Below are 53,912 nucleotides of genomic sequence, written 5' to 3' on the forward strand. Positions count from 1 at the left end.
CCACCCTTGTCTCTGCCACTGCATTTTCCCGGTGCAGTGTGCTTTCTCAAATCCTGGTCGGGGACAGCGCCATGTTTGCATCATACGACGGAGTGCTCTACTCCAAAGACTTGAAAACCCTGGTTGCTTGCCCCGCAGGTATCGGTGCCTCCATCGTGATTCCCACCGAGACAGAAACCATCGATAAGGATGCTCTTGCTGGCTGCAAAGACCTCGCATCCATCACCGCCCTGGGCAACATCCAAAAGATCGACCCCACTGCTTTCTCTGACGAAACCAAAGCAACAGCCGTCGTTGCTCTTTCGGGCCAGGACTTCAAAACTAGTAAAGCCGTATGGGAAGCGGCTGGGTTCCAAAACTTCGCTGAACCCGCCAAGCCCGGCGAAACCACAAACTCCGACACCAACGAAACCAGCGGCCTTACCTACACTCTGCTCGATGACTACACCCTCGCCGTCTCCTGGCAAAGCAAGGATGACCCTGAGGCGAACCTCGAAATCCCCACCTCCGCCGAGATCAACGGCGTCCCTTATCGCGTGAGCACCATCGCCGAAAACGCCTTCGCCAACCGAGGCTCACTCACGAGCGTAAAGCTCCCCTCAACCATCACCACCATCAACAACGCAGCCTTCGCCGGTTGCGCTAACCTCTCAACCATCGAGTCCCCCAACACCCTGAGCGCCATCGGTGTGCGAGCCTTCGAAGCAACCTCTCTCAAGGACATTTGGCTCCCTGCCAGCATCGAGTCCATTGACTCTCGTGCCTTCGCTTCATGCTCCGATCTAGAGCGCGTGGTAGCTCTCGGCACTCCCGAAGTAGCAAGCGATGCCATCGCTGGCTGCACCAACGTTTCGATTTACGTCCCCTCTGGCTCCGAAGACTCTTGGAACCCAGGCATACCCTCTCACAACAATCACCTTCTGCCTTATGGGGTGTCTCTGGCGAAAGAACCCCTCACCGTCGAAGCGGGTCAAGAAGCCAACCTCCTAGAAGGCGGCAACCTCCAAGCACCTGATTCCGTAGAAGTTTCCTACTCTTATGCGGCCACACCTTTGTCGGTTGATGCTGGTCGTGTAAGCGCCAAGAAAGCAGGCACCACCGATGTAACCGCCGTCCTCTCCTTGGACGGCGTAGAACTCACTCGCGCAACCCGCACCGTCGAAGTCTCCCCAAATCCAGAAGGAGAAGCCGACATCGCCATTCTCAACTCCGAAGTATCCCTACCTGCTGCCTATCTCGCTAACGCTCGCGAAACCCAACTCAATGTCACAGCTCCCGTTGGTGTCACCTTCGGCGAAGACACCCCCTACGACGTCGCGGATGCTAATCCTCCAGCATCCATGCAATCAACGGAGTACTTTCAGAACAACATGGATGTTCCTGTTTATCTTGCCCAGGTTGATTGCGTTAATCAAAATATTGGGAACGTTCTTGTGGGGAATACTGGTGCCACGACTCTTGTTGTGGATCAAAAGCTTTTCAGTCTCTATCCTGAAGGGGCCGAAGGAGAGGCAATGCATTTTGGGTGCGGTCTGGACATTAACACTGCGTCCCCCAATAATCCAAGTGCTTTTATCATACAGCCAGGTGTTAGATCTTCTTTTATCTTTCGCTTGAACCTCACCAACGACACAACCAAACTTGCCAATGCGAAGGTGCTAACAGGCGCTGCAAGCAAAAACATCGAGACGAAAAACCTTGCCTCCTTAATGTATACGTTTGAAACAGTGCCCCTTCTTGGTCTCGGATCCGGCAAGGTTGAGTCATCGCCCTTCTACCTGAAGGACAATACTACCGGTGAGGTGTACACGGCCGCAGAAGTCAAAACGCATGCTGATGCAATTGCAAGAGGTAATGAAACTATCAAAGCAGTATATAAAGCCTATATCGCTAATGAGTCTACTTATGAGTGCAAGACTGTGTGGGGTGATACCAAGTATGACGTCCGTATTATTGGTATCAATCACGATAAACTTGCAGAACCTGTGCCTGGTGGTCCTACTGTGGCTGGCCTTACTTTCCAGTTCAAAAACCTACTAAACACGCCCTCCGCGATAGGCCGTAACTGGAGCAATTCAGGCGCCTGGGGCTCCTCTATTCTGAGGGGGGATATGATCAGTGGAACGATCTGGGGAATGGTTCCTGTTGATCTTCAAAGCCAAATTGCGTTAGTCACGAAGTATTACAACGCGGCCTGGGGATCTAGCACCAAGTTGGCGGCGGTTAGCGACAAGCTTTTTCTTGCAGCTTATATCGAGTACACAGGGTCATTGTATAGCGAGTGGTCTATGTTTCCTAATGTTGCCGCTGAAGGTACACAGTATGAGTACTGGAAAGGCAAGGTGACCAGCAACTCTGGTAATAACTCAGCTTTAAGGAAAGGCTATCAGTCCAGTCCTTCATCATATGTAAACTGGTGGCAGCGTTCCATACATCCCAACAACTCTTCGGATTTTCTTTTCATTGGTGCAGGCGGTGTACCGGTCGGTTCCACTCAAGCACATAACGGCTCTGGTGTTTGCCCCTGTTTCTGCCTCTAATCCAGCATCCAGAATCTGCCGGGCCTTGTCCCGGCAGATTCCCCTCACTTCCTCACACCACTAGTTACTATTTCGCAGCCAACAAGCTGTAGGCCCAAAGAAAGGAACGTGTCAACCATGCAGAGCATGAGACATACCCTAAAGCCAAGCATCCGGCCCCTACTAGTTATGCTTTTGTTAGTTTTCTTGGCAGCTATGACGTCCATGCCTCAAGCAAAAGCTCTTGCAAGTACTGAAGACACTATGCTCAGTATTAACGTGAAGAATTCTTCAATCTATACCCTTACATTTGACAATAACGACGGCACAGAGCCTACTGTTACTGTTGATGTCCAATACTATAGAGTCCCAAAATCGGTGACACCTCCGACGCGAGATGGTTATACGTTTCAGGGTTATTTCGACAGCGTGACGGGAGGTGCCCAATATTACGATGCCAATGGGGTGGGTATCCATGTCTGGGATAAAGAATCAGATGCCACTCTTTACGCACACTGGGCTTTCCAAATTAACTGTTCTATTCCTACCTCTGCTGACATTGAGATTGACGCATCGGGAAAAAGTACCACAAGCACGAACCCCGAGTTCGTTTCTACCTCAAGTGCAGATCTGAGAGTAGCTGCCATAACCATCAATCAGGGTGCAAATGCTGCTTCGCTTTTTGCCAACAACGCTGTCCCTGATGGTGTGGGCATTCAACTGACACCCACCTCAAGTGGCTCGTCGGTGCGGGTGCCTCTTGTGACCTCGGCGGTTACCACTATTCCCAACAATGGTTGGACCATTCCTGCCGGAAGCATAGAGACGCCAACCAGGTTCGCAGTTGCTTTTGGCTTGGCGCTTCCAAGTGGGGCGCAACTTAACTACCAACCTGATAAGCCGGTTACTATTGCGAACCTTTCGTATGTGGTAGCACCTGGCTAGTATCTCCTAGAGGTTGAATCACCCACTCAAGCGGCCAGGACCACCCGCCTTGGCCGCACAAACCCAACAGGCGCGCTTTCCCATCACGGGCGCGCCTGTTGCGGTTGTTGGCTCTTCTCGTTCGCTTGTGCGAACTTGGGCAGGGGGATGATGGCGCCTAGGGCAGCGGCGGGGAGGAGGATTACCAGGGCTTTTACGGGGAAGCACATGAAGAGTAACAGGACCGTCATCAGGGGTTTTCTCATGACGGCGCCCATGAGGGCGGCGGTGCTCGCGCAGAGGGCGAAAACGGGGTCCACGCCGGTGAGGGTGGCCATGCCGTACCCGAGCGAGATGCCGGCGAAGATGACGGGGAAGAAGTGGCCGCCGCGCCAGCCGAAGCGGATGCAGAGGGGGGTCACGAATACTTTCACCAGGCCGGTGGCAATAAGCGTGAGGGCGCTGAGCGAGGTCCACATCTCGCCGAGTTGTTCGGCTTGGGTTTCGCCGGCGAACATGGTGAAGGGGAGTGCGATACCCGCCACGGCCAGCACGATGCCAGCGATGACGGCTTTAAGAACGGGCTTGTCGCCCATCTTGGTGGAGGCCTGCGCCAGCACGCTGTCAAACACGCAGTAGAGCCAGCCGCCCGCTGCACCCACCGCTGCGATGGGGAGCGCCCAGGCGAGTTCGTGCGTGCCCAGGTGCAGGTCGGTGAAGCGCGGCAGCGACAGGCCGCCGCCTCCGGTAAGAGCGCCCAGGCCCATAAACGCACCCAGCGCGCCTGCGATGGCGCAGAAATACACCACCACCTTTGACGTTTTCGGCAGCTCGATGGTTTGCGCGCCTTCCCCTTGGGGGCTGTCGCCCGTGAGGGGTGCGGCGAAGCCGAACAGCGGGGCAGTGAAGATGGCTGAGAGCGCGGCCATGGTGCCCACGGACGTGAGCTGCTGGAAGTCGGCGCCGAAGCGCTTCATGCGGTCGCCCACCCACGTGCAGATGCCGGCGATGGCGCCCGTGAGGCCCGCTTCCGGGCCAATGGACCCGCCGAAGAACAGCGGCAGGAGCGCCGCAATCGACATGGGCCCCAGGTCGTGGTAGTCGTAGCGGCCTTCTTTCTTTACCTTGCTCATGACGGTGTTGAGGTCTTCGGGATACGGCCCAAACCGCTTCGCAAACAGCCCGATGATGAGGCCACCCACCACGCACGCGGCCAGCGGAAAGTAGGGGCCGAAGTACGCGGGCAGTTTCTCCCAGAGAAACGTGATACCCAGGTTCATGACAAACAGCAACAGCCAGACGAAAGCGCCCGCAATGGCGCCCGTCGCAATGACCGAGATGACGAACAGCGTGCGGTTGGCAAGGGTGGTGGGTTTCACGGATGGGTCCTTTTAGTGCGCGGCGGGCAGGTCGCTCGCGGCGGGCAGGCCGTAGGCGCTCGTGGCGGTGAGTACGGCGCGTTCGATGGCTCCCTGCATGGCTTCGGTGGCAAGTATGGCAACGGCGTCAGGGGAGGCGTCCACTTCGCCCGAGGCGAACGTGAATATGGTGTCGCCGTCGTTTAGGGTGTGCACGGGCTTGATGGCGCGCGCGTAGGCGTCGTGCGTGGTGGAAGACACCTTTTTGGCCTGGGCTTTCGTGAGGCGTGCGTTTGTGAGCACCACGCCGATGGTGGTGTTGGTGCAAGGGGCTGTGCCCGCTTCCGCGCCCGCCCCGGCGCCCGCGCTCGCGAGCGCGGCAAACGCTTCCAGCGGCTCCATCACCTGGCCCGCGTCGTTGCGACAGCCGGCAATCCAGGTGCCATCTGCGCCGCGTACGGTGCCAAGAGCGTTCACGGCCACCAGGGCGCATGCTACCACCTCACCCATGCGCAGGCCACACACGCCAAAGCCCGCCTTCATGGCGCGCTCAGGCCCGAGAAGCTTGCCCACGCTCGCTCCCGTGCCGGCCCCCACGTTGCCTTCCGCAAGCACCGCGCCCGGGGCGGCGTCCAAGGCAGCGCGACATGCCGCTTGTCCCATCGCGGCATCGGGGTGTGCGTTTTCGCCCACCAATAGGTCAAACAGACACGCACCTACCACAATAGGCACGCGTGCGCCGCCCACTTCGAAACCAATGCCGCGCGTGGCCAGCTCTTCCATAACCCCCGTGGAAGCTGCCAGCCCAAAGGCGCTGCCGCCCGACAGCACCACGGCGTGCACAGCCTCAATCATGTTCTCGGGACGCAGCAGGTCGGTCTCGCGCGTGGCCGGGCCGCCGCCGCGCACGTCCACGCCGCACGTGGCACCCGCAGGCGCTACCACCACGGTGCACCCGGTACCGGCGTCGTTGTTGTGCGCGTGTCCGCAGTGGAAAGCGGATAGGTCGGTTAGAGAGGCAGTATGGAGCATATATTCCTCTTTTCTCAAGGGTTCGCTCTCCATTGTACACCGGGTCGAAAACATGCGTGCTTTCAGGGGTTACTTCTTCTGCTGTCCGCGTCCATTTCTCGCAAAAAGTTCCGAGCGAACGAATGTATCGTCTTGCATTACCTTGACCCTATGACTAGTATAAGCACTCCTTGGACGCGGTTCCCTCAGACGAGGAAGGGGGAACACCCATGCCCAGCTTTTTAGCAAAATCTTCATGCAATGGTCGTCGTCCGAGTCATCTGAGTGCACAGCGCCATTTTGACCGCCCCGACCTTATCACGCGGCTTTTGCGTGAGCGCCATGTAGCGCGTTTTTTGGTGGCGCCGGACGGATTCGGTAAGACGTCGCTTGTGGCGGAGTATGCCGACACGGTGTTTTCCTTTGAGCACACGTTCTGGATCAACGGTCGCAGCCCTTGTTTCTTGCGCGATTTGGATCGCGGGATCATTGCCTCGACACTGACCCAAATGGAGAGCGCTTCGTTTTTGGTGGTAGTGGAGGATGTGCCGCCGCTTGATGTCGTGCGCGCCACGGCGCTTTCAGATGCGTTCGATGAACTGTTGGAGCGCGGATGCGAAGTGATGGCCACCTGCACTCCCGCGTGCGACGCGTTCGCATCACTGCAGCACGATCGCATGAAGTTGACCCCCGCCGATCTTTTGCTCACCGATGCGGAAGTGGATACCGTGCGCGGCGCGGCCGACCGCACGGAGCGTCCCGCCGCCACCGTTCCCACCTGTGAGCGTGTGCCGGCTCTGCGGTGGGGTGCGGAAGCGGCCGCGTCGTTTGTGGCGGGCGCTCTGCGCGAAGAACTGCCGGCTGAAGTGATGCTTGCGATGACCACCGCGCTGGTGTTGTGCACAGGAACGTTCTCCGACATTGAAGTGTTTGGCCCGCTTGGAGAGGAAGTGGTGGCTCTGCTGGAAGCGGGTTATCCCTACCTTGGTATGGACGCGCGTCGCGAACGCTTCCATACGCCTAGCTTTCCAGTTGGCGCCCTTGCCGCTGCGGTGACGGGGAAGCTTGATGCGCTGGCGGAACATTCGCGCTTTGCCGACCGCGACGCTCTGGTGGCTCGGTGGGCGGATGCGCTGGTGGCGCGTGCGGAGTGCGAGCGGGCGTGTGCGCTTGTGGGGGCGCTCTGCACGCGTGAGGCGCGGGCGACGTGGCTGGCGGCGCGTTCGCGGGAGCTTATGGAATCGACGTGTGTGCTGCCAGCACATGAGTTGTACGGCTCGCTCGGGCGGCGCTCGCTTTCGGGCGATACGGTGCTTGAGCTGGGCGAAGTGGTGCGACTGGTGGTCCTCGGCGAAGAGACCACTGCGCTCAGTCGTGCGCGGCGCATCGCGTTTGATCTGGGTGTATCCGAAGGTGCCCGCGCAATTGCGGCCCTGGTGCTTGCCCGGCGCGCGCAGGGTACCACGCGCGACAAGGCGCTCGATGAACTTGAACGCATCGTGCGCTCAACCGAGGGAGGCCACGCAGCGGCGTTTGCGCCCACCGAGACGTTTTGGCGCCCGCTTGCTCTGGCGCAGCTTGCCCTAGAAGACGATCCTGCCGAACTTGCACAGGAGGGCACTACGTGGCGCGCGCGGGGAGCCGACGAAGGGGCGCTTGCCTTGGTGACTGCCTGGGTGATCACAGATGTGCTCGATCATCCGCGCGCGGCGGGCGCACACGCGCATGCCAAGGTGGACGTGGGTGAGCGAGTGGGTCGCTACGTTCGCGAACGCGTAACTCAGGCTGGCGGTGAATGCTGTGACCTGTTCACTGCCGCAGCGGGCCTTGCGCTTGAGCGGGCGCGCGAACGCGGTACCGTAACCCTGCGCAAGCCGCTCGGGGCGGCCGAGGTGCTTGCGCTGCATCGCGTCGAAATGGAGTTGTTCGCCCAGCGGAGGGCCTTTGAGCGCGCGGCGCGTGAGCGTATCGAGCGCCGCGCCGAGCGCGCCACCACGCTTCCCGATGCCTACCTGGACGGGCGCTACCTGCCCACGCGCACCCGCACCAACTCTGTAGCGCCGGTGCTCACGGTAAACCTGTTCGGCGGCTTGGATGTGCGCATAGGGGATGTACCGGTGGACCTCAACCGCTTCCGCCGCCACAAGGTGAAGACGCTGTTGGCCCTGCTCGTGCTCAACCGCGGGCGCGAATACCCGCGCGACAAGCTTGTGGCGGCGCTTTGGCCTGAAAGCGAACTGGACACGGCGCGCAAGAATTTCTACTCAATTTGGTCAATGTTGCGCCGCACGCTTTCGGCCGGGTCGGGCACGTGCCCCTACCTGGTGCGCCACCAAAACGGCTGCCGCTTGGATGAGCGCCTGTTGGTGAGCGACGTCGCGCGTTTCGACGCGGTGTGTCGCATGCTCCTGTTTGGCCAGCCGGGCTCCGAGGGCTGGGCGCAGCTCTACGCGGAAATAGACGACGCCTTCGCCGACGATCTTATGCCGAGCGAGGAAGATAACGAGATTATCGTGCAAGCCCGCGCCGATTGTCGCGTGCAGCTGGTCGATGCGCTGGTGGCTGCGGCCGAGCGCCTCGTGGCTGCCGATGACGCGCAGGAGGGCCTCTGGTTCGCCCGCGCCGCCCTCAAGCGCGACCGCACGCGCGAAGACGCTTACCTCGCCCTCATGCGTGCGCAAATAGCCGCAGGTCAACGCACCGCGGCGCTGGAAACCTACTTCTCCTGCCGACGTTTTCTTACGAACGAACTGGGCATCGACCCCTCGCTCGCTATCGTGGAGCTTTACCACAGCATCATCGAAACCGAAGAACTGTTGGAGTAGCGGCGCGTTTCACATGCCTTCCCAGCCGCTGTGTGAGGGGTGGTTGGGAAGGCGGGCGCCCTATGGATTTCCTTTGAGGTCAGACGCGTTATGCTAGAGTAGTAACTACTGTTCACAGTCAAGAAAAGGACGGCGCATTACATGGCAGGATTCCTATCCAAGCTGCTGACGCTCGGCGAGGGCAAGCAGCTGAAACACTACGAGGCCACCGCGCAGAAGATAAACAGCTTAGAACCGCAGATGCAGGCCAAATCCGACGAGGAATTGCGCGCGCTTACCGCCGCGTTTCGCGAGCGTGCTGAGGCGGGGGAGGACCTGAAAAGCCTGCTTCCCGAGGCGTTTGCCGCCGTGCGTGAGGCATCGGTGCGCACGCTGGGGCTGCGCCACTTCGACGTGCAGCTCATCGGCGGCATGGCCTTGAACGACGGCCAAATTGCAGAGATGAAAACCGGTGAAGGTAAAACGCTCGTGTCTACGCTGGCGGGCTACTTGAACGCGCTTTCGGGCGAGAACGTGCACATCGTCACGGTGAACGACTACCTGGCGCGGCGCGACAGCGAGTGGATGGGCCGCATCTACCGCTTCCTCGGCATGGAAGTAGGCCTCATCCAAAACGGCATGCGCCCGGACAAAAAGATTCCCGCCTATAAGGCTGACGTCACGTACGGTACGAACTCCGAGTTCGGTTTCGACTACCTGCGCGACAACATGGTTACGCGCGCGGATGCCCGCGTGCAGCGTGGCCACCACTTCGCCATCGTCGACGAGGTGGACTCCATCCTCATTGACGAAGCGCGCACCCCGCTCATCATTTCGGGCGCGGGCACGCAGGCGGCCGAGACGTACAACAAGTTCGCGCGCGTCATGCCGGGTCTTACAATTGAAGAAGACTTCGACATGGACGAGGCGAAGAAAACCATCAACGCAACCGAAAGCGGTCTGGAAAAGATTGAGGCCATGCTGGGCATCGACGACATCTACGCCGACCCGTCCGGCCAACTGGCGAACCACTTGCAGCAGGCGTTGAAGGCGCAGTTTTTGTTCCATCGCGACGTGGACTACGTCGTGGTGAACGGGGAAGTGAAAATTGTTGACGAGTTCACGGGCCGCATCATGGAAGGCCGGCGCTACTCCGAGGGCCTTCACCAGGCGCTTGAGGCTAAAGAGCACGTGCTCGTGCGCGAAGAGAACCAGACGCTTGCCACTATCACGCTGCAAAACTACTTCCGTCTGTACGAGAAGCTCTCGGGCATGACCGGTACGGCTATGACCGAAGACGCCGAGTTCCGCGAGATTTACAAGCTGCCGGTGGTGGCTATTCCGCCGAACCGCCCGGTGGCGCGTAAGGATGAAAACGACCTGATCTACCGCACGGTGGACGCGAAGTTCAACGCGGTGGCTGACGACGTGGCCGAGCGCCACGCAGCGGGGCAGCCCTGCCTTATTGGTACGGTGTCCATTGAAAGTTCCGAGAAGCTGTCGCGTCTGCTGGACAAGCGCGGCATTCGCCATGAGACGCTGAACGCGAAGAACCATGAGCGCGAGGCGCATATTATTGCGCAGGCGGGTCGCGTGGGGGCGGTCACCATCGCCACGAACATGGCGGGTCGTGGTACCGACATCCTGCTTGGCGGCAACCCCGACGTGCTGGCTGACGACGTGCTGCGCGAGCGCGGCTATGACCCTGAGTTGGAGGAAGGCGCCGAGGTGGAAGAGGGCCACGCGCCCGCACCTTCGGCAGAAGAGCGCGCCGCCGCCCTTAAAGAGGCGAAACGCGTGTGTGCTGAGGAACACGACGCCGTCATTCAGGCCGGCGGCCTCACGGTTATTGGCACCGAGCGCCACGAGTCGCGCCGTATCGACAACCAGCTGCGCGGTCGTGCCGGCCGTCAGGGCGACCCGGGCACCACGCAGTTCTATCTGTCGCTGGAAGACGACCTCATGCGCCTGTTTGGTGGCAACCGCATGGATTCCATCGCGCGCATGATGGAAAAGACTGACATGCCTGATGACATGCCTATTCAGGCGGGCATGGTGTCCAAGGCCATCGAGAGCGCTCAGCGCCAGGTGGAAAGCATGCACTTCGCCGCGCGTAAAAACGTGCTGGAATATGACGACGTCATGAACCTGCAGCGCGCCGCTATCTACGGCGAGCGCAACGCCATTCTCGACGGCAAGGACATGTCCGAGCGCATTCCTGAAATTGTGCAGGAGGCCGCCGAGGCCATTGTTGCCGAGAACTGCCCGGACAAGACGGCCAGTGACGACTGGGATGTGCGTGCCATTGAAACCTGGGCGGCGAACATGACAGGCCGCGAGGACTTTAAGGTGGACGCGCTCGACCACGACGACGACCCGGCGCTGGTATCTGAGGGCCTGGTGGAGTACCTGGAGGCGGTCTACAACGAGAAGGCTCAGATCCTCGGCGAGGTTATGAAGACACTTGAGGCGCAGGTCATGCTCCGCATCATCGACACGCGTTGGATGGCCCACCTCTCCGAGATGGACTACCTCAAAGCGGGCATTGGTCTGCGCGCGTTCGGTCAGCGTGACCCGCTTGTGGAATACAAAAACGAGGCCTATAACGCCTTCCAAAACCTCACGGCGTCCATGTATGAGGACTACCTGCGCACGCTGCTGCGCCTGCAAATTGCAGTGCAGCAGGCCCCGCAGCTGGAAGAAGAGAAGAGCCCGCTTGACGGCAAGGTGAGTTATTCGGCTCCTGAGCAGGCACTTGAGCAGACGGGTGTGGGTGCGGTGCGCAACGAGGTTGCCGCCCAGTCCGCCGCCACCGGTAACGCGGCCCCGCCACCGAAGCCCGCTCCCGCCAAGGCGCAGACCTATGAGAAGGATAAGGACGACCCCTTCGCCAACGTAGGCCGCAACGACCCCTGCCCCTGCGGCTCAGGTTTGAAGTACAAAAAGTGTCACGGCAAGAATCAATAGGTTGAACATGGCTGATACTAACGACAAAGACCTGGAGCAGTTGGCTGCGCGCGTGGCTGATGCGCGGGGGTTTTTGCATATCGATGACAAGGTGGCCGAGCTTGCGCGGCTCGACGAGGAAACGGCGGCGCCCGGGTTTTGGGACGACGCGGCCCATGCTTCGTCCGTGTCGAAGCAGGCGTCGAACTTGCGCGAGACCATCCGCGAATACGACGAGGCGGCCGCCCTTCTGGAAGATGCTCGCGCGGCGCTTGAGCTGGCGGACGAAGACGAAGCGTTTGCCGAGGAAGCCGAGGCGGCCCTTGAGCGCTTGGGCGTGCTGCTTGACGGCCTGGAAGTGACCTCGTGGTTCTCCGATCGCTTCGATTCCGGCGACGCCATTCTCACGGTAAACCCCGGCTCGGGTGGCCTGGAGGCACAGGACTGGACGGACATGCTCTACCGCATGTATGTGCGCTACGCCGAGAAAAAGGACTGGAAGGTTACCATTCTTGATGTGGTGCCCGGCGAGGGCATTGGGCTTGATAAGGCTACCATTCAGGTGGAAGGCCGCAACGCCTACGGCATGCTGAAGAGCGAAAACGGCGTGCACCGCCTCGTGCGTATCTCGCCGACCGACGACAAGAAGCGCCGCCACACCACGTTTGCTGGCGTGGAAGTGCTGCCTGTGCTGCCGGAGGACATTGAGGTGGACCTCAACCCCGCCGACGTGCGCGTGGACGTGTATCGCTCAAGCGGTCCGGGCGGCCAGTGCGTGAACACCACCGACTCGGCCGTGCGCCTCACGCACCTTCCCACCGGTATTGTGGTTACCTGCCAAAACGAGAAGTCTCAGCTCCAAAACAAGGAAGCCGCCTTCCGCGTGCTGCGCGCCAAGCTCTACGAGGTGGAAGAGCAAAAGCGCCAGGAGGAACTGGCCCAGCTGCGCGGCGAGCGCCGTGACAACACGTTCGGCAGCCAAATTCGCAACTATGTGCTGTACCCCTACCAAATGGTGAAGGATGTGCGCAGCGGTATTGAAACGGGAAATGTCGAGGCAGTTCTCGATGGTGACCTGGAAGAATTCGTGATAGGCTACCACAAGTGGCGAGTTTCTCAATAGGGAAGGACGAAAGCATGGCTGAGCTTGAACGGCGCGCGAATGAAATGCGGGTCGACATTGTGCGCATGATAGCGGAGGCGGGCAGCGGGCACCCGGGTGGGTCGCTGTCATGTACCGACATTCTGTGCGCGCTGTATTTTGGCGGAGTCATGGAGCATGATCCGGCGAACCCCACATGGGAGGGGCGTGACCGCTTCATCCTGGCGAAGGGCCATGCGGCGCCGGCGCTGTACGCGGTGCTCGCGCAGGCGGGCTACTTCCCGCGCGAGGAATTGCTCACGTTGCGCAAGCTGGGTAGCCGGCTGCAGGGCCACCCTGATTCGAACCAGTTGCCGGGTGTGGAAGTGTCCACCGGTTCGCTCGGTCAGGGCCTGTCCATCGCCGCGGGTGCGGCGGCTGGGCTGAAGCTTGAAGGCGCGCCGCAGGCGGTGTTTACGCTGCTTGGTGATGGTGAATGCCAGGAAGGCCAGGTGTGGGAGGCAGCCATGTTCGCGGCGCACCGCGGCTTGGACAACCTGGTGGCCATCGTTGACCGCAACGGCCTGCAGATTGACGGCCGCACGAGTGATGTGTGCGATCCGGGGGACGTGGCTGCAAAGTTCACCGCTTTCGGCTGGGACGCCCGCGAGGTGGACGGGCACGATATTCCCGCGCTCGTGGAGGCGCTTTCGGCGGCCAAGGCCGACCGGACGGGCACGCCGCACGTGCTGGTGGCGCGCACCATCAAAGGCAAGGGCGTGCCGTTTATGGAAGATCAGGCAGGGTGGCACGGCAAGGCTCCCAACGCCGAACAGCTTGAAGAGGCACTGGCCGCGCTCGCGGCGGACGCAGGGAAGGAGGCCTAGCCGTGGTTAAGCTTGCAGACGAGGCTCAGGCTCAGGTGAAAAAAGCAACGCGTGCGGCCTTTGGCGTGACGCTGGCGGAGTTGGCCCAAGAAGGCGTGCCGGTGGTGGCCGTGGACGCCGATCTCACGGGTTCCACCACCACGAAGAAGTTCGCCGACGCAGGGTTCGCCGATCGCCTGTTCAACTGCGGCATTGCCGAGCAGAATATGATAGACGTGGCCGCTGGCCTGGCCATTACGGGCCACGTGGCGTTCACGGGTTCCTTCGCCGTGTTCGGCACGGGGCGCGCTTACGACCAGATTCGCAACACGGTGTGCTACTCCAACTTGGACGTGAAGGTGGCGCCGACGCACGCCGGCATTTCCGTTGGCCCTGATGGTGGAAGTCATCAGATGCTCGAAGACGTGTCGCTCATGCGCGGTCTGCCGAATATGCGCGTGCTCGTGCCGGCTGACTACGCCGCCGCCCGCGCTGCGCTGCGTCTGGCCGCCGCCACGCCGGGTCCGGTGTATGTGCGCATGGGACGCGCCTCGGTGCCGTGTGTGTACGCCGACGACGTGGAGCTTGAGGTGGGCCGCGCCTACGTACTGCGCGAAGGCACGGATGCCACCATCATCGCTTGCGGCGTGGAGGTTGAGCAGGCGCTCAAGGCGGCCGAACAGCTAGCGGCCGAGGGTATTTCCGCGGAAGTGATTGACGCCTTCTCCGTGAAGCCACTCGATGAGGCAACCATCACTGCATCGGTGGCCAAGACTGGCTGCGCCGTGGTGGCCGAAGAGCACAGCGTGATGGGTGGCTTGGGCTCGGCCGTTGCCGAGACGCTTGCGCGCACGCATCCGGCTCCCGTAGAGTTCGTGGGCATGCGCGATGCCTTCGGCAAGTCGGGCGAGTTCGAAGAGCTGTTAAGCTATTTCAACCTGGATGCGAAGGCGATTGTCGAAGCTGTGAAGAACGCCATGGCGCGAAAGTAAGTCTGATAGAATCTAGCCCGTCTCAGCACATCACCACAAGAACGGAGCACTCTGTGACGAACGTTCCCAGCCAAGGGGGATCCGCGCGCCAAGCTGGCCGCAGCGGCGCCCATGCGGCTCATTCCCGGCAAGCGACCACGCAACTTTCCGCGTCGCTGCCCGTTTTGGAGGTAGACGATATACCTCAGCAGGCGGGCACACCGGTTATCACGTTTGACCACGTGACGAAGGTGTATCCGGCCCAGCCTAACAAGCCGGCACTCAACGATATTACGCTGCAAATTTATGCGGGTGAGTTTATCTTTCTCGTGGGCCACTCCGGTTCCGGCAAGTCCACATTCATTCGCATGCTCATCCGCGAGGTGAAGCCCACGCAGGGTCATATCTATGTGGCGGACGAAGACCTCACCAGCATGCGCAACTGGCGCGTGCCGTATCTGCGCCGCAACATCGGCTGCGTGTTCCAGGACTTCAAGCTGTTGCCGAACAAGACGGTGTTTGAAAACGTCGCGTTCGCGCTTGAGGTTATTGGCAAGTCGCGCCACGTTATTAAGACGCAGGTGCCGGAGGTATTGCGCCTGGTGGGCTTGCAGGACAAGCTCAACAAGCGTCCCGACCAACTCTCCGGTGGCGAACAGCAGCGCGTGTCCATTGCGCGTGCTATCGTGAACCGCCCGCCGCTTCTGGTGTGTGACGAGCCCACCGGTAACTTGGACCCCCAAACCTCGCGCGGCATCATGGACTTGCTCGAGCGCATTAACCGCACCGGCACCACGGTGCTGGTGGCTACGCACGACCGCGAGATGGTGGACAACATGCGTCGTCGCGTTATCGCGCTCGACCGCGGGCATCTGACTCGCGATCAGGACCGGGGGGTGTACGGCTTCGATGTCTAGTTTCGTGTACTTCCTCAAGGAGTCCCTCACGGGCTTCACGCGCAACCTGTCCACGGCCTTGGGCTCCATTGTTACCATTTTCCTGTCGCTGCTGATCATCGGCGTGTTTTTGGTGGGCGGCATCATCGTGGAGAACATTGTGTCGTCGGTGGAAAGCGAAGTGTCCATCACAGCTTACGTGGCCGACGATGCTTCCGATGCCGACATCAAGGCGGTTCAGAGCTACATCGAGGGGCTTGAAGGCGTGGCTTCGGTGGGCTTTACCACCAAGGATCAGGCGCTTGAGAACTTCCGCTCCACGTCGAACTCCGACATCATCGACTCGCTCGACGGACAAAACCCGCTGCCGCGCTCTATTGATGTGGAGCTGTCCGACCCGCAGCTGGTGGAGCAGGTGGCCTCGGCCATCGAAAGCGACGCCACGTATCGCGAGATCACGGACAACCCGACCGACCCGGCCGAAGCACTCAAGTATGGTCAGAAGACCGTTGAGAACCTCTTCTCGGTGACGAACTACGTGCGCTACATTGGTATCGCGCTCATCGCGCTCCTTATCTTCATCGCCATGGTGTTTATCAACAACACCATCCGCCTGGCCATTTTGGCGCGCCGCAAGGAGATTGCCATCATGCGCCTGGTGGGTGCGTCGAACGGCTTTATCCGCGGGCCCTTCCTTATGGAAGGCGCGCTGCACGCCATTATTGGCTCGCTGTTGGCGGTGGGGGTGCTGGAGCTTCTGCGCAATGTGGCTTTGCCGCAACTGCAGAGCGCGCTGCAATTCCTGTCGTTTAACGTGGGGCTGGACACCTTCCTGCTTATCTACGGTGGTCTTGTTCTGGCTGGCCTGATCATCGGTCTGCTGGGCTCGGCTCTGGCCATGCGCCGCTACTTGAAGGTGTAAGCAGGGCTTAAGCGGTATGGCGAAGCACACGGACAGGCTTGAGGCGGCTTCCGCGCATAAGGCGCGGCTCCGCAACCAGCGCCTCGCGCGCAGTTTTGCGCTGGTCATTTGCGTGTGCGTTGCCTTTGTTGCCGGCTTCTTTGTGCGTGGCGATGCGCCGTTGCTGGAGTCGCTCGGCTTTGGCCCGGTGCTGGAAGCCACAGGCGCTCCCGTGGGGCCGGCGTCGGGCAAGGACAAAACCACGTACAACTCGCTGTCGGCCCGCGTGTCAGAAGTGGAAGATGCGCTGGCTAACGACAGCTTGGATTCCTACGACCTCGATGCCGCCACCGACAGCGTGCTTGATGCCTTCTCCGATGTCACACAAGACGCCTACCTGCGCTACTACGATCCGGCGCGCTATTCTTCGCTGGTGGGAGATAGCTCCGGCAGCTATGCGGGCATTGGCGTTCTGTTCTCCGAGTACAACGGGCTTGCCTACGTAGTTGATGTGTTCGACGGCTCGTCGGCGCAGGCCGCGGGCGTGCGCGTGGGCGACTTCGTGGTGGCCGTTGACGGCGACCGAGGTCAGGAATGGTCCATGAACGAGGTGACGAGTGCGCTCGATCGTGGCGAAGGTGAAAGCGTCGTGGTAACGTGGCGCCGCCCCGCAACGCTTGAGGCCGAAGGTGGCGAGGAATTCACTACAACGCTTACGTGCTCCACGTATGACGTGAAGAACGTCACGACCGAGCTTGACGACAAGGTGGGCTACATCAAGCTGCGTCAGCTTACGCAGAACTCTTCCTCGTTGGTGAAGCAAGCGGTGGGCGAGTTGGCCTCGCAGGGGGCGCTCTCCTTCGTACTGGATATTCGCGATAACCCGGGTGGTTTCCTTACGCAGGCCGTGGATGTGGCCAGCCTCTTTGTGAAGAGTGGCACCATCGTGCAGATTGAAACCAAAGATGGTAAGAGTGCGAAATCGGCTACGGGTTCGGTAGCTACTGACAAGCCTTTGGTGGTGCTGGTGAACGAAAACACGGCCGCGGCCGCCGAGGTACTGGCTGTCGCTTTGCAGGAGAGTCAGCGTGCCACACTGGTGGGCACGTCTACGCTCGGGAAAGGCTCAGTGCAGGTGGTGCGCGACTTGAGCTTCGGCGGGGCGCTGCGTTACACGGCGGCCTACTATCTGAGCCCGCAGGGTCGCCAGATCAATGGCGTGGGTGTGGCGCCTAATATCACCATTGGCCTCGCTGGTGAGGCTGCCGGCGACAGTCAGAAGAGCCTCGCTCTGGAAACCGCTCAATCCCTCGTGCAGGAGTAGCCTCATGCCGCGCACGCGGTCGCATACGCGCCGCCGTCCTCGCAGCAATCCCCGTGGCGTACTGTCCGTGCGCTCTGGTAGTTTCGGCTTTGTGGAAACGGCCGAAGGGGGCTTCTTCGTGCCCGCCGCCAAAATGGGGGGCGCGTTCGACGGCGACCTCGTGGAGGTGGCCCCGCTTCCCCCACGTGGATCGGGTAAACAGCCGCATCAGGGCGGCTCATCCGATGACCAGCCTGCGGCGCGTGTGGTGCGCGTGCTCGACCGTGCGCATGACTCACTGGTGGGGCGCTACGAAGTGGCGGAACCTTTCGGCGTGGTAGTCCCTGAGGACACGCGCATTCCCTACGACATTTTTACGATGCGCGCTGATTTTCCGCACGTGCCTGATGGAGCGCTTGTGCGTGTGCGCGTGACGGAGTTTCCTACGCGCAATACGGCGGCCATGGGTATCATTGAAGAAGTTCTAGGAATGGCGGATGACGCGCGCGTCTCGGTTGACGTTATTGTGGCGCGCCACAAGCTGGAAACCTCGTTTTCCGACGCGGCGTTGGCGGAGGCGCGTGCGGCGGAACTCGATGAAACGGGGGCGCTGGCCAGTGAGTATCGCGACCTTCGTGAGCGCTTCACGTTTACTATTGATCCGGCCGATGCGCGGGACTTTGACGATGCGGTGTCTTTGGAAGCGATTTCAACCTGCGAGAGCGCGACTGCTGCCGGAGATGCTCAGTCGCTCAAACAGTCCTGCTCGCACGAAACGTCCACTGGACGTTTCGGCTCGTGCGGAACTCGCTTGGTGAGCACCTCCGACAACAGCCGCTCTGGGTTGAATAGTTTCTCTTCTGAGGGTGAGGGTTCAACCTCAGAGTACATTCCTGAGTCGGTCTGCGTCGTGGATAAGAGGGGGATGGGGGCTGCTCGGTGGCGGTTGGGGGTGCATATTGCGGATGTTTCGCACTACGTGCCGTGGAATTCATCGCTTGACCTTGATGCGCGGCGGCGGGCTACCAGTGTGTATCTTGTTGACCGGGTTATCCCTATGTTGCCGGAGGAATTGTCGGGCGATTTGTGTTCGTTGAAGCCTGGTGAGGTGCGGCGCACCATAACGGCTGATCTTTACTTGGATGAGCGGGCTCAGCTGGTGGGGTACGACTTGTATCCGGCGCTTATTCGTTCTTCTGCGCGGCTTTCTTATGATGAGGCGCAGAAGATGATTGATTCGCGCTCTGACACCGCCGATCTGCCCGGAGGAGCCCAGTCGCTCAGACAGTCCTGCTCGCACGGACAGTCCACTGGACTGTCCGGCTCATGGGGTGCGGCGCCGCGAAGCGAAGCGGAGCAAGTCCCCGAAGGGGAAACTCGCTTTGTGGACACCTCCGAGCAGATCGGCTCCAAGGGGGGTTCGGAGCTTGGCAAGGAACTTTCTTGGCGGTTGAAGGAGCTTTCTCGTATTGCTCGGGCGCGGGCTGCGGCTCGGGAGGGTGCGGGAGGGCTTGACTTTGATACGGTGGAGGCGCGGGTGCGGCTGGATGGTGAGGGGCATCCGGTGGGGATTGACTTGCGCCGCAAGACCGATGCTACGTCGCTCATTGAAGAGGCGATGATCCTGGCGAACGAGACGGTGGCGGCGCATTTGCGGGATGCGAAGTTTCCCAGCTTGTTTCGCGTGCATGAGCAGCCGGCGGCTGACAATTTGGCGGCGCTTATTCCCGTGTTCCAGGAGTTCCCGTGGTTCAAGGACGTGGATCAGAACAGGTTCGTGGCGGGGGATGCGCAGGTGTTGCAGAAAGTGCTGGCGGCGAGTGCGGGGCGGCCGGAGGGTGAGTTGGTGTCCTCGCTTCTGCTGCGCTCTATGAAGCGCGCGGTGTATCGGCCGGTTTGTGAGCCGCACTATGGGCTTGCGAGTGCGGCGTATACGCATTTCACATCTCCTATCAGGCGCTATCCTGACCTTGTGGTGCATCGGATGCTGAAGGCGCAGCTGACGAAGCGCTCTGAAACGTATTCGCAGGAGGTTTCCTCCCTTCCTTGGATTGCTGAGCATTCCTCCGACATGGAGCGTGTGGCCGAGAAGGCGGCGCGCGAGTCGCAGGAGCTCAAGATCATTGAGTACCTGGAGGCCTTTGTGGGGCAGCGGTTCTCAGCGGTGGTGTCGGGCGTAGCAACGTATGGGCTGTACGTGCGCCTTGACAATACGGCGGAGGGGCTGGTGCCGGTGCGCTATTTGGGCGAAGAATACTTTGCGTTCGACGCGGTGCAGCATCGGTTGACGGGGCAGGAGACGGGGCGCTCGTTTCGCCTGGGACAGCGGCTTGCCGTGGTGCTGACGAACGCTGATACGCGTGCGCGTCGGCTTGATTTTCGCCTGGCGAATGACGAGGCATGATGCAGGTGCCGCATGCAGAAGCGTGAGAGAGAGCAACGGGGGGAGGACGTCGTGGGGAAAACTGAAATGCCCCCGGTAGCAGTGCAGCGGCGTGAGCAGCTTGATGAGCTGTTGTCCGGCACGTTCAACTCCATTTTGCGCATTGAAGAGCGCTCACTCGACAACCGACTGACGCACGGGCTCACCATCACCGAGGTCCACACCATCGTGGCCGTGGGCCTGCATGAGCGCAACCCCATGACCGTGGTAGCCGCCCGCCTCGGCGTCACGCTGGCCACGCTCACCACGGCGGTGAATAAACTGGCGAAGAAGGGCTTCATCGAGCGCTCGCGCTCCGAAGACGACCGTCGCGTGGTGCTGGTGTCGCTCACCAAGAAGGGCCGCCAGGTGCTGCGCGCCCATAATCTGTTCCATCATCAAATGATTGACGAGGCTCTGGCCGACCTCACCGACGAAGAAGAGCGCGTGTTTGCCGATGCGCTTGTCAAGGTGAAGGCGTTTTTCGACGCTCAAGAATAGGCCTGTGTGCGTATGCGCGGTTCGTGCATCGCGGTTCGCGTGAGGCGCGTCGGCGCAGAAATCGTGGAGGGCGCAGCGCGGGTCTTGTCGGCGAGGCAACGTGCCCGTATCATTACCCGTAGAGAAATACTTTGATTATCAAACTAATTTGGAACGAAAGGGAACATCATGGCTACCATTGATACCGTGAAAGAAGTGCTCGTTGAGAACCTCGACCTCGACGCTGATGCCATCACCGAGGACGCCACGCTGGAGTCGCTTGGCATTGACTCGCTCGACATGGTTGAACTTATCTGCGACCTCGAGGAAAAGTGCGACGTTGAATTCGGCGAGCCCGAGGGTATCGAGACCATCGGCCAGCTGGTTGCGCACATCGACTCGCTGTAACAGAGGGTTGGAGGGGCCCCGATCAGGGGCCTCACGTTTTTGAGAGGGAGAAGCATGGGCATGAATACGCGAGTAACCGAACTGTTGGGCATTGAGGTGCCCGTCATCCAAGGCGCCATGGCGCGCATCGCCAACGCAAGCCTGGCGGGTGCGGTGAGCGAGGCGGGTGGTCTCGGCATCATCGCGTGCGGCGGCGCGCCGCTCGACTGGGTGGAAGAGCAGGTGCGCATCGCCCGTTCACTCACCGATAAACCCATCGGTGCGAACGTCATGCTCATGGATCCGAACGCGGCCGAGCTGGCCGAACTGTTGGTGAAGCTGCGCGTGGATGTGATTACTACAGGTGCGGGCAGCCCGGCGAACTATCTTCCGATGTGGAAGGAAGCGGGCATCAAGGTGGTGCCGGTGGTGGCTTCAAGTGCGCTCGCAGCGCGTATGGAGCGCCTTGGCGCGGACGCCGTGGTGGCCGAAGGCACCGAGGCGGGCGGCCACATTGGTGAACTCACCACGATGGCGCTTATCCCGGCGGTGTGCGACGCGGTGTCTATCCCAGTCATTGCCGCAGGTGGTATTGCTGATGGGCGCGGAATGGCTGCCGCCTTTGCGCTGGGCGCAGAGGGCGTGCAGGTGGGTACGCGCTTCCTCACGGTGGACGAGTGCACTATCGCTGACGCATACAAGGAGAAGGTGCTTTCCGCGAAGGATGCCGACACCATTGTTACCGGGCGCGGCAGTGGGCATCCGGTGCGCTGCCTCAAGAACAAGTTTGCGCGTAAGGTGCGCTCGCTTGAGGGCAACGTGGCTGCGAACGGTGACGAGTTGGAGGCCATGTATGTGGGCTCCTTGCGTCGCGCGGTTGAGGGCGACGTGGATAATGGCGCCATGATGGCGGGGCAGTCGGCGGCATTGGTGCGGGCGCGCGGGACGGCTGCTGAGGTGATTGCGCAGATGGTGGGTGAGGCGCAGGCATTAGGAGCGCTGGATTTGAGTGCGATGGCGGCTGCGAATGCTCGGCGCGAGCGGGCTTTGTAGGAAGGGTTTTTGATGGCTGAATTTCAACCTGGGGGAGGGCTGGGTGGCAGTGCCCAGTCGCTCGGCAGTCCTGACTCGCACGAAACGTCCACTGGACGTTTCGGCTCGTGCGGAACTCGCTTGGTGGACACCGCCGCCCAGCCCTGTGGGGGGTTGCTAGAGAAAACGGAGCAAGACTCTGAAGGGGAGGCTCGCTTGGCTGATTCCGCTGTCCAGCCCGGTTCAGGGGCGCTTCCTTTTGCCATTCCTGCTGGTGCTCCGGTGTTTTTGTGCTCGGGGCAGGGGGCGCAGAGGCCTGGCATGGGGGCGGACCTTTTGGACGTGCCTGAAGTGGCTGGCGTCTTTGAATGCGCTTCTGATGTGTTGGGGTTTGATGTGGCTGACCTTGTGTTGCATGCGGACGCTGGCACGTTGAATGATACGCGGAATGCACAGCCGGCGTTGTGTGTGCTGACGGTAGCCATTGCTCGGGCGCTCATGGCGCGGGGGGTGGAGCCGGCGGCGGTGCTGGGGTTCTCTCTTGGGCAGGTGAGCGCGCTCGCTCTTTCGGGCATGCTTTCTGACGAGGACACCTTTGCCTTCGTGAAGGCGCGCGCCGAACTTATGGCTGAGGCGGCTGCCGAACATCCGGGGGTGATGAGTGCGCTTTTGAAGGCTGATGAGGAAAGCATTATTACCCTCTGCGAAGAATGTGCGCAGGGGGACGTTCTCGTGCCGGCGAACTTTAACTGTCCGGGGCAGATTGTTATTGCGGGAACACCGGCGGCGGTTGAGCGCGCCGAGGCGGCCTGGGCTGAGGTGGGGAAGCGCTCTTCGCGTTTGGCCACGTCTGGCGCCTTCCACAGTCCGCTCATGGCATCGGCTGCTGAGGGGATGGCTGCTTATTTGGCCAATGTTGCGTTTGCTGAGGCGCGTATTCCGCTTGTGTGCAACGTTACGGCTGCTCCGCTTTCCGCTGATGAGGCGCGTGAGAGCCTGGTGCAGCACCTCACGCATCCGGTGCGCTTTCAGCAGAGCGTTGAGGCGCTTGGTGCGGCGGGGGCTCACACGTTCGTTGAAGTGGGCTTCGGCGGCGTTTTGACGAACCTGGTGAAGCGCATCGACAAGGCAGCGACGCGCGTTTGTGTGCAGGATCGCGCGAGTTTCGATGCCTTCCTTTCCGATTCTGAATAGGAGTTTTGCCTGTATGACCGAGAATACCGAAACCCTGCGTCGCAGCGCGGTTATCACTGGCTCGAGCCGCGGCATTGGGCGTGCGGTGGCTGAGAAGCTGGCCGCCGCTGGGTACGATGTGTGCGTGAACTGCTCGAGCGAGCGCGGGCTTGCCGATGCGCAGGCGCTGGCCGACGAACTGGCTTCCGCTCATGGGGTGCGCGCCATCGCGAAGGCGGCGAACGTGGCCGATGCGGCTGAGGCGCAGGCGCTGATCGACGCGGCACACGAGGCGTTCGGCCGTATTGACGTGCTGGTGAACAACGCGGGCATCACGCGCGATGGCCTGGCCGTACGCATGAAAGAAGAGGACTTCGACGCGGTGATTAACGTCAACCTCAAGGGCACGTTCAACTGCTGCAAGGCGGCGGCGCAGCGTATGATGAAGCAGCGCTACGGGCGCATCGTGAACATGGCGAGCGTGGTGGGCGTGTCCGGCAATGCGGGGCAGGCGAACTACGCGGCTTCGAAGGCGGGCGTCATCGGCCTCACGAAGTCGCTTGCGCGCGAGTTGGCCGCTCGCAACATCACAGTGAACGCGGTGGCGCCGGGCTTTATTGCCACCGACATGACCGACGAACTGTCCGACAAGCAGCGCAACGCCATCGCTGAGCGCATTGCGGCGCGTCGCTTTGGTGAACCGGAAGAGGTGGCGGCGCTTGTGCGATTCTTGGCAAGTTCGGGGTCTGGCTACATTACCGGCCAGGTGATCTGCATTGATGGGGGGATGGCGCTATGAATGAGAACGTGAACGCGGCCACGCGCCGCGCGGACGGTACGCATCGCGTGGTAATCACGGGCATGGGCGCGGTGTCGCCCGCCGGTGTGGGCGTGCAGGCGCTCTGGGACGCGGTCATGGGGCGCACGTGCTGCATTGGTCCGGTGACGCGCTTCGACACGACGGACTACGACGTGCACATCGCCGCCGAAGTACGCGATTTTGATGCGACCGAGCACGGCCTCTCCAAGAAGGAGGCGCGCCGTTTCGAGCGCTTCGTGCAGTACGCCATTGTGGCTTCCGACGAGGCGCTTGCTCAGTCAGGGCTCAATTTGGAAGCTGAAGACACCACGCGCATTGCGTGTGTGTTTGGCACCGGCATCGGTGGCATCGACGAGTTGCAGAGTGGCTTCTTTACGCTGGCCGAGAAGGGGCCGAAGCGTGTGAGTCCGCTGTTCATCCCTACGATGATTGGCAATATTGCGGCGGGGAGCCTCTCCATTCGCTACGGGCTGCGCGGCGAGTGTCTGAACGTGGTGACGGCGTGCGCTACCGGAGCGCACTCTATTGGCACGGCGGTGCGCGATATTCGCCATGGCTATATTGATGCGGCGCTGGCGGGCGGTTCGGAGGAATCGGTGTCGCCTATCTGCCTTGCGGGTTTTGCGAACTTGGGTGCGCTTTCGAAGGAAGAAGACCCTACGCAGGCGTCGTTGCCGTTCGACGTGCGGCGCGCGGGCTTTGTGGCGGGCGAAGGTGCGGGCGCGGTGGTGCTTGAGTCGCTGGAGCACGCGCTGGCGCGCGGAGCGAACATCCTGGCCGAGATCACGGGCTTTGGTTCGACGGGCGATGCTTACCACATGACGGCGCCTGAGCCCTCGGGCGAAGGCGTGGTGCGGGCGATGCGCCAGGCGCTTGCCGAAGGGGGCTTCACGCCTGATGACCTGGGGCATTTGAATGCGCACGGCACGGGGACGCCGGCAAACGACGCCACCGAGTCCAAGGCGCTGTTGGCGCTCTGCGGCGACGAGGCGGGGCGCGCGGTGCCGGTGACCTCGGTGAAGGGTACGACGGGGCATACGCTCGGCGCGGCGGGGGCTATTGAGGCTATTGTGACGGCGCTTGCCGTGGCGAACGAGTGCGTGCCGCCGACCTGCGGATTTGCGGAGGCGGATCCGGAGTGTCCGGTGAACGTGGTGATCGAGGCTAAGATGGGGTATCCGCAGAAGGTGGCTTTGTCGAACTCTTTGGGCTTCGGCGGACACAACGCGTCGTTGGCGATTTCGCCGTATTGCGCTTAGGGCAACCTGCGGGACGCGCGGCACGGGGTAATGCCCAGTCGCTCAGACAGTCCTCGCTTCGCTGCGGAACTCGCTTTGTGGACATCACCCCGTACCGCGCTGGCCGAAGTTGAGAATTCGCCTTTGGGTGTTGCCGCTTGGGATGACAACCGAGGGCGCTGCGGGTTCACCGTAGGGCAAGGGCTCTGCCCTTGCCGCCAACTGCCGTTGACCCACTGGTTCGTTGGGAGGCGGGCGACGCATTGAATGAGAAGGAGAACCACTGTGGACATAACGTATCCTTGTGGGAGAGAGGTTGTTGAGGCGGTTTTGCCGCATCGGGAGCCGTTTTGTTGGGTGAGCCGCGTGGTGGCGTGTGAGCCGGGGGTTGAGGTGACGGCGGAGCTTGACGTTGATCCTTCGCTTCCCCTGTTTACGGGGCATTTTCCGGGGCATCCGGTGCTGCCGGGGGTCATCATTATGGAGGCGTTGGCGCAGGCAGCCTCGTTCTGCATTCTGGTGGAGCGCGGCGCGGAAGGATCCATCGGCTTTCTCACGGGCATTGATGGCGCGAAGTTTCGCCGCCAGGTGGAGCCGGGGGAGACGCTCACGCTCAAGGGGCGCATAGTGAAGTCCTCGTCGCGTTTGTGCGTGGCCGAGGTGGAGGCGAGCGTTGAGGGCGCGGTGTGTGCCACGGCGACGCAGAAGTATGTGCTGGCGAAGGCGGAGGCCTAGGCAGTCGACAGGCGTAATGAAGCGAGAGGTTGTTCGATGAAGCAGCGCAGACAGGACTACATCACCATCGCATCCGACGGCACGGTGCTCATGCCGGGCGCCGTGAGCGCGGACAAGGAGCCGGAGTGTGAGGCGGCTGACGTTGCCTATCGCCTGACACGCATGGCGGAAGAGGCTGCGGCGGCCCTGCCGGTTGCGCCGAACGCCCTCGATGCGGCCGACATGTCGGAATACACGTCCATTCCGCAGAGTGTGGCCACGTCGTCGCCGCGTCCTGCTGCCGCGCAGGTGGGCGCTGCTGATGCGGAAGGTGGCGCGGCGCAGCACGATGCGTTGCCTGTTGCGCTTTTGATGGCGCGACCCAAAACGGCGAAACGCCTGTTGCAGGCGGTGTCCGACGCGGGGTTTACCGCGTGTGTTGCTTACACGCAGGATCATCGGTTTGAGGCGCCGCTCAAGGCGGCGCCGCGTGCGGTGTGTTTGGGTGAGAAGTATTCCGATGCGCTCTTCTGTAACAGCTATGCGGTGCTTACGGCGGTTGAGGAATGTGGCGCGTCGACGGTGCTTTTGTGTGACGAATCGCTGCCGCTTGCTGAGGTTGATAGTTTCCTTGCGCGTGCGTCTGCGCAGGGCGTGCGTGTGTTTAAGCCGCTCAGCGCCGAGGCGCCGCTTTTGGGGTGGGTGCTCTGCACCACTGATAAGCCCGCCATCGAGCGTGGCGCGTGGCGCGCGTGTCCGCACTGCGGCCTCAAGTTCGACGAAGCAAGCCTGGCTTCGGGGCACTACACGTGCCCCACCTGTGGCGGTTACTTCCGTATGTCGTCGATTGAGCGCATCAACGATTTGCTTGACGCCGAGAGTTTTGTTGAGATGGACCAGGTTGTGGCGGAAGGTGACCCGCTTGCCTTCCCCGGTTACCTTGACAAACTGGCTGCTCAGCGGGAGAAAACGGGGCTTGAGGAAGCGGTGCGTACCGGCGTTGGCCGCATTGCGGGGCTGCACGTGGCAGTGGGCATCATGGAGTCGCAGTTCTTCATGGGCTCGATGGGCTCCGTGGTGGGCGAGAAGTTGCACCGTTTGGTGGAGTATGCCACCGAAGAGCGCCTGCCGGTGGTGATTTTTACCGCGTCGGGTGGGGCGCGTATGCAGGAGGGCCTCGTGTCGCTCATGCAGATGGCGAAGGTGTCCTGTGCGCTCGCGCGTCACAACGAGGCGGGGCTTCCGTATATCTCGGTGCTGACTGACCCCACGACCGGTGGCGTGACGGCATCGTTTGCCATGCAGGGCGATGTGATTCTGGCTGAGCCGCGCGCGCTTATTGGTTTCGCGGGCCAGCGCGTGATCAAAGATACTATCAAGCAGGAATTGCCGGAGGGCTTCCAAACGGCAGAGTTCGCGCTGGAGCATGGTCTGATCGATGCCATTGTGGAGCGCAGTGAATTGCGTGCTACTTTGGCGCATCTGTTGGCTCTTCACCTGGCGACGGTTGATAAGAGTGCGCCGGCGCCGGGGGAGCGCGCCATTTTGGTGGACTACGAGACGGTGCAGCACAACTTGGAGCATGGCACCGATACGTACAACACGGTGACGTATGGTGACTTGTCGCCTGAGGGGTTGCCCTTTGGTGAGTCGTCGACGTGGCGGCAGGGGCGGGCGCGCCGCCTTCTGTCGGATATCGCGGGGCGCTTCGAGCAGCGGCATGCGAGTACGGTGTCTTCCAAGCGTTTGGAAAAGGCGCTCTCCCGCGGCGGGTTTGATGCGGAAGGAGGCGCATCGCTTGAGGTCAATGGAGTGCCTGATGATGCGGACGAGGTGCGTGGGGCAGATCCGGCGAACCGTGCGTGGCACAGTGTGCAGCTGGCGCGCAACACCCATCGGCCTACCTCGCTTGCCTATATTGACGCCTTTGTGGAAGGGTTCATTGAGCTGCACGGCGACCGCGCGTTCGGTGATGACGCGGCGGTGGTGTGTGGGCTTGGCTGGATTGGCGGACAAGCTGTCACGGTTATTGCCCAGGAGAAGGGTGCCAACTTGAAGGAGCGTATCCGTCGCAACTTCGGGTGCCCGCAGCCGGAAGGCTACCGCAAGAGTTTGCGGCTGATGCGGCAGGCTGAAAAGTTTGGGCGACCGGTGGTGTGTCTGGTGGATACGCAGGGTGCGTTCTGTGGCATGGAGGCCGAGGAGCGCGGGCAGGGCAATGCTATTGCGGATAACCTCATGGCGCTGGCGGGGTTGCGCGTGCCGGTGGTGAGCGTGCTGTTGGGCGAAGGTGGCAGTGGTGGCGCGCTGGCGTTGGCGCTGGCTGATCGCGTGGCCATGCAGGAGCATGCGGTGTACTCGGTGTTGTCGCCGGAGGGCTTCGCTTCCATTTTGTGGAAGGATCGCACGCGCGCACCCGAGGCGGCGGCCGTCATGAAGATGAGCGCCGAAGAGGCACGCCAGATGGGCATTGTGGATGCGGTGCTTTCCGAAGGGCCTGCTCCCGCGCATGAAAACCCCGCACGTGCGGCTGAAGGCGTGCGTGCGTATGTGGTTGCGGCGCTTGACGAGCTGGGTGCGGTGCCCGCCGATGAACTGCTGCGCGCCCGCCGTGCGCGGTTTGCTCGGTTCTAGGTGAAAGGCGCGCTAGCCCTCTAACAATTCCAGCAGTTCATCCTCACTGAGAGACGAGAGCGAAACGCCCTCCGCACCCACCACGCGGTCGGCGAGTTCGCTCTTTGCTTCTTGTAGGCGCAGGATGCGTTCCTCGATGGTATCTTCGGCCACTACCTTGCACACGCCCACGACGCGGGTTTGGCCGATGCGGTGGGCGCGGTCGGTGGCTTGGTTCTGCGCGGCGGCGTTCCACCACGGGTCGGCATGGATGACCGATGAGGCGCCGGTTAGGTTAAGGCCCGTGCCGCCTGCCTTGAGCGATACGAGGAAGGCAGGCGTGTCGTCGGCGTTAAAGGCGTTTACCAGTTCCAGCCGGCGCTTCTTTGGCGTGGCGCCCGTGATGGTGTAGTAAGGTACGCCGTGCTCTTCCAGCTTCTCGGCAATGAGCGCAAGGAAGCTGGTGAACTGGGAGAACACGAGCGTTTTCTCGCCAGCGTCGCGGGCGGATTCCACCAGCTCCACCAGCGCTGCCAGCTTTGCGCCCTCGGCGGCGTTTTCGTAAATCAGACGCGGGTCGCAGCAGAGTTGCCGCAGCTTCATGAGTTCGGCCAGCACCTCCACGCGCTTCTCCGGATTCGCGGGGCGATGGGAACCCTTCTTGCGGCGTTCTTTCTTTTGTTCGGCGAGGCGGTCGCGCAGGCGCTGCTCGTGAGCGACATAGAGTTTGCGCTGTTCGCCTTCCAAACGAACGTGCACGACCGATTCCAGCTTGTCGGGCAAGTCATCCAGCACGTCTTTTTTCAGGCGGCGCAGCATGAAGGGGCCCACGAGCGTGCGCAAACGTTGCGCGGCGTCTTCGTCACCACCCATAACGGGCAATTCAAAGCGCTCGCGAAAGCGCAGATAGGACCCCAGAAGCCCGGGCATCAGAAAGTCGAAGATGCTCCATAGTTCGCTCAGGCGGTTTTCCATCGGCGTTCCCGTGAGGGCGAAGTGGTGGCGCGCCTCCACCCGCTTGGCGGCGCGTGCCGTTTTGGTGGCGTGGTTCTTGACGTACTGCGCCTCGTCGAGCGCACACGTGTAAAACGCGCGCCCCGCGTAGTCGGTGGCATCGATGCGCAGCAGGTCATACGAGGTAACCAGCACGTCGCAAGCCTGTGCACCGCCAGAGAACGCTTCGGCGCGGATGCGCAGGCGTTCGGACTTTGTGCCCACGGCGGCGCGCACGTCGAGCGTGGGTGCGAAGCGTTCGAATTCGGCGAGCCAGTTGTACACAAGTGAGGCGGGGCACACAATAAGGCTGGGACCAACGGCACGTGCCTCGTCTCGGCGCGCAAGTAAAAACGCGATAAGCTGGGCCGACTTGCCGAGTCCCATCTCGTCGGCCAGTATGCCGCCGAAATCCCGGTCGGCGAGCGAGTTCATCCAGCGAAAGCCTTCTTCCTGGTAGGGGCGCAGGGTGCCCGCAAAGTCCGGCGGCAGCGGGTGGATGCGCTCGCCTTTGGTGCGCAGGCTTTCGAGGTAGCGCGAGAAGGACTCTTCGCGTCGGGCTTCGGGCAGCTGTTCGTCCAGGTAGAAAGCACGGTAAGCGGGAAGTTCTGCGGTGCCGGAGGCCAGCTTGCGCGCCGAGATGCCGAAGTCATCGGCTAGCTGGTCGAGGTGCGCCAGGTCAAGCCCCGCAAGGTCAAGGAACACGCCGCTTTTGAGCCGATGGAAGCGTTTGCGCAGCCGATAGCTTGACAGCAGCGCCGCCACCTCCGAGGCTGGCAACTCATCCGCGGATACCTCCAGGTTAATAAGGTTGCCCACGAGCGAGAGCCCCACCGTGACGTGTGGTGAGCCGTCGAACAGGAGGCGGTCGAAGGCGGGCGTGGTGAACGCCGTGCCCAATTCCTGGAACGCGGCGAGGCCGCCGAACAGGAGGTCACCCACCGCGGCATCGTCGGCCAGTGGTATCGTTGGGGGTTTGCTACTGGTATCAAAGTAGCGCTCCACCAAAGAGCGTGCCTGCGCTTCCGCCGCTTCGTCACGCAATGGCGCGGGGCGGGAGGCTGCGTGCTCACCGGTTGTCGTGCGCGCGGCGTCCGTGCTTCCCTCTTCGAACAGGTGAAAGCGTCGCTCGCCATACACCGCTTGGGCCGAACAGGTAACCGTGTGGTTGTCCTTATCGAAGTAAAATTCCAGCTGGCAGGGGACGGGCCGGTAGGCATCGATCTCGGGCGGCACGTTCGCCACCAGGGGTTCTTCAATGAGAGGGAGCAGTGTTGAACAGAAGAGCGGCAGGTCTTCCTCGCTCACAAAGAGGTGACCTCCGTTGTCAAAGAGTGCGCAGAGGAAGTCGGCCGTGCGCGCGTAGTCTGCTGAGCAGCGGTAAAAGATATCGTCGTGCCACACGTAGAGCCGCCCGCCTTCGGCTGCCGCTTTCGCGTCATCGGGACCCGTGATGTCGTAGCCGCCTGAGGTTTCTTGCAGCGTCACTTCCAGGTGTGGATTGCCTTCAACGATATGGGCCGTGGTAACAGAGCGCATGGAGCGGTCGGTGGCTTCTACGGTGAAGGGGTGATCGGCCTGTATGTCGAGCAGTTCGACCAGTTCAAAGGCCGACAAATCCAGGCTGCGGCCCACTTCTGGATGGCTTCCAAACCGGCCGTAAAGCGCGCTGCTTGTCTGGCCGCGCAGCGAAACCGCGCGTTCGAGAAAGTGGGCCACGGCGCGTGCGTGATCGTTCAGCACGGCAGGGACGTGGGCAAACGAAAGCTTTTTGCCGTAGGAAAAGCGCTCGCCGGTGCGCATGCGTGCAACGAATTCGGAGATGCTTTTCATGACGTAGGAGCCGTGCGGCCCCACCAGTTTGAAGCGCGCGGACCAATTGCCGTAGCCATACGTGAGCGCCGTTTCGATGTCGATGGTGCCGTGGGCTTTATCTGCGGCTGCTAGTTTTCCGCGTTGCAGCAGGTCAGAAAGGCCGGCAGTGGTCGTGTGCGTTCGGTGGGTGCGGTAGCCGAGGAACCGCTCGGGCGCGTCGTTATACGAAAGCACGAGCGCCGCGCAGTGCTTACACATGCCGTCGTATTCAAAGAAGGCGGGGCAGCTGCAGGAGTAGTCGACAATGAGGTCTTCGTCCTCGTCGATGCTGGCTGAGGTGCGGTACCGGTCGTTCCAGCCGTGGCTGCTGGCCACAAACGCGCTGAGGATGGCCTCGCTGCCCTCGTAGCGCGCCTGCTTCGTGAGGATGTTGCGGTCGGAGGACGCAATGGCGCGTGCGCGCTGCATTGTGCGCGCGTAGCAGTGCCGCTCAAGTTCGTCCTCAGAAATCATGATCCTCCTTGCGTTGAAGCCTTAAAAAGAGTATAAGGTATAAGAACGTTAGTTCGTATAATTTCCGCAAGAAAAGCGAACTTTGGAAAAGGGAGGAAGTTCATGCACGGATATTCGGGGCGCGTTACGAAAGAAGCGCGAGGTCAACCAGTGCCAGCTTGTCGATGAGTTTGCGATAGATGCGGTCGCGAATCCAGGGTTCGGTGGAAAGCGCGATGGCGTCTTCTAGAGGCACCCAGCGCACGCCGCTGTTTTCATCAGGCTTGACGCGCAAGGGCTCGTCGGGAGAGGCCACCGCCAGGTAGGTGACGTTGAGGTGGAGGTGCGAGCCCACGTACGTGCCGCACTTCTCGTGCCCATCCACCGTGAGCACCTCAAGTGAGAAGATGCCGCCCGGTCCGCACGAGGTGACAAGGCGCGCGCCCACCACGCCGGTTTCCTCCTGCAACTCACGCAGCGCCACCCGCGCAAGGTCACGCTCCCCATCGGCATGCCCACCAATCCACGACCAGGAGTTATAGATGTTGTGGTACACAAGCAACGTCTGTGAGGCGGTGGGGTCAACCGTCCAAATAGAGCACGCCATATGCGCCAGCGAGTCGCGATCAAACACGCACGGGTCGCTTTCCATCTGCCGCACAATAACCTGCCGATCAACCTCTTCCTGCTCATTAAAAGGCTGGTAACTGCGTATGTCGTCAATGAGTGTCATGGGGGTATTGTACCCGTTTGCTACTTCGTGTGCCGCTCGTCTTCTCACGTGTCCATTATATGTGTGAAAGGATTATACTAAGCAGATCGACAAGCGAAGAGAGGGGATGAGAAGATGGAACGCGTGAGGAAGAGGGTGTCTGTCCGGGCGGCGCTGCTTGCGGCCGCGCTGGCGCTCGTGTGTGCGTTTTTGTGTGCGCCGAGCGCGTGGGCAAGCCAGTTCGCCGACGTGCCTGACGATCACTGGGCGCAGGTGTCGGGCATTGTGGATCGTTCGGTTGAAGAGGGGCTCATCAAGGGTGTTGATAATCCTGATGGGACGGTGAGTTTTCAGCCTGATGCGCAGGTGACGCGCGCGCAGGTGGCAACCATTCTCGCGCGTCTTGCGGGCGAGGATTTGCAGGGCGACTATCCGGAAAATGCGACGTCATGGACGGATGCTCCGTCGCACGAGTGGTTCACGGGAGCGCTTAACTGGGCTGAGCAGACGGGCATTCTCAAGGGTGCCGACGGTCGCGTTCGCCCCTATGATCCGGTGTCGCGTCAGGAGCTTGCCGCCATGGTGGCGCGCTTTGCTGAAACGTTCATGGGTGTGGAAACGGTGAGTGACACCGATCGCCTGGGCAAATACGCCGATCGTTCGAGCATCGACGTGTGGGCTGAGGGCCCCGTGTCGTGGGCAGCGGAAAACGGCATCATGGGGGCAACGCCTACCATCAATGCACGCAACGGCGCCACGCGTGCCGAGACGGCTAAGATGGTGCTCGTGCTGTCCGATGGTGGCGTTCGCCAGCCCGACCTGCTGAAAAGCCACTTCCTTGCCGTTGGCCAGAGCGATGCCACCTTCGTGGAACTTCCCGGAGGAACATGCCTTCTTATTGATGCTGGTTCGGCAGCGAATGGGCCTGCCGTGGTGAAGTACGTGAAGTCGCTTGGTTACACGCGGATTGATTACGTGGTTGCTACCTGCGCTGATGCTAACCATGTGGGCGGTATGGCAGCGGTTGCGGAGGCGTTTGCCATCGGCACCGTATATGCGCCGCCGTGCGCTGAGGGCGAGAGCTGGGAAGGTATGCTCGACACGCTGAACGCCAAGGCCACAACGGTGACGCGCGCCGTTGCAGGGAAAGGGTGGAGCGACGGGGCGTATGATGCGACCTACTCCGCTACGTTTGTAGCGCCTGATGCGACGGTTGGTGCTGGCTCGGCGGTTCTGCATATCGACTACGCGGGTAAGACGTTCCTCTTTACGGGCGATGCCACCGCTGATGCCTTGGTGCAGTGCACGCCTGGTCATGTGGATGTTCTCAAGGTAAGCGACCATGGATCTGATGCGGGCACGAACGAGGCGCTTGTCGCGCAGGCAACGCCGAACTTCTCGATTATCTCATGCGGAGCGGCTCCGAGCGATAACGTGCTGTCGCTTCTGACCGGCAACGGATTTTTCCGGACGGACATTCAGGGAACGATCAGCGGCTTTACCGATGCGTCGAGCATCTGGTTTGACAAAGGTCCTCTGCGCTATGAGCCGCCTGTCGTAGAGCCTGAACCGGAGCCTGTGCCGCCAGTGGTGAATCCGGAGCCGGAACCTGTGCCGCCGGGTCCAGATTTGAGTGCGACGGTGTGCGTGACCAAATCGGGCAAAAGCTATCACTATGATTGGTGCCCGACGCTCAGCAGGTCAAAGAACCTGACGTATATGAGCGCCGGCTCTGCGCAGTCGAGAGGCTATCGACCCTGCAAGGTCTGCAAGCCACCGCATGCGTGAGGTGATGTGGGCGCGCGTGAGGTACGTTTGTAGGTAGAAGAAAGGTCGGCAAGCAGTGAGCTTCGCCGACCTTTCGTGTAGAGGAAGGTTCCTGCCGCTTTTGCAGCGAGCGGGAGGTTTACTCAACTTCTAAATTCGCGAACTGGAACGTGGTGCAGTCTACCAGGCCGCGGTTGGTGAGGCGGAGTTCGGGGAGGCAGGCCAGCGGAATCAGGGCCATCGTCATGAAGGGGGAGGGCATGGTGCAGCCGATCTCGGCCCAGGTCTTTTCGAGGGCGTGAACCTTTTCGCTCATCTCTTCGGCGGGCAGGGCGTCCATCAGGCCGGCGATGGGCAGTTCCACGAGTCCCAGCACCTCGCCGTCGGCGACGACAACCATGCCGCCGCCGCAGGTGGCAAGCGTGTTTGCAGCGAGCGCCATGTCTTCGTCGTTCGTGCCCACCACTAGCAGGTTGTGTGCGTCGTGTGCCACCGTGGAGGCCATCGCGCCGCGCTTGATGCCAAAGCCTTTGGTAAAGCCGTAGCCAAACTTTCCTGTTTCGTGATGACGTTCGAATACGAATGCCTTGAGGACGTCCTGGTCAACGTCTGATTCCAAGCGGCCATCTACGACGGGCAAATCCACGTGCGTCTCACGCGTGCCCACCTTGCCGGGGATAACCTCAATCGTGCGAATGCGCACCGTGTCGTCCTCGGCGGTGCCCTTGGGCGCGGGGATGGCGAACGCGTCTGGCGTGATCTTGCGGTCGAGGTGCATGGAGTGCGTCACCCACGCAGGGAATTCAAAAGGCGGCAGGTCGAACGTCGCGCGTCCGTTTTCGGCCACTACTTCGCCGTCGATGAGTACGCGTGTTACCTGGAGGTGCTCGAGGTCATCCAAAAATACGAGGTCGGCACACTTGCCTGGGGTGATGGAGCCTAGGTCGTGGTCCATCTGGAAGCACTGCGCGCAGTTAATGGTGACCATCTGGATGGCGGTGATGGGGTCGATGCCTAGGCTTACGGCTACGCGCACGATGTGGTCGAGGTGCCCGTCGGCTACGAGGGTGTGCGGGTGCGTGTCGTCGCTCACCAGCAGGGCGAAGCGCGTGTCGATGTCCTGTGCGAGCACCGCTTCGGCCAGTACCGGCAAATCTTTCCAGGCCGACCCGTAGCGCAGCTGTGCATACATGCCGAGGCGCATCTTGGCGAGCGCGTCTTCGGCGCGCGTGGACTCGTGGCAGCAGCGCACGCCGGAGGCGACGTAAGCGTTGAGGCCCTGGTCGGTCTCGGGAAGCGAGTAGTGGCCGGTGACAATCTTGCCGGCCTTCAGCGTTTCGGCCACCTCACCGTGTGCGTGGTCGGTGCCGGCGAGGATGCCGGGAAAGTTCATCATCTCGCCGAGGCCGACGACGTTGGGCCAGTTCATGGATTCCGCGATGTCATCGGGGCCCACGAACGAGCCCGTGTCTTCGAAGCCAGGCACAGCCGGTACGCACGAGGGCGTGGTGATCATCGCTTTGAGCGGCGTGCGCGCGGCGTCTTCCGCCATCACCTTCACGCCGTCGAGGCCAAGCACGTTGCAGACCTCGTGCGGATCCCAGTAGATGCCCGTGGTGCCGTGCGGCACAACCGCGCGCGCGTATTCGCCGGCGCCCATCATGGAAGACTCCACGTGGATGTGCCCATCAAGGAATCCGGGTGCGAGATACTGCCCCTGCGCGTCGATGACCTGCGTGTTCTCGCCAATGCAGTGGTCGGCGTGACCGACGTAAGCAATGCGCCCTTGGGCGATAGCCACGTCGATGTCCTCCTGGATTTCGGCCGTACACACATTTACCAGCTTCGCATGTGTGATCACGAGGTCAGCCGCCTCACGCCCCTGCGCCACCCCCGCCAACGTCTGCGAACACTCCCACAACGGCTTCTTACAAAAGGTATTAATCATGTCAGTCTCCTTAGAGAGCAGATTGCCACCACCACAACACAACCCAACGCCGCCATTATCGCTTCTTGCATTACCAAGACCAACCAAGAGAAAAAGATTCCAACGGGAATGCGCAAAGGTATGTAATTCGTAACAAAGATGTATTGAAGAGTTTAATAGGTTCGGCCAGCATAACGCTTAGTTAAACGAGCAAAAGTAACTAAAGCTTTACTATACAGGTTGGTGCTTATAGTGTTGATACTGCTTCCATGTTGACAGAGCCGTTGACATATATTACTTTTTTATAATCATAAGATAAATAATGTAATTAAATTTCTGAGTTGAAAATGTTCTTCTAATCGGTAAACGCATTATTATTAGTAGTTTTGTTTCATTATTAAATGAGAGGGGTCATAAATGCCACAGGAAATGAAACAGATGATTTGCAGGGTTCGGTTGGAATCTGATCGTATCAGGGAAAGGAAGGGAAAAACGGATCATGTACGTTTCGAAGTGGATGGGGCGAGAAAGACTATCACGTTTCATGCGCATTGGAGGAAATTGAGTAGCAAGATTTTTGATGTTATCAAGATGATAGCAAGTTGGTGAAGGTAAGTCGACTTATGTTGCCCATCATCGGCTGGAATGCATCAAAAGAGAAAGGCTTTTGCGGCGAGGAAATAGTAGAATCAGGGGCATCTTTTCTTGCACCTCGGGTCGCAATCAACCGTTGCGTTGAATCGTGGGGGTTGGGTGGGGGCGTGGTAGAATGGCTGGTCGGGTAGCGGAAGGCATAAAAATGAAGATTGCGGTGAGTGCGTGTATGCTGGGGGAGCCTTGTCGGTATGATGGGGCTTCTAAGCCGGTGGAGGTGGTCGGCGCGCTCAAAGCGACCCATGATCTTGTACCCGTGTGCCCTGAGGTGGCTGGTGGGTTGCCGATTCCACATCCGCCGTGTGAAATTGTCACGGCTGAGCGCGCTCTTCGCGTCATTGACGCGCAGGGGGCCGATCAAACGGACGCCTTCCTTGCAGGTGCTCGTCAGGTGGTGGAACTCGTTAAGAACGAGGGCTGTAACCTGGCCATATTGAAGGCGAAAAGCCCCTCGTGCGGGTGTGGGCGCATCTATGATGGCACATTTTCGAACACGCTGGTGCCGGGCTATGGCGTGGCGGCGCGTCTGCTGCGTGGCGAGGGTATCCGCGCGATCAGCGAGGAACTTCTCAGCGCCTGCTTACAAGCGGCGGAAGCGCACGGGCATGGCCACAAGCCGCCGGTCCTGGCATCGTCTGCGCAGGAATGTCCCGCTCTCGTGACGGAGCGTCTCGTGCTCCGTCCGCTTGCCGAAAGTGATGCCCCCGACGTGTTCGCCTACTGCTGCGACAGCGACGTGGGGGCCGATGCGGGGTGGCCCGCGCATCGCTCGGAGGCGGACGCGCTTGATTTCATTCGCACGGCGGGCGCTGCGCCGCACGTGTTTGGCGTGTTCGAGCGCCTCAATACCGATGAAACAGGTAATGTTTCGTGCGAACAGCCGGCGGTCCTCTCCGCCAATGAGTTGCCGCCAACAGGCCCCTGCATCGGCTCAGTCGGCCTCATCCCCGATCCGCAGCGTCGCAACCCTGACTGTCTCATGCTGGGCTACGCGCTCGCAAAACCGGCGTGGGGTCGCGGTCTCATGACCGAGGCCGCGCGCGAGGTCATTCGCTACGGCTTCGAAGAGCTGGGCCTCCCCCTCATCACCTGCACGCACTACACGTTCAACAACCGCTCGCGCCGCGTCATCGAGAAATGTGGCTTCATGCGTGAAGGAACGCTCCATGGCGGCGAGGCGACGCCGGACGGCCTCATGCAGGACCTGGCCCTTTACTCGCTTGCGGCCTCGGCATGGCAGGAAGCGGCCGGTGACAACTGCTTCGCGCCGGGAGCCTAGGGGACGCCGCATCATGGGAAACAACGCTACAAAGCCGCCAACCATCGACGAGCAACAAATTCGCAAAACAAGCGCGGCGCTTATGCAACTAGGACGGAAGAACCCGCTCGTGGCGCTCCTTATTGCGCTTGTGCTGGTGGCGGTGGTCGGCGTCAGCTGGCTTGGTTCGCTGCAGCAGGAAGCCACTGAGTCCAACCAAGCGCCCACCCAGGTTGACGCATCGCAGCTAGCCGTCGCCGATGAAGTGGGGCTTGAGCAGGCGGAAGTCATCCGCGTCGTCGACGGGGATACGCTCAAAGTGCGCACCTCGTCAGGCGAGACCACCGTGCGTCTCATCGGTATGGATACGCCGGAAAGCGTCGCGCAGGAGGAATGGCGCAACTGTGAAGAGGGTGTCATCGCCTCGAACTACACGAAGTCGCTCGTTGCCTCCGGAAGCACCGTGTGGCTCTCGCGCGACGTGTCCGACACCGACCGCTACGGGCGGCTGCTGCGTTACGTGTGGCTCAAACAACCCACTGACCTGCGTAATGAAAACGAAATTGCGAACAACATGCTGAACGCCATCCTCGTGCGCGAGGGTTATGCGCAAGCGAAGTACTATCGACCCGACACAACGCTCCATGACCTGTTCGAACGCTGGGGCAACGAGGCTGCCGCCGCCGGCAAGGGAGTGTCGTACAAGTGGGCATAAACGGCTCGAAACAGCAGGCCAGCAAGCTGCAGAAACCTACGACCGCCGAGGCGAAGAACCACGCAAAGCAAACAGCGGAACCCACCTCCGCAGACCCCTCTGACTCTCCCTCCTTCTTCATGTACGTGCTCACCTGCGCCGACGGCACACTCTACACGGGCTACACAACGGATGTCGAGCAGCGCGTGTGCGTGCACAACGCCGGCAAGGGCGCGAAATACACGCGCTCGCGCACGCCGGTGCAGGTGGTGGCGCAGGCTCGCTTTGCCACCAAGCACGAGGCCATGAGCGCGGAATACCACTTCAAACGCCTATCGCGCAGCGCGAAAGAACGCTTGCTCGCCCGCGCCCGCACGGAAGACTTCGCCAACATCCTCGCAGAACGATGGGGCGAAACGGGGGAGGCTAACGCCGCTTCTTACCAATAAGAGATAAGCCCTTTCATGTGCGCAAAGTTGTGGAAGGTGCGCGTGCAGCGCCGGCACCTCCCGCCGCCCGGATTAAAGCGCACGCGCGCGCCAGCCTGAGTCCTACGCCAACGCCCGCTCCCGCGGCGCTTCTGCGGTCACCTGCAACCCGTTGCACTCGGCACGCAGGGCTTCTTCGTCGCATACGGCCGCCAGCTTTTCCAGCAATTCGCGCATCTCGGCGCAGTTTTTCAGCGCGAAGCGGGCTCGGGTGGGGCCGTCGCCTATCTTGATGGTCCAGGCGGTCTCCGGGGCGGCTTCGAACACGTCCTCGTCGGTGCGGTCGTCGCCAGCGGCCAGCACAAAGTCGAACGAGGGATCGCGGAACCAGCGGCGGGCGGCATGGCCCTTATCGACGCCGCGGGGCTTCACTTCCACCACCTTATTGCCGTCCATGAGTGCTAACCCGCGGTCGGCCAAGCCGTCTCCCAACGCGTTTTTCAACTCGATCACGCGGCGTTCGGCCAGCTCCTGGCTGCACATGCGATAATGCCACACCAAAGAATAGTCCTTTTCTTCCAGAAGAGACCCCGGGGTGCGATCCACGAAATCAGCCAGCACACCGCGCACCGAATGCTTCCAGGAATCGTCAAGCGGCTCTTCCATCTCCCAGGTGTCCTGTCCGCGGCCGCGATACCACACGCCATGCTCGGCCACCAGGTCAACCGGCAAATCGCCCAGCCACGATTCCAGCGTCGCACGATCGCGGCCCGACACCACGGCAACCGTGGTGCGCAGGTTGGACCCCAGGCGACGCAGTAGTGCACGCAGCCGCTCGTCGGGTGCCACGCGCGTCGGATCATCCGAAAACGCCATCAGCGTGCCGTCGTAGTCCAAAAGCAGCACCCGCTGTCGTGCCGCGCGAAACGCCTCCACAAGCCGCTCAGATGAGGTGGGCCCCAACAGGTGCGCGCTCAACCCGGCCTGGCGATCCTTCACGCTATCAACCGCAGCAAGAAATTCGCGCGCCCACTTCTTCGACGTGTAGCGCGCCAGGCGCTCCTGCATGGGCGCGTTGCGTCGCCGCTGCTCGGCCACCGGCATGGTGAGAGCGCATTCCATGGCGTCCACAACCCCTTCCAAGTCGAAGGGGTTCACCGTCAGCGCCTCGTTCAACTCGTAGGACGCGCCCGCCATCTCGGAGAGCACGAGCGCGCCACCTTCGCCATCGTGGCAGGCCAAATACTCCTTGCACACCAGGTTCATGCCGTCGCGTAACGGCGTGACCAGCATGACATCGCTCGCCGCGTACAGGCTGACCAGCTGATCGAACGGTAGCGACCGGTAGTAATAGTCCACGGGCGTCCAATCCATAGTGGAATGCTTCCCGTTGATGCGCCCCACGAGCCCATCCACCTGCTTCTTGAGCGCCTGATACGACGCCACCCCCTCGCGCGAAGGCACCGTGACCAGCACCAATACCACGCGTCCCTTCCATTCAGGATGCCTGTCAAGAAACGCATCGAACGCCTGAAGCCTATCGGGAATGCCCTTGGAGTAGTCCAGCCGCTCCACCGAAAGCATGATCTTGCAGCCCTCGTGGCCCTTCTCTTCGGAAAACGCCGTTACCAGTTCGCGCACCTCGGGCTTGCGCGCCGCCGTGCGGAACCGTTCGTAGTCGATGCCGAGCGGGAAGGCGTCCGCCTGCACGAGGCGGCCCTCCACAAACAGCGTGCCGCTGGCATTCTCGATGCCTGCCACGCGCCGGCAACTCGACAGAAAATGGCGCACGTAATCGTAGGCGTGAAAGCCAATGAGGTCGGCCCCCAGCACGCCGCGCAGAAGCTCGCTGCGCCACGGCAGCATGCGAAACGTCTCAAAATCGGGGAAGGGAATGTGCAGGAAGAACCCAATCGAGGCGCCGGCCAGCGCCTCGCGCAGCATCGACGGCAACAGCATCAGGTGGTAGTCGTGCACCCAAATGGTGTCACCCTCGCGCGCCTCGGCCAGCACCGCATCGCGAAACCGCTCGTTCACGCGCACGTAAGCTTCCCACGCTTCTTCGTCGAAGCGCGTGTGCTGGGGAAAGCCGTGGAAGAGCGGCCACAGCGCCGAGTTCGAAAAGCCCTCGTAGTACAACTCCGCGTCGTGCGCGTCCAAGTGCACGGGCTTGCAGGCGCGCTCGCTCAAGGCCTGTTCAAAGCGCCGCCGCGCCCCTTCGTCCAAGCTTTCCGGCTCATCCGCCCAGCCAATCCACAGGTTCCCGGGATGCTCGTGCAGCGGTTCCAAACCTGCAACCAATCCGCCCACGCTACGCGTGAAGGAAAAGCCGTCTTGCCCCTCCGCTTCAACGCGGTAGGGGAGTCGGTTCGATACGATAATGAGGCGCTTATCCATGCGATCCACCTTTTGCTTGCTCGTTGTCCCCCGCCATTGTAGGGGTGCCTTCCGGCCCGCCGAAAAGCGGTTAAGGCCCCGTTGCGTCTCCGTAGCGTGTTTGTGACCGCCACCACGCCCGGCGCTCGTGAGGCAGCGGTGGAAAGTGCCGCGTTCCGTGCTATGATGCGATGACTCCAAAAATCGACACGGGAAAAGGAAGGACATGCAGACCTACCTCGCTCACTATCGCTCACCGGCAGCTTCCGACACCCGGGCAACCGGGGTGTTTGAGTTCGAAAGCGACGCGCGTATCAACACCAAGGCGAACCAGCACGATGCGCGCCTGCGCATGCTGGAGTTGTACGGAAAAGACGCGGTATCGTGGACGATCGAGCGTATCGAGCGCAAAAAGGCGACCACCGACACGCAGGATGGTCAGCTTGCCTTGGACTTCCGCCCGCCCAAGAAGCAGCGCAAGCGTGCCAAGACGAAGGAATGGTGGTAGGCGCACGCGTGGTCGCACACACACGCACACGCATGTATGCCCCCCCGTTCGCACGACCTTCTTTACCTCCCGTAGTCTGCGCTGATGACGTCCTCGCGTCATCGTGTGAAAGAGACGGTTTCGCTCGCCACAAGGCGCTATAATGGCACCCGACAACCAACGGATTCGCGCGTCGCGCAGGCCACGTGCCCGCAACGCGCCTTGTGTATCAGGGAGCGCCATGAAGAACAAACAGGTGAAATTCCTCAAACAACTGCTGGAAACCCCCTCGGCCACCGGGTGTGAAACGCCCGTTGCCCAACTCGTGCGCGACCGGCTGGCCCCGTTCGCCGACGAGGTGGCAACCGATGTGATGGGTTCGGTGCACGCCACGCTGAAGGGCGCGGGCGGTGGACCCTCGCTCATGCTGTCGGCTCACATGGACGAAATCGGCCTGATGGTAACCTATATTTCCGACGACGGCTTTCTGTCGGTGGCGGCCGTGGGCGGCGTGGACGCGGCCATTCTGCCCGGCATGCGTGTGGACGTGCATGCGTCGGGTTCTGTCGAGCCGTTGCGCGGCGTGGTGGGGCGCAAGCCCATCCATCTCATTGACCCCGACGAGCGCAAGAAGGTTACGCCCATCGACAAGCTGGTCATTGACCTGGGGATTCCCGCCAAAAAGGTGAAGAAGCTGGTGAGTGTTGGCGACGTGATTACCTTCGGCGTGGGTTTTGAGCGCTTCGGCGAGGGCATGGCCGTGTCCCGCGCGTTCGACGACAAGGCAGGCGTGTGGATTGGCACGCGCGTGCTGGAAAAGCTCGCGAAGGGGAAGCGCCAGTCGGGTGACTTCATTTTCGCGGCAACCGTGCAGGAAGAGATTGGCACGCGCGGCGCGCAGACGTCGGCCTATGGCGTGCATCCGGACGTGGGGCTTGCCTTCGACGTGACGCATGCGACGGACTACCCGGGCATTGAGCAGTCCAAATACGGCAAGATTGTGTGCGGCGGTGGTCCGGTCATCGCGCGCGGTCCCAACATCAACCCTGCCGTGTTCGAGCGGCTGGTAGCCGCGGCCGAGGCTGAGGGCCTGCCGTATCAGTTGGAGGCCGAGCCCAGCGTTACCGGTACCGACGCGCGCTCCATCCAGGTGGCGCGCGGTGGCATCCCCACGGGCCTCGTGTCCGTGCCGCTGCGCTACATGCACACACCCACCGAGGTGGTGTGTCTGGCCGACCTTGACGCCACGGTGAAACTCATCGAGCGCTTCGTCCGTGACCTGGACGAAAGCGCCTGCTTCGTGCCGGGCATGGAGGATTTCCGCACGCCGCTTGAGGACGAGGAAGACAACGCCGAGCGCGACTTGGCGGCTGAAGCGCGCGCCGATGCGCCCGCTCACGAGACGGCCGCTGAGCGCCGTTTCGACGAAACTGGGGTGGCGTAAGGTATGAAGCGCGAAGCAACAACCATCGCCAAGAACCGCAAGGCGCTCCACGAGTATGAGCTGATGGAGCGCTTCGAAGCGGGCATCGAGCTCACGGGCACCGAGGTGCGGTCGCTGCGCGAGAACCACTGCCAGCTGACGGATTGCTTCGCGCTCGTGCGCGGCGGCGAGGTGTGGCTGCACAACGTGCACATTCCGCCGTATTCGCACGGCAACATTGCGAACCCCGACCCCGACCGCAAGCGCCGGCTGCTCCTGCACAAAAAAGAGATTCGCGAGCTGGAGCAAAAGACGCGTGAGCAGGGCATGGCGCTCGTGCCCACCAAGATGTATTTCAAAGAGAACTCGCTGGTGAAGGTGGAGTTGGCGCTCGCTCGCGGCAAGAAGCTGCACGACAAGCGCGCCAGCATGGCAGAGCGCGACACCCGTCGCGAAATTGAGCGCGCGCTCAAGGAGCGCAGCCGTTAACCACAAACCCCCGCGCCGCCTTGCGCGACGCCGACGCGAAGGAGGCCATTATGGGCTTGGACGAAGAACTTGAGGAACTGGAAGACGGCGCCGAGACGGAGGCCGAAGAGATCGACGAAGAAACCGAGTTGGAAGACGTCGAGGAATTCCAAGACGACGAGTTGTTCGACCCCACCGCGGAAGAAACGGATCTTGAGGATGCCTACGAGGGCTTCTTCGCTGAGGAAGGCCCCGAGGGCGAAGGCGAAGTAAGCCCTGATGGCGAGGATGGTGGCCTGACGGTGGTAGTGGAGCAAGCCGAGGGCATTGACCTTTCCGAAGAGGGTTTCCATATTGTGGATGGTGACGAATCCGACGAGGAAGCCGAACTCGCCGAAGAGGGTACGCTGGATGCTTACGACGGCGATGAGCTGACCAACGAGAGCGAAGAAGTCACCGTGACGGAGCCGGCGGAAGACGACGAAGACTTCGAAGTGGTGGAGCTGGAAGTCTCTGACGATGACATCGTGTGCTATCTCGAAGACGAAGAGGGCAACCGCGTGGGCTTTGTGCTGATGGAAGACGGCGAGGAGTGTGAATACTACTACGTCGACGAAGACGACGAGGAGAGCGCCGCAGATGATGAGGAAGAAAACGAGTTCGACCTCGGCATCACAAAGGAAGGCGTCGCTGCCGCCACCAATGACATGAACGCCATCTACCACGGCGGCATCGCCGTGGCTACCGAGCTCAAAGACGCCTTCGGCGACATCAAAGAGGCCCTCGACTTCAGCTTCCTCAAAAAGAAGTAAGGAAGTGTGACGCGGGGTAAGCAAGCGCACGGCGCAAAGGTGCGCACGCACACCCGGAACAAAGCCCCTGATAAAAAGCGAGCCCCAACCAAAACGGTTGGGGCTCGTGAGTTAGTTGGTGGAGCCAAAGGGGAAGCAGTCGAACTTGACGGCTTCCCCTTTAACAAAAGGGTTGCCGTCCTCCCCGTATAGCATGTCCCACGTGACTTCAGTCCTGTCCTCCGAATACCACGACGTTACCACCAGCCCGTCGTCGGTCAGGTAAATCTTATCGACGAAATACTCCAGCACCTGGTCGCGGGTCTCGGGATTGTCGAAGTCCGCGTGCAGGAACTTCTCGAAGTACGCCTTGATGGTGTGCTCGTCCTCGCACAACGCGGCGCGGATGTTCTCGGCCTCGATAGCTTCGTTCAAGGCGCGCTTCTGCTCTTCGAGCTGCACCAGGCGCTCCGTCACCGTCTCGCTAATGAGTCCCGACTCGATGACCTTCACGAGGTTCGCAAGGCTCTTCTCGACCTCGCGGCGCTTGGCCTCCAAGCCATCCAGGTAGCCCGTATCGCGGTAGTTCTTCTCGTAGTACGCCGCCGCATCCACGGCCAGCGACATCAGGTTCTCGGAGTCGTGGAGAATCGACCGGAGAATCATCGTGACAGCATCCTCCAGCTTCTCCTTGCGCACCTTCTTCAGCGTGCACTGCTTGCGGCGCTGGGCGGAGCAATAGTAGTAGTAATACGTCCGCCCCGTCCCGCTCGTGCCGGACACGCCCTGCAGGGTGCTCCCGCACTTCCCGCAGTAGACCTTGCCGGTCAGCCAGTAACGCGGGGCGTCGTTCTCGTCCATGCCGCGCGCCCGCTGGGAACCCTTGCGCTTGTTCTCGGCGAACTTCCGCTGCACCTTGTCGAAGGTCTCCTCGTCCACCAGCGCGGGCATGCCGCCCTCGACCACGATGTCGCCGTGGCGGTACTCGCCGATGTAGGCGCGGTTCTGGAGCATCTTGTTCATCGTCTTCACGCCGAACCTCGCGCCCCGCGTGGTGCGCAGCCCCTGGGCGTTCATCTCGTCGCAGATTTCCTGCATCGCCTTGCCCGCCGCGTACTCCGCGAACATCCGCTGCACGAACGGAGCGGTGTCCGGGTCCACGATGTACCTCTTCGTGGACTTGTCCACCCCATAGCCGAACAGCTTGTGCCCGTTGTAGAGCGCGTGCTGGGCGTTGTAGTCCATGCCGCGCTGGATGTTCTGGGACAGCTGGCGGCTGTAATACTCCGCCATCGCGTCCATCAGGCCCTCGATGAGCACGCCCTCCGGCCCGTCGGTGGGGATGTTCTCCGCCAGCAGGCGAATCTCGCAGCCCGCCTCTCGTATGGTGCGCTTCGCCATCGCCAGCACGTACTTGTCGCGCCCCAGGCGGTCGGTCTTCCACATGATGAGGACACGGGGACGGATTTTCGCGACCTCCGACAGCATCTGCTGGAACCCCGGTCGGTCCTCCGTGGTGCCAGATATGGCCGCGTCTTCGTACTCCTTCACGATTTTGAACCCGTGGGCGTCCGCCCACGCATGCGCAAGCTCCCGCTGCTGGTCGATGCTCGCCTCGTTCTGCGAATGGGAGGAGAATCGGTAGTAGGCGATGGCGAGATTGTTGTCGTTCAGCTCGAACTTCTTCTTGCGTGCCAAGCTCTTACCCCCTCCCGTAATTTCTGCTTATATGCATTCATTGCTTTCTCCTTTGGTTGGTTAATTGCGCAAATACGCATTTAATTATAAAGCCCGCCGCCCGAGAGGACGACGGGCTGTTGTGACTATACGAACATCTGCTGGAGCAGACCCTTCTTCAGCTCCTGCCACTTCGCAAGCTCGTTCTTTGCCTTGATGATGACATCATTAAGGGACGAGAGACAATCATCAATCTTGCGCTGCTCATCTTTATTCGGCAATAGCAATGGCATCTCCATGATATGCTTCTTGTCACCACGAGGCATCTTTGAACCTTTTGCCGCAGACATGACGTAGCGGACAAAAGCATCCGACGCGATTAGCCAATACAAATACCCCGGCTCTACACTTGTCGGATGAAATACGAGGACATCGGTGCTACAAGTTCCTTTGCGGTCTGCCAGCCAAGCCTTCTTGAGGTACGGACGAATATTTGACATCAATGTGTCGCCAGGATGATACAAGGTCCCAGAGCCATCGGCGTTAGAATTATCGAAGGTCACACCTCCGAAATCCTTCAGCATGTTCTCAGTTCCAACGAAGTTTGCCCCTTCACTGCGCTGTCTTTCGTACATGCATATATCGCCCAGTGTCTTTTCCTCCCAATCCGGGAAGTCCGACCCGTCGTCAGCCTTGAACCTGACCTCCTGGCTGAACAGCTTCTGCATTACGCCCTTCTTGCGCTTCTCCCACGCGGTGACCTCCGCCTCCTGCGCGGAAATAACGTCATCGACGGCAGAAAGCAGGTCGGCAATCTTGCGCTGCTCGGGGAAGGAAGGGACCGAAACGATTTCATATAACACGCTTTTCGAGTTCAACCCAAGCTGCGCCGAACCCGTCACCTTTCTACGAAGACGCTTTTGAGTCCTCGAAGAATTTATTTCATAGTGCATGAAAAGCGCATCAATGCCGTTGTCAAAACGAAGCCCGTACACATGGTCGCCGCATACATACTTTTTATCGCAAGGAATATATGCGGTCTTCCCGATAATCAGTCCACCGCCTATATCGTCCTTCGGCATTATCAAATCGCCTTTGCGCAACAAGTCCCTATTCGAATCCGTCAATTTAGAATCAATAATGAGTCCGTCCGACGAAACGCTCCCCATGTCCATAACAACATAGCGACCGCTTTCGCTCAATTCAGACGTGAACGATTTACCCGTGAACAGGTTCGCAAGCTCCCCCAGCGTCTTCTCCTCCCAATCCGGGAAGTCCGACCCGTCGTCAGCCTTGAACCTCAGTTTCGCTTCAACCATCATTCTTTCACCTCGCTTTCCATCAGTTCCTTGAATGCCTTCGGCGTTATGTTCTTGTAGACATTTACGACGAACTCTTTTTTCATGGGGAAAATCACTTCATTTTCGCCCTCTGTATATGGACTGTAGCAACCGAGATACTTGCCGAACTTATTCGCATCAATTCCGGCGCTATCACCCGTATTCGCATGGATAATCGTGTACTTCGAATCCGCATACATATGGTTAAAATTCATTGTGAAATCGAAGGAACTGCTCCATGACGCAACCATTCCATGCCACTTGATTTCAGGCATCTCCATATGCGGCTCATCGTCACCGTCGTCGTAAACGTACGCTTCGCCAATCACACGGTAGATGTCGCCCTGGTATACCCACTTAGACGCAAATGCCTCATACTCCGGCATCTCCTGCATGCCCCATTCGTTCTGCGCTCGACGCATCTCGTCGCGCATGCGAATCAAGTTTCCCAATACTCCATCGTAGAAACGCAGCCCCTCTTCGTCATAGCCTCCACCGCAAAGAGGAAACTCGCGAAACTGATGCATCGTTATGGCGAGCAACCATTTCTGATTATCCAGCGAGAGCTGATTCAGAGGATGGTCGAGATTGCCATCGAACAGCGGCAATCCGCGTTCATTCATATCGGCACCTCCTCTCAAAGCCCCAGCTGACGCAGCATCGACTCCGCCTTGTCGATAGCGGCCTTCTTCTCGCTCTCGAAGCGCTTGAGGTCGTCGCGCACGGCCTCAAGGTCCACAGGTTTCTCTTCCTCGAACGTATCCACGTAACGTGGGATGTTGAGGTTCCAGCCGTTCGCCTCGATTTCCGCCATGTCCGCCACATGGGCGAACTTGGCCACGTCCTCGCGCTTCACGTAGGCGTCGACAATCTTCTGGATGTGCTCGTCCTCCAGCGTGTTCTGGTTCTTGCCCGGCTTGAACTCCTTGCTCGCGTCGATGAACAGCACGTTGCCGCTGTTGCCGTTACGCTTCGTCTTCAGCACCAGCAGGCACACCGGAATGGACGTGCCGTGGAACAGGTTCGGGGCGAGGCCGATGACGGCATCGAGGCGGTTCAGGTCCCTCACGATGTACTTGCGGATGACCTCCTCGGCACCGCCGCGGAACAGCACGCCATGGGGCAGCAGCACCGCAACGCGCCCGTCATCGTCGTCCATGTGGTAAATCATGTGCTCCACGAACGCGTAGTCGGCATGGGACTTCGGCGGCAGCTTGCCCGCGCCCGAATACCTCGGGTCGTCCAGCAGCGCCGGGTTCGCGTCGTACTTCAGCGAGTAGGGCGGGTTGCACACCTGAACGGTCATCTTCACGTCGCCGTACTTGTCCTCGCGCAGCGTGTCGCCCTTGTAGATGTCGAAGTTCTGATAATCAACGCCGTGCATCAGCATGTTCATGCGGGCGAGGTTGTACGTGGTGGCGTTGTTCTCCTGCCCGTAGAAGTGACCGACGCGCCCGGTCGTGAGGTGCTTCTGCACCTCCAGAAGCATGGACGCCGAGCCGCAGGTGCAGTCGCCCACCGTCTTCGCCTCGTCCAGACCGACGGTCGCCAGCGTCGCCACCAGCTTCGACGGTCCCGTGGGCGTGAAGAACTCGCCGCTCTTCTTACCCGCGTCCGATGCGAACAGGCCGATGAGAATCATGTACGCCGTGCCCAGCACGTCGAACTGCGAATCCGACAGGCTGAAGTCAATCTCGCTGATTTTCACGATGACCTTCGCGATGAGCGCTGTCCTCTCGGCAACGGTATCGCCCAAATCCGGGTCCTGCAGCTTCATGTCATTGAACAGACCGCTGAACGCAGCCTCGGACGCCCGCCCCATAGTGGAGCCGGTCAGCTCGTTCACCGCGCGCTCGTAGTCCTCGACGCTGAATCTGTCCGCATCGTCCTTCGGGCGGACAATCTTGCGCACGAGTTCCCGGAACAGGTTCTCGGGCTTGATGATGTAACCCAAGTGCTCGATGGACCACTGCTCGACAATCGGGCGGTAGTCCGCATCGGAGAACGCCTGCTCGTAGGTCAGCCCGTCCTCCTTCAGAATCTCCTGCATGTACTCCTCGGTGCGCTCCGACAGGTAGCTGTAGAAAATAGTCCCGAGGATGTAGTTCCTGAACTTCGTGGAATCCATGTTCCCGCGCAGGTCGTTCGCGATGGCCCAGAGCTTCTGGGAAAGCTCGTTCGCCTGCGCCTGGTATTTTGCAGAGTCAATCATGCTCTCACTCTCCTTCTGCCTTGTAGCGGCTATATGTGTTCACGACGAACTCCTTGATGGCGCCCGTCATCTTCGTAATCTTCAGAAGGCCCATGCGGTACGCGGCCAGCCTCCTGCGGATGGCCTCCTCAGAAATGCTCCCGCCGAAGGTGTACTCCGAGAAGACCTCCAGCACGTCCTTCGCGTCAAGCCCGTTGTCATAAGCGAAGGACTCAATCTCAGCCTGCAGGCTCTCGCGCTCGAACTGCTCGTATGCCTGCTGGATGTCCGCGTCGTCCGGCAACTCGTAGAAGCGCGTGCGGATGAACGCCTCCATGATGTCCTTCTTCGCACGGAGCGCGTCGTTGTCCGAGCGCTCAATCTCACGCATCACCAAGTCGATGTCCCGCGCGCGCTCCTCGTCGGACTTCTCGGCGTCGTGGGCCGACTTCAGCAGACTCAGGATGTACATCACGTTGATGCGGTCCGTCCGCACCAGCTCCACGTCGAAATCGACGTCGACGGGCACGGGAACCTTCGGGTCCCTCTTCTTCGCCTCGTCGTGGTAGTAGAGGTACCAGCTCTTGTATCCCTCGTACTCTTCCTCGTCCAGCACGACGGACAAATCGGCCCAGTCGAACTTGCCGAAGGTCTTCAGCGTCGCCAGCGTACCGGACAGCGAGCGGAACGCCACGACGAACTGACGGATGTCGCCCTCGCTCTGGAGCTGCCCCGCATCGTCGACGGTTTGAGCCGCCTTGCGCAGCACGGGCACCTGGTTCACCCACTTGTTCACGTAATACTCGTAGCTCTCCAGCAGGTACTCGTTCGGGTCCCCGTCGCCGGAGAACAGCCGCAGCGCATCGTCCTGCGCCCGCTTGATGTCGCGGTACGACACAATCTGCCCGAACTGCTTCGTCACCTTGTCCACGCGGTTCGTTCGACTGTACGCCTGCACCAGCGTGTGCCAGATGAGGTTCTTGTCCAGATACAGCGTGTTCAGAGGCTTGGCGTCGAACCCGGTGAGCATCATGTTGACCACCAGCAGGATGTCCACCTGTGGAAGGTCCTTCTGCTTCATGCGCCGCGTGATGTCCTTGCGGTACGCATCGAAGGAATCCGGCGCGAAGGACGTGCCGAACATTGCGTTGTAGTCGTCCATGCAGCGGCCAAGAAGCTCCTGGGAGTGCTCGTCGCCGCCCTCGTCCATGTCCTCGTTGGCCTGGTACGTGAATATGGCGGCCACGCGGTAGCGCTCGCTCTCCGGTCGCGCTTCGTTCAGCGCCTTGAACGCGTCGTAATACTTCCCGAGCGTCTTGATGGAATCGACCGCGAACAGCGCGGTGTAGATGTCCTTTCCCTGCGGATGGACATGCTGCTCATGGTGCTCGAAGATGTCCTCCGCGATGACGCGGATGCGCTCGTCGTCGTGATACAGGGCGTCCAAATCGAGGTTGTGGCGGCGGCAGTAATCCGGGTCGCCCAGGCGCTCGGGGTCGATGCCGTTCGCGGCGACCTGCTTCGCAAAAATCGTCCGCTGGTACTCGACGGAGAACCGCAGGACGTTGCCGTCCGCTATGGCGTCCTTAATCATGTAGCGGTGCAGGCAGGCATCCAGCTTCGAGCCGGCATAGAACACGTCGGCGGTCGTCCTGCCGTCCTTGCCCTTGTTCGCCTCGAAGATGGGCGTGCCGGTGAAGCCGATGTAGTTCGCGTTGCGGAAATGCCGCTGGATGTCGCCGTGCATCTTGCCGAACTGGCTGCGGTGGCACTCGTCGATGATGAACACGACCTTCTTGTCGCGGTACGAATCCATCAACGCCTCGTAGCGCTTGCTCTTGACCGCGTTCGCCATCTTCTGGATGGTCGTCACGATGAACTTGCGGTCCGCCTGCTTCAGCTGCTTCACCAGCACGGCGGTCGAGTCCGAGCCGTCCACGCAATCCTTCTCGAACGAGTTGTACTCGTCCACGGTCTGGTCGTCGAGGTCCTTGCGGTCAATCAGGAAGATGACCTTGTCGACCCTCGGCTCATCGCGCAGAAGCTGCGCCAGCTTGAAGGACGTGAGCGTCTTGCCCGAACCAGTGCATGCGAAGACGTACCCGTTCTGGTTCGACTCCAGCACGCGCCGCTTCGCCGCCTTCACGGCGAAAATCTGGTACGGCCGCATGACCATCAGCACCGGCTCGGTGGTCTTGATGACCATGTACTTGTCCAGCATCTCGGTGATGGTCGAGCGCCGCAGGAACTCGGCAGTGAACTCGTCCAGCTTGTTGATGCGCTTGTTGTTCTCGTCCGTCCAGAAGAACACCAGGCTCTTCAGAATCGGATTGTAGACGCCGCCGTCCATCTCGTTCTCGTTGCAGAAATACTTCGTCTGCACCGAATTCGACACGACGAACAGCTGCAAATAGCGGAACAACCCCTTGAACGAGAACTTGCGGTAGCGGTTAATCTGGTTTATCGCCTCGTTTATCTCCACGCCGGGGCGCTTCAGCTCAATCTGGACCAGCGGAAGGCCGTTGATGAGAATCGTCACATCGTAACGGTTCTTGTACGAAACGTCGTCCTTGTGGTCCTTGTCCATCGTGACCTGGTGCGTCACCTGGTAGATGTTGCGGTCGGTATCGGAGCTGAAGAAATCCAGATACACGGTCCGACCGTTATCCAGCGTCAGGACGTACTTGTCGCGCAGAATCTTCGCGGACTCGTAGACGCTGTGGTTGTCCACATGAATCATCACGCGGCCGAACTCTGCGTCCGAGAAGGCGGCTTCCCCCTTCGCCTCAACCAGCTTGGGCGCATTGAACGCCGCGAGCTGCTTGCGGAAATTCGCCACAACGTCGTCGTAGTTCGACATATCGACGAACTCATAGCCAATGCTCTCAAGCCTGTCTATGAACAGGTTCTCGACATCGTATTCTGATATATGAGCCATAGGCCGCCACCTCCCTTACTTGTCTTCTCTGTGCTCCGCGACCCACTCGTGGATAATCGCGGCAATCGTCGTCTCGCGCTCCGCTGCCATCATCTTCAGCGCCTTCTTGTCGCTCACCGTGAGCGACAGCGAGAGCGTGGTGCGCTTCTCGTCCTCGGCGGGCGCAGCGTCCGCCGAAACCGTCTGCTCTATCTTCTTCTGCTCGGCCTCGCGGTCGGCAGCATACTTCTCGAACATGTTCGCCATAGCTCGACCTCCTTTAATCATTTACGTATTTGTACAATTATACACCTTGTGCCTCGATTTGTCCATACGGAACACGGCTCTGACCTGCGGTTATTCTCTCGGGAACCCCGCAGCCTCGCGCACCGTGTCCACCATGGCACGCGTCGCCCTCGCGGCCTTGCCCCTGCGGTCGAACTCGACTACGGACACGCCTGCAGCGCCCGCCTGCACGAACGCCTCGGACTGTGGAAGCGTGACCACCGTCTGGTCGCCCGCAAGCCCCTCGAACCACTCCATGAAGTCGCGGGACGCCTTGAAGCGGTTCCACCCGTTCATCACGTAGACAATCTTCGCCCGGCTGTGCTTGAACACCGCCTTGCGCATGCGCATCAGCGGCTCGATGTCCCTCGACGTGGTGCGGGTGGGGATGACCACCACGTCCGCCTCCCTCAGCCATTCCGACAGCGCCTCCTGGAGCGCCCCCGGCGTGTCCACCACGGCGACCTCGGCACCGTCCGCCTCTTGGGTGCGGTGCAGGGTGCCGCCCTGGGCGTCCAGGTCGTAGAAGCTCACGGGGATGCCGGAGCGCTCGAAGGAGAATGCTATCTCGTCGGCGACCAGGGACTTGCCCACGCCGCCCTTCTGGTTGCATACCAGAATCGTCTTCATATCGCTCACCTCGCTATACATTTAATCAATTATGCAATTCCACATTTAATTATAAGCCCGAGAAAAGGGCAGTTCAACTGCCACTTTCTGGGCTTTAGCTGGGCTTTTCGTGGTCTCGAAACGGGCTT

40 protein-coding genes are annotated in these 53,912 nt (G+C 60.8%); 27 read left to right on the forward strand and 13 right to left on the reverse strand.

Features of this window, described 5'->3' with window-relative positions; genetic code table 11:
* Together QNJ86_RS00005 and QNJ86_RS00010 are read left to right on the forward strand one after the other, a co-directional pair.
* Window positions 1-2,540: leucine-rich repeat protein (locus QNJ86_RS00005; RefSeq protein ID WP_283830511.1), on the forward strand; the 2,540-nt coding region annotated here is incomplete at its 5' end.
* Between the two features lie 117 nt (window positions 2,541-2,657).
* Window positions 2,658-3,464 (forward strand): InlB B-repeat-containing protein, encoded by an 807-nt coding sequence (locus QNJ86_RS00010; RefSeq protein WP_283830512.1) that lies wholly within the window; start codon window positions 2,658-2,660, stop codon window positions 3,462-3,464.
* Window positions 3,465-3,547: 83 nt separating this feature from the next.
* On the opposite strand, the gene QNJ86_RS00015 is transcribed toward QNJ86_RS00010, so the two are convergent.
* A complete protein-coding gene (locus QNJ86_RS00015; protein ID WP_283830513.1) occupies window positions 3,548-4,822 on the reverse strand; it encodes a chloride channel protein in 1,275 nt (424 codons plus the stop codon).
* A gap of 12 nt (window positions 4,823-4,834) precedes the next feature.
* Window positions 4,835-5,833 (reverse strand): P1 family peptidase, encoded by a 999-nt coding sequence (locus tag QNJ86_RS00020; RefSeq protein WP_283830514.1) that lies wholly within the window; start codon window positions 5,831-5,833, stop codon window positions 4,835-4,837.
* Between the two features lie 209 nt (window positions 5,834-6,042).
* Here QNJ86_RS00020 and QNJ86_RS00025 point away from each other — a divergent pair, with 209 nt between their 5' ends.
* The 17 genes from QNJ86_RS00025 (at window position 6,043) to accD (ending at window position 28,480) form a co-directional block, all read left to right on the forward strand.
* Complete coding sequence (locus tag QNJ86_RS00025; protein WP_283830515.1) at window positions 6,043-8,637, forward strand: AfsR/SARP family transcriptional regulator; 2,595 nt, start codon at window positions 6,043-6,045, stop codon at window positions 8,635-8,637.
* A gap of 141 nt (window positions 8,638-8,778) precedes the next feature.
* On the forward strand, window positions 8,779-11,583 hold the full coding sequence (gene secA, locus QNJ86_RS00030) for a preprotein translocase subunit SecA (protein ID WP_283830516.1): 2,805 nt from the start codon (window positions 8,779-8,781) through the stop codon (window positions 11,581-11,583).
* Window positions 11,584-11,590: 7 nt separating this feature from the next.
* Window positions 11,591-12,685, forward strand: a complete 1,095-nt coding sequence (gene prfB, locus QNJ86_RS00035) for a peptide chain release factor 2 (RefSeq protein ID WP_283830517.1) — start codon at window positions 11,591-11,593, stop codon at window positions 12,683-12,685.
* Window positions 12,686-12,699: 14 nt separating this feature from the next.
* Complete coding sequence (locus QNJ86_RS00040; RefSeq protein WP_283830518.1) at window positions 12,700-13,530, forward strand: transketolase; 831 nt, start codon at window positions 12,700-12,702, stop codon at window positions 13,528-13,530.
* A 2-nt stretch (window positions 13,531-13,532) separates the two neighbouring features.
* A complete protein-coding gene (locus QNJ86_RS00045; RefSeq protein ID WP_283830519.1) occupies window positions 13,533-14,501 on the forward strand; it encodes a transketolase family protein in 969 nt (322 codons plus the stop codon).
* Between the two features lie 53 nt (window positions 14,502-14,554).
* A complete protein-coding gene (gene ftsE, locus QNJ86_RS00050) occupies window positions 14,555-15,397 on the forward strand; it encodes a cell division ATP-binding protein FtsE (protein ID WP_283830520.1) in 843 nt (280 codons plus the stop codon).
* Window positions 15,390-16,298 (forward strand): permease-like cell division protein FtsX, encoded by a 909-nt coding sequence (gene ftsX, locus QNJ86_RS00055; RefSeq protein ID WP_283830521.1) that lies wholly within the window; start codon window positions 15,390-15,392, stop codon window positions 16,296-16,298. The genes ftsE and ftsX overlap by 8 nt, the downstream gene beginning before the upstream one ends.
* Before the next feature lie 16 nt (window positions 16,299-16,314).
* Complete coding sequence (locus tag QNJ86_RS00060) at window positions 16,315-17,601, forward strand: S41 family peptidase (RefSeq protein ID WP_283830522.1); 1,287 nt, start codon at window positions 16,315-16,317, stop codon at window positions 17,599-17,601.
* Between the two features lie 4 nt (window positions 17,602-17,605).
* The gene (locus tag QNJ86_RS00065) at window positions 17,606-19,984 is read left to right on the forward strand and encodes a ribonuclease R family protein (protein WP_283830523.1); all 2,379 of its coding nucleotides are present in this window, start codon (window positions 17,606-17,608) and stop codon (window positions 19,982-19,984) included.
* Window positions 19,985-20,050: 66 nt separating this feature from the next.
* Window positions 20,051-20,503, forward strand: coding sequence for a MarR family winged helix-turn-helix transcriptional regulator (locus QNJ86_RS00070; RefSeq protein ID WP_290994574.1), 453 nt, complete (start codon window positions 20,051-20,053; stop codon window positions 20,501-20,503).
* 168 nt (window positions 20,504-20,671) lie between these two features.
* Window positions 20,672-20,890, forward strand: coding sequence for an acyl carrier protein (locus QNJ86_RS00075; RefSeq protein WP_283830525.1), 219 nt, complete (start codon window positions 20,672-20,674; stop codon window positions 20,888-20,890).
* 54 nt (window positions 20,891-20,944) lie between these two features.
* Window positions 20,945-21,922, forward strand: a complete 978-nt coding sequence (locus QNJ86_RS00080; RefSeq protein ID WP_283830526.1) for a nitronate monooxygenase — start codon at window positions 20,945-20,947, stop codon at window positions 21,920-21,922.
* Between the two features lie 12 nt (window positions 21,923-21,934).
* Window positions 21,935-23,095: an ACP S-malonyltransferase gene (locus tag QNJ86_RS00085; protein ID WP_283830527.1), complete on the forward strand. Its 1,161-nt coding sequence runs from the start codon at window positions 21,935-21,937 to the stop codon at window positions 23,093-23,095.
* A gap of 13 nt (window positions 23,096-23,108) precedes the next feature.
* The gene (fabG, locus tag QNJ86_RS00090; RefSeq protein WP_283830528.1) at window positions 23,109-23,873 is read left to right on the forward strand and encodes a 3-oxoacyl-[acyl-carrier-protein] reductase; all 765 of its coding nucleotides are present in this window, start codon (window positions 23,109-23,111) and stop codon (window positions 23,871-23,873) included.
* Entirely contained in the window at window positions 23,870-25,153 is a 1,284-nt protein-coding gene (gene fabF, locus QNJ86_RS00095) for a beta-ketoacyl-ACP synthase II (protein ID WP_283830529.1), read from the forward strand. Before fabG ends, fabF begins: the two co-directional genes overlap by 4 nt.
* Window positions 25,154-25,417: 264 nt before the next feature.
* Complete coding sequence (fabZ, locus tag QNJ86_RS00100) at window positions 25,418-25,867, forward strand: 3-hydroxyacyl-ACP dehydratase FabZ (RefSeq protein ID WP_283830530.1); 450 nt, start codon at window positions 25,418-25,420, stop codon at window positions 25,865-25,867.
* A 36-nt stretch (window positions 25,868-25,903) separates the two neighbouring features.
* On the forward strand, window positions 25,904-28,480 hold the full coding sequence (accD, locus tag QNJ86_RS00105) for an acetyl-CoA carboxylase, carboxyltransferase subunit beta (RefSeq protein ID WP_283830531.1): 2,577 nt from the start codon (window positions 25,904-25,906) through the stop codon (window positions 28,478-28,480).
* Window positions 28,481-28,492: 12 nt separating this feature from the next.
* On the opposite strand, the gene QNJ86_RS00110 is transcribed toward accD, so the two are convergent.
* Complete coding sequence (locus tag QNJ86_RS00110) at window positions 28,493-31,780, reverse strand: DEAD/DEAH box helicase (protein WP_283830532.1); 3,288 nt, start codon at window positions 31,778-31,780, stop codon at window positions 28,493-28,495.
* Between the two features lie 124 nt (window positions 31,781-31,904).
* Window positions 31,905-32,492: an NUDIX hydrolase gene (locus QNJ86_RS00115; RefSeq protein ID WP_283830533.1), complete on the reverse strand. Its 588-nt coding sequence runs from the start codon at window positions 32,490-32,492 to the stop codon at window positions 31,905-31,907.
* 114 nt (window positions 32,493-32,606) lie between these two features.
* On the opposite strand from QNJ86_RS00115, the gene QNJ86_RS00120 reads away from it, so the two are divergent.
* Complete coding sequence (locus QNJ86_RS00120) at window positions 32,607-34,259, forward strand: S-layer homology domain-containing protein (protein ID WP_283830534.1); 1,653 nt, start codon at window positions 32,607-32,609, stop codon at window positions 34,257-34,259.
* 118 nt (window positions 34,260-34,377) lie between these two features.
* On the opposite strand, the gene ade is transcribed toward QNJ86_RS00120, so the two are convergent.
* Window positions 34,378-36,186 (reverse strand): adenine deaminase, encoded by a 1,809-nt coding sequence (ade, locus tag QNJ86_RS00125; RefSeq protein ID WP_283830535.1) that lies wholly within the window; start codon window positions 36,184-36,186, stop codon window positions 34,378-34,380.
* 778 nt (window positions 36,187-36,964) lie between these two features.
* Between ade and QNJ86_RS00130 the strand changes: the two genes are divergently transcribed.
* From QNJ86_RS00130 to QNJ86_RS00140, 3 genes are read left to right on the forward strand one after another with little or no spacing between them, the layout of a single operon-like run.
* Complete coding sequence (locus QNJ86_RS00130; protein ID WP_283830536.1) at window positions 36,965-38,098, forward strand: GNAT family N-acetyltransferase; 1,134 nt, start codon at window positions 36,965-36,967, stop codon at window positions 38,096-38,098.
* Between the two features lie 13 nt (window positions 38,099-38,111).
* The gene (locus QNJ86_RS00135) at window positions 38,112-38,792 is read left to right on the forward strand and encodes a thermonuclease family protein (RefSeq protein WP_283830537.1); all 681 of its coding nucleotides are present in this window, start codon (window positions 38,112-38,114) and stop codon (window positions 38,790-38,792) included.
* On the forward strand, window positions 38,783-39,220 hold the full coding sequence (locus QNJ86_RS00140) for a GIY-YIG nuclease family protein (RefSeq protein WP_283830538.1): 438 nt from the start codon (window positions 38,783-38,785) through the stop codon (window positions 39,218-39,220). Before QNJ86_RS00135 ends, QNJ86_RS00140 begins: the two co-directional genes overlap by 10 nt.
* A 102-nt stretch (window positions 39,221-39,322) precedes the next feature.
* Here the strand turns inward: QNJ86_RS00140 and QNJ86_RS00145 are convergent, their stop codons facing one another.
* Window positions 39,323-41,596, reverse strand: a complete 2,274-nt coding sequence (locus tag QNJ86_RS00145) for a bifunctional alpha,alpha-trehalose-phosphate synthase (UDP-forming)/trehalose-phosphatase (protein WP_283830539.1) — start codon at window positions 41,594-41,596, stop codon at window positions 39,323-39,325.
* A gap of 205 nt (window positions 41,597-41,801) precedes the next feature.
* Between QNJ86_RS00145 and QNJ86_RS00150 the strand changes: the two genes are divergently transcribed.
* The 4 genes from QNJ86_RS00150 (at window position 41,802) to QNJ86_RS00165 (ending at window position 44,765) form a co-directional block, all read left to right on the forward strand.
* Entirely contained in the window at window positions 41,802-42,083 is a 282-nt protein-coding gene (locus QNJ86_RS00150) for a hypothetical protein (protein ID WP_283830540.1), read from the forward strand.
* 220 nt (window positions 42,084-42,303) lie between these two features.
* Window positions 42,304-43,506, forward strand: coding sequence for a M42 family metallopeptidase (locus tag QNJ86_RS00155; RefSeq protein ID WP_283830541.1), 1,203 nt, complete (start codon window positions 42,304-42,306; stop codon window positions 43,504-43,506).
* 3 nt (window positions 43,507-43,509) lie between these two features.
* Window positions 43,510-43,974, forward strand: a complete 465-nt coding sequence (gene smpB / locus QNJ86_RS00160) for an SsrA-binding protein SmpB (protein ID WP_283830542.1) — start codon at window positions 43,510-43,512, stop codon at window positions 43,972-43,974.
* 50 nt (window positions 43,975-44,024) lie between these two features.
* Complete coding sequence (locus tag QNJ86_RS00165; protein WP_283830543.1) at window positions 44,025-44,765, forward strand: hypothetical protein; 741 nt, start codon at window positions 44,025-44,027, stop codon at window positions 44,763-44,765.
* 111 nt (window positions 44,766-44,876) lie between these two features.
* Here the strand turns inward: QNJ86_RS00165 and QNJ86_RS00170 are convergent, their stop codons facing one another.
* From QNJ86_RS00170 to QNJ86_RS00200, 7 genes are all read right to left on the reverse strand, one after another.
* Window positions 44,877-46,442, reverse strand: a complete 1,566-nt coding sequence (locus QNJ86_RS00170) for a recombinase family protein (RefSeq protein ID WP_283830544.1) — start codon at window positions 46,440-46,442, stop codon at window positions 44,877-44,879.
* Window positions 46,443-46,567: 125 nt separating this feature from the next.
* Complete coding sequence (locus QNJ86_RS00175) at window positions 46,568-47,743, reverse strand: restriction endonuclease subunit S (protein WP_283830545.1); 1,176 nt, start codon at window positions 47,741-47,743, stop codon at window positions 46,568-46,570.
* Entirely contained in the window at window positions 47,740-48,384 is a 645-nt protein-coding gene (locus QNJ86_RS00180) for a hypothetical protein (RefSeq protein WP_283830546.1), read from the reverse strand. The genes QNJ86_RS00175 and QNJ86_RS00180 overlap by 4 nt, the downstream gene beginning before the upstream one ends.
* A 14-nt stretch (window positions 48,385-48,398) precedes the next feature.
* On the reverse strand, window positions 48,399-49,973 hold the full coding sequence (locus QNJ86_RS00185; protein ID WP_283830547.1) for a type I restriction-modification system subunit M: 1,575 nt from the start codon (window positions 49,971-49,973) through the stop codon (window positions 48,399-48,401).
* Between the two features lie 4 nt (window positions 49,974-49,977).
* On the reverse strand, window positions 49,978-52,890 hold the full coding sequence (locus QNJ86_RS00190; RefSeq protein ID WP_283830548.1) for a type I restriction endonuclease subunit R: 2,913 nt from the start codon (window positions 52,888-52,890) through the stop codon (window positions 49,978-49,980).
* A gap of 15 nt (window positions 52,891-52,905) precedes the next feature.
* Window positions 52,906-53,136, reverse strand: coding sequence for a hypothetical protein (locus QNJ86_RS00195; protein ID WP_283830549.1), 231 nt, complete (start codon window positions 53,134-53,136; stop codon window positions 52,906-52,908).
* A gap of 90 nt (window positions 53,137-53,226) precedes the next feature.
* Window positions 53,227-53,784 (reverse strand): ParA family protein, encoded by a 558-nt coding sequence (locus QNJ86_RS00200; protein WP_283830550.1) that lies wholly within the window; start codon window positions 53,782-53,784, stop codon window positions 53,227-53,229.
* Window positions 53,785-53,912: the final 128 nt, after the last annotated feature.

Source organism: Gordonibacter faecis (assembly GCF_030077735.1).
GTDB lineage: Bacteria > Actinomycetota > Coriobacteriia > Coriobacteriales > Eggerthellaceae > Gordonibacter > Gordonibacter faecis.

Coding starts and splice junctions, on each gene's coding strand:
- QNJ86_RS00010 (WP_283830512.1), top strand. CDS start 2,658: ATGCAGAGCATGAGACATACCCTAAAGCCAAGCATCCGGCCCCTACTA.
- QNJ86_RS00020 (WP_283830514.1), bottom strand. CDS start 5,833: ATGCTCCATACTGCCTCTCTAACCGACCTATCCGCTTTCCACTGCGGA.
- QNJ86_RS00025 (WP_283830515.1), top strand. CDS start 6,043: ATGCCCAGCTTTTTAGCAAAATCTTCATGCAATGGTCGTCGTCCGAGT.
- secA (WP_283830516.1), top strand. CDS start 8,779: ATGGCAGGATTCCTATCCAAGCTGCTGACGCTCGGCGAGGGCAAGCAG.
- prfB (WP_283830517.1), top strand. CDS start 11,591: ATGGCTGATACTAACGACAAAGACCTGGAGCAGTTGGCTGCGCGCGTG.
- QNJ86_RS00040 (WP_283830518.1), top strand. CDS start 12,700: ATGGCTGAGCTTGAACGGCGCGCGAATGAAATGCGGGTCGACATTGTG.
- ftsX (WP_283830521.1), top strand. CDS start 15,390: ATGTCTAGTTTCGTGTACTTCCTCAAGGAGTCCCTCACGGGCTTCACG.
- QNJ86_RS00060 (WP_283830522.1), top strand. CDS start 16,315: ATGGCGAAGCACACGGACAGGCTTGAGGCGGCTTCCGCGCATAAGGCG.
- QNJ86_RS00065 (WP_283830523.1), top strand. CDS start 17,606: ATGCCGCGCACGCGGTCGCATACGCGCCGCCGTCCTCGCAGCAATCCC.
- QNJ86_RS00070 (WP_290994574.1), top strand. CDS start 20,051: ATGCCCCCGGTAGCAGTGCAGCGGCGTGAGCAGCTTGATGAGCTGTTG.
- QNJ86_RS00075 (WP_283830525.1), top strand. CDS start 20,672: ATGGCTACCATTGATACCGTGAAAGAAGTGCTCGTTGAGAACCTCGAC.
- QNJ86_RS00080 (WP_283830526.1), top strand. CDS start 20,945: ATGGGCATGAATACGCGAGTAACCGAACTGTTGGGCATTGAGGTGCCC.
- QNJ86_RS00085 (WP_283830527.1), top strand. CDS start 21,935: ATGGCTGAATTTCAACCTGGGGGAGGGCTGGGTGGCAGTGCCCAGTCG.
- fabG (WP_283830528.1), top strand. CDS start 23,109: ATGACCGAGAATACCGAAACCCTGCGTCGCAGCGCGGTTATCACTGGC.
- fabF (WP_283830529.1), top strand. CDS start 23,870: ATGAATGAGAACGTGAACGCGGCCACGCGCCGCGCGGACGGTACGCAT.
- accD (WP_283830531.1), top strand. CDS start 25,904: ATGAAGCAGCGCAGACAGGACTACATCACCATCGCATCCGACGGCACG.
- QNJ86_RS00110 (WP_283830532.1), bottom strand. CDS start 31,780: ATGATTTCTGAGGACGAACTTGAGCGGCACTGCTACGCGCGCACAATG.
- QNJ86_RS00115 (WP_283830533.1), bottom strand. CDS start 32,492: ATGACACTCATTGACGACATACGCAGTTACCAGCCTTTTAATGAGCAG.
- QNJ86_RS00120 (WP_283830534.1), top strand. CDS start 32,607: ATGGAACGCGTGAGGAAGAGGGTGTCTGTCCGGGCGGCGCTGCTTGCG.
- ade (WP_283830535.1), bottom strand. CDS start 36,186: ATGATTAATACCTTTTGTAAGAAGCCGTTGTGGGAGTGTTCGCAGACG.
- QNJ86_RS00130 (WP_283830536.1), top strand. CDS start 36,965: ATGAAGATTGCGGTGAGTGCGTGTATGCTGGGGGAGCCTTGTCGGTAT.
- QNJ86_RS00135 (WP_283830537.1), top strand. CDS start 38,112: ATGGGAAACAACGCTACAAAGCCGCCAACCATCGACGAGCAACAAATT.
- QNJ86_RS00145 (WP_283830539.1), bottom strand. CDS start 41,596: ATGGATAAGCGCCTCATTATCGTATCGAACCGACTCCCCTACCGCGTT.
- QNJ86_RS00150 (WP_283830540.1), top strand. CDS start 41,802: ATGCAGACCTACCTCGCTCACTATCGCTCACCGGCAGCTTCCGACACC.
- QNJ86_RS00155 (WP_283830541.1), top strand. CDS start 42,304: ATGAAGAACAAACAGGTGAAATTCCTCAAACAACTGCTGGAAACCCCC.
- smpB (WP_283830542.1), top strand. CDS start 43,510: ATGAAGCGCGAAGCAACAACCATCGCCAAGAACCGCAAGGCGCTCCAC.
- QNJ86_RS00165 (WP_283830543.1), top strand. CDS start 44,025: ATGGGCTTGGACGAAGAACTTGAGGAACTGGAAGACGGCGCCGAGACG.
- QNJ86_RS00175 (WP_283830545.1), bottom strand. CDS start 47,743: ATGATGGTTGAAGCGAAACTGAGGTTCAAGGCTGACGACGGGTCGGAC.
- QNJ86_RS00180 (WP_283830546.1), bottom strand. CDS start 48,384: ATGAATGAACGCGGATTGCCGCTGTTCGATGGCAATCTCGACCATCCT.
- QNJ86_RS00185 (WP_283830547.1), bottom strand. CDS start 49,973: ATGATTGACTCTGCAAAATACCAGGCGCAGGCGAACGAGCTTTCCCAG.
- QNJ86_RS00190 (WP_283830548.1), bottom strand. CDS start 52,890: ATGGCTCATATATCAGAATACGATGTCGAGAACCTGTTCATAGACAGG.
- QNJ86_RS00195 (WP_283830549.1), bottom strand. CDS start 53,136: ATGGCGAACATGTTCGAGAAGTATGCTGCCGACCGCGAGGCCGAGCAG.
- QNJ86_RS00200 (WP_283830550.1), bottom strand. CDS start 53,784: ATGAAGACGATTCTGGTATGCAACCAGAAGGGCGGCGTGGGCAAGTCC.